Annotated in this window: 55 protein-coding genes (1 of these 55 running past the window's edge); 30 read left to right on the top strand and 25 right to left on the bottom strand. The window is 65.3% G+C overall.

Going from position 1 to position 56039, the window contains the following annotated elements; all coding sequences use genetic code 11:
• The 8 genes from tpx to AC1DOX_RS25235 all read right to left on the bottom strand — a co-directional run.
• A protein-coding gene (tpx, locus tag AC1DOX_RS25270; protein ID WP_441623306.1) for a thiol peroxidase crosses the window boundary here: on the bottom strand, positions 1–151 show its 5' portion. The gene continues 350 nt to the left of window position 1, outside the view; only the first 151 of its 501 coding nucleotides appear in the window; the start codon lies at positions 149–151; the stop codon falls past the left edge of the window.
• 79 nt (positions 152–230) lie between these two features.
• A complete protein-coding gene (locus AC1DOX_RS25265) occupies positions 231–2183 on the bottom strand; it encodes a DUF3426 domain-containing protein (protein WP_441623304.1) in 1953 nt (650 codons plus the stop codon).
• A 9-nt stretch (positions 2184–2192) separates the two neighbouring features.
• Positions 2193–3104 carry a 50S ribosomal protein L11 methyltransferase gene (gene prmA / locus AC1DOX_RS25260; protein WP_441623302.1) on the bottom strand — a complete coding sequence of 304 codons (912 nt, stop codon included), beginning with the start codon at positions 3102–3104 and terminating at the stop codon, positions 2193–2195.
• Between the two features lie 40 nt (positions 3105–3144).
• A complete protein-coding gene (gene accC, locus AC1DOX_RS25255; RefSeq protein ID WP_092143389.1) occupies positions 3145–4512 on the bottom strand; it encodes an acetyl-CoA carboxylase biotin carboxylase subunit in 1368 nt (455 codons plus the stop codon).
• A 228-nt stretch (positions 4513–4740) separates the two neighbouring features.
• A complete protein-coding gene (gene accB / locus AC1DOX_RS25250; RefSeq protein WP_092143392.1) occupies positions 4741–5196 on the bottom strand; it encodes an acetyl-CoA carboxylase biotin carboxyl carrier protein in 456 nt (151 codons plus the stop codon).
• A 164-nt stretch (positions 5197–5360) separates the two neighbouring features.
• Complete coding sequence (gene aroQ / locus AC1DOX_RS25245) at positions 5361–5849, bottom strand: type II 3-dehydroquinate dehydratase (protein WP_176861105.1); 489 nt, start codon at positions 5847–5849, stop codon at positions 5361–5363.
• 228 nt (positions 5850–6077) lie between these two features.
• A complete protein-coding gene (locus tag AC1DOX_RS25240; RefSeq protein ID WP_092143398.1) occupies positions 6078–6632 on the bottom strand; it encodes a TlpA family protein disulfide reductase in 555 nt (184 codons plus the stop codon).
• 72 nt (positions 6633–6704) lie between these two features.
• Complete coding sequence (locus AC1DOX_RS25235; RefSeq protein WP_441623299.1) at positions 6705–7397, bottom strand: UDP-N-acetylmuramate--alanine ligase; 693 nt, start codon at positions 7395–7397, stop codon at positions 6705–6707.
• Between the two features lie 177 nt (positions 7398–7574).
• On the opposite strand from AC1DOX_RS25235, the gene mpl reads away from it, so the two are divergent.
• From mpl to mtgA, 8 genes are all read left to right on the top strand, one after another.
• Complete coding sequence (mpl, locus tag AC1DOX_RS25230) at positions 7575–8957, top strand: UDP-N-acetylmuramate:L-alanyl-gamma-D-glutamyl-meso-diaminopimelate ligase (protein WP_441623297.1); 1383 nt, start codon at positions 7575–7577, stop codon at positions 8955–8957.
• A gap of 21 nt (positions 8958–8978) precedes the next feature.
• Entirely contained in the window at positions 8979–9584 is a 606-nt protein-coding gene (locus tag AC1DOX_RS25225) for a YqiA/YcfP family alpha/beta fold hydrolase (protein ID WP_092143407.1), read from the top strand.
• Complete coding sequence (locus AC1DOX_RS25220; protein ID WP_441623294.1) at positions 9581–10246, top strand: chorismate--pyruvate lyase family protein; 666 nt, start codon at positions 9581–9583, stop codon at positions 10244–10246. Before AC1DOX_RS25225 ends, AC1DOX_RS25220 begins: the two co-directional genes overlap by 4 nt.
• The gene (gene fabG / locus AC1DOX_RS25215) at positions 10243–10983 is read left to right on the top strand and encodes a 3-oxoacyl-ACP reductase FabG (protein WP_441623292.1); all 741 of its coding nucleotides are present in this window, start codon (positions 10243–10245) and stop codon (positions 10981–10983) included. Before AC1DOX_RS25220 ends, fabG begins: the two co-directional genes overlap by 4 nt.
• Before the next feature lie 206 nt (positions 10984–11189).
• The gene (locus AC1DOX_RS25210) at positions 11190–13328 is read left to right on the top strand and encodes a ribonuclease catalytic domain-containing protein (protein ID WP_441623290.1); all 2139 of its coding nucleotides are present in this window, start codon (positions 11190–11192) and stop codon (positions 13326–13328) included.
• Between the two features lie 123 nt (positions 13329–13451).
• Positions 13452–14372: an energy transducer TonB family protein gene (locus tag AC1DOX_RS25205; protein ID WP_441623288.1), complete on the top strand. Its 921-nt coding sequence runs from the start codon at positions 13452–13454 to the stop codon at positions 14370–14372.
• Positions 14372–15253 carry a shikimate dehydrogenase gene (gene aroE, locus AC1DOX_RS25200; protein ID WP_441623286.1) on the top strand — a complete coding sequence of 294 codons (882 nt, stop codon included), beginning with the start codon at positions 14372–14374 and terminating at the stop codon, positions 15251–15253. Before AC1DOX_RS25205 ends, aroE begins: the two co-directional genes overlap by 1 nt.
• 77 nt (positions 15254–15330) lie before the next feature.
• The gene (gene mtgA, locus AC1DOX_RS25195) at positions 15331–16032 is read left to right on the top strand and encodes a monofunctional biosynthetic peptidoglycan transglycosylase (RefSeq protein WP_092143448.1); all 702 of its coding nucleotides are present in this window, start codon (positions 15331–15333) and stop codon (positions 16030–16032) included.
• Between the two features lie 29 nt (positions 16033–16061).
• Here mtgA and corA read toward each other — a convergent pair whose 3' ends face one another.
• A complete protein-coding gene (gene corA, locus AC1DOX_RS25190) occupies positions 16062–17024 on the bottom strand; it encodes a magnesium/cobalt transporter CorA (protein WP_441623284.1) in 963 nt (320 codons plus the stop codon).
• Positions 17025–17512: 488 nt separating this feature from the next.
• The gene (locus AC1DOX_RS25185; protein ID WP_441623282.1) at positions 17513–18397 is read right to left on the bottom strand and encodes a DMT family transporter; all 885 of its coding nucleotides are present in this window, start codon (positions 18395–18397) and stop codon (positions 17513–17515) included.
• A 215-nt stretch (positions 18398–18612) separates the two neighbouring features.
• Here AC1DOX_RS25185 and pyrF point away from each other — a divergent pair, with 215 nt between their 5' ends.
• Positions 18613–19431 carry an orotidine-5'-phosphate decarboxylase gene (pyrF, locus tag AC1DOX_RS25180; protein ID WP_092143431.1) on the top strand — a complete coding sequence of 273 codons (819 nt, stop codon included), beginning with the start codon at positions 18613–18615 and terminating at the stop codon, positions 19429–19431.
• 105 nt (positions 19432–19536) lie between these two features.
• Here the strand turns inward: pyrF and AC1DOX_RS25175 are convergent, their stop codons facing one another.
• From AC1DOX_RS25175 to thiL, 3 genes are all read right to left on the bottom strand, one after another.
• A complete protein-coding gene (locus AC1DOX_RS25175; protein ID WP_092143434.1) occupies positions 19537–20034 on the bottom strand; it encodes a CinA family protein in 498 nt (165 codons plus the stop codon).
• 54 nt (positions 20035–20088) lie between these two features.
• A complete protein-coding gene (locus AC1DOX_RS25170; protein ID WP_441623279.1) occupies positions 20089–20661 on the bottom strand; it encodes a phosphatidylglycerophosphatase A family protein in 573 nt (190 codons plus the stop codon).
• A gap of 95 nt (positions 20662–20756) precedes the next feature.
• Entirely contained in the window at positions 20757–21737 is a 981-nt protein-coding gene (gene thiL, locus AC1DOX_RS25165; protein ID WP_441623277.1) for a thiamine-phosphate kinase, read from the bottom strand.
• A 247-nt stretch (positions 21738–21984) separates the two neighbouring features.
• Between thiL and AC1DOX_RS25160 the strand changes: the two genes are divergently transcribed.
• The 3 genes from AC1DOX_RS25160 to AC1DOX_RS25150 all read left to right on the top strand — a co-directional run bounded on the left by AC1DOX_RS25160 (position 21985) and on the right by AC1DOX_RS25150 (position 25637).
• Positions 21985–24309, top strand: a complete 2325-nt coding sequence (locus tag AC1DOX_RS25160; RefSeq protein ID WP_441623275.1) for an NADP-dependent malic enzyme — start codon at positions 21985–21987, stop codon at positions 24307–24309.
• A 369-nt stretch (positions 24310–24678) separates the two neighbouring features.
• On the top strand, positions 24679–25032 hold the full coding sequence (locus tag AC1DOX_RS25155; protein ID WP_092135333.1) for a guanyl-specific ribonuclease: 354 nt from the start codon (positions 24679–24681) through the stop codon (positions 25030–25032).
• Positions 25029–25637 carry a barstar family protein gene (locus tag AC1DOX_RS25150; RefSeq protein WP_092135331.1) on the top strand — a complete coding sequence of 203 codons (609 nt, stop codon included), beginning with the start codon at positions 25029–25031 and terminating at the stop codon, positions 25635–25637. The genes AC1DOX_RS25155 and AC1DOX_RS25150 overlap by 4 nt, the downstream gene beginning before the upstream one ends.
• A gap of 75 nt (positions 25638–25712) precedes the next feature.
• Here the strand turns inward: AC1DOX_RS25150 and AC1DOX_RS25145 are convergent, their stop codons facing one another.
• The 4 genes from AC1DOX_RS25145 to AC1DOX_RS25130 all read right to left on the bottom strand — a co-directional run bounded on the left by AC1DOX_RS25145 (position 25713) and on the right by AC1DOX_RS25130 (position 28581).
• The gene (locus AC1DOX_RS25145; protein ID WP_441623272.1) at positions 25713–26336 is read right to left on the bottom strand and encodes a YidB family protein; all 624 of its coding nucleotides are present in this window, start codon (positions 26334–26336) and stop codon (positions 25713–25715) included.
• Positions 26337–26353: 17 nt separating this feature from the next.
• Positions 26354–27097 carry a 16S rRNA (uracil(1498)-N(3))-methyltransferase gene (locus AC1DOX_RS25140; RefSeq protein WP_441623270.1) on the bottom strand — a complete coding sequence of 248 codons (744 nt, stop codon included), beginning with the start codon at positions 27095–27097 and terminating at the stop codon, positions 26354–26356.
• Positions 27097–27525, bottom strand: coding sequence for a VOC family protein (locus AC1DOX_RS25135; protein WP_441623268.1), 429 nt, complete (start codon positions 27523–27525; stop codon positions 27097–27099). Before AC1DOX_RS25135 ends, AC1DOX_RS25140 begins: the two co-directional genes overlap by 1 nt.
• A gap of 78 nt (positions 27526–27603) precedes the next feature.
• The gene (locus AC1DOX_RS25130) at positions 27604–28581 is read right to left on the bottom strand and encodes a spermine/spermidine synthase domain-containing protein (protein ID WP_441623326.1); all 978 of its coding nucleotides are present in this window, start codon (positions 28579–28581) and stop codon (positions 27604–27606) included.
• Between AC1DOX_RS25130 and tkt the strand changes: the two genes are divergently transcribed.
• Together tkt and gap are read left to right on the top strand one after the other, a co-directional pair.
• Positions 28580–30616 carry a transketolase gene (gene tkt, locus AC1DOX_RS25125; RefSeq protein ID WP_441623266.1) on the top strand — a complete coding sequence of 679 codons (2037 nt, stop codon included), beginning with the start codon at positions 28580–28582 and terminating at the stop codon, positions 30614–30616. The two genes, AC1DOX_RS25130 and tkt, sit on opposite strands and share 2 nt — an antisense overlap.
• 84 nt (positions 30617–30700) lie before the next feature.
• Entirely contained in the window at positions 30701–31699 is a 999-nt protein-coding gene (gap, locus tag AC1DOX_RS25120; RefSeq protein WP_092135322.1) for a type I glyceraldehyde-3-phosphate dehydrogenase, read from the top strand.
• Between the two features lie 74 nt (positions 31700–31773).
• On the opposite strand, the gene AC1DOX_RS25115 is transcribed toward gap, so the two are convergent.
• The gene (locus AC1DOX_RS25115) at positions 31774–32379 is read right to left on the bottom strand and encodes a flavin reductase family protein (protein WP_441623263.1); all 606 of its coding nucleotides are present in this window, start codon (positions 32377–32379) and stop codon (positions 31774–31776) included.
• 289 nt (positions 32380–32668) lie between these two features.
• Between AC1DOX_RS25115 and AC1DOX_RS25110 the strand changes: the two genes are divergently transcribed.
• The gene (locus AC1DOX_RS25110) at positions 32669–33676 is read left to right on the top strand and encodes a LysR family transcriptional regulator (protein ID WP_477114071.1); all 1008 of its coding nucleotides are present in this window, start codon (positions 32669–32671) and stop codon (positions 33674–33676) included.
• A gap of 65 nt (positions 33677–33741) precedes the next feature.
• Here AC1DOX_RS25110 and fur read toward each other — a convergent pair whose 3' ends face one another.
• Entirely contained in the window at positions 33742–34173 is a 432-nt protein-coding gene (gene fur / locus AC1DOX_RS25105; RefSeq protein ID WP_092135317.1) for a ferric iron uptake transcriptional regulator, read from the bottom strand.
• 197 nt (positions 34174–34370) lie between these two features.
• Between fur and AC1DOX_RS25100 the strand changes: the two genes are divergently transcribed.
• From AC1DOX_RS25100 to AC1DOX_RS25060, 9 genes are all read left to right on the top strand, one after another.
• Entirely contained in the window at positions 34371–35000 is a 630-nt protein-coding gene (locus AC1DOX_RS25100; protein ID WP_477101558.1) for an outer membrane protein assembly factor BamE, read from the top strand.
• Positions 35001–35090: 90 nt separating this feature from the next.
• The gene (gene dapB, locus AC1DOX_RS25095) at positions 35091–35888 is read left to right on the top strand and encodes a 4-hydroxy-tetrahydrodipicolinate reductase (RefSeq protein WP_441624267.1); all 798 of its coding nucleotides are present in this window, start codon (positions 35091–35093) and stop codon (positions 35886–35888) included.
• A gap of 168 nt (positions 35889–36056) precedes the next feature.
• Positions 36057–38678 carry a leucine--tRNA ligase gene (gene leuS / locus AC1DOX_RS25090; RefSeq protein ID WP_441624265.1) on the top strand — a complete coding sequence of 874 codons (2622 nt, stop codon included), beginning with the start codon at positions 36057–36059 and terminating at the stop codon, positions 38676–38678.
• A 41-nt stretch (positions 38679–38719) separates the two neighbouring features.
• Positions 38720–39226: an LPS-assembly lipoprotein LptE gene (locus AC1DOX_RS25085; protein ID WP_092135312.1), complete on the top strand. Its 507-nt coding sequence runs from the start codon at positions 38720–38722 to the stop codon at positions 39224–39226.
• Between the two features lie 17 nt (positions 39227–39243).
• Positions 39244–40314 (top strand): DNA polymerase III subunit delta, encoded by a 1071-nt coding sequence (gene holA / locus AC1DOX_RS25080; protein WP_441624262.1) that lies wholly within the window; start codon positions 39244–39246, stop codon positions 40312–40314.
• Positions 40315–40403: 89 nt separating this feature from the next.
• Positions 40404–41684, top strand: coding sequence for a glutamate-5-semialdehyde dehydrogenase (locus AC1DOX_RS25075; RefSeq protein ID WP_441624260.1), 1281 nt, complete (start codon positions 40404–40406; stop codon positions 41682–41684).
• A gap of 56 nt (positions 41685–41740) precedes the next feature.
• Positions 41741–42163, top strand: coding sequence for a CopD family protein (locus AC1DOX_RS25070; RefSeq protein ID WP_092135307.1), 423 nt, complete (start codon positions 41741–41743; stop codon positions 42161–42163).
• 60 nt (positions 42164–42223) lie between these two features.
• Positions 42224–42829 (top strand): 2-hydroxychromene-2-carboxylate isomerase, encoded by a 606-nt coding sequence (locus tag AC1DOX_RS25065; RefSeq protein WP_441624269.1) that lies wholly within the window; start codon positions 42224–42226, stop codon positions 42827–42829.
• Between the two features lie 70 nt (positions 42830–42899).
• On the top strand, positions 42900–44162 hold the full coding sequence (locus tag AC1DOX_RS25060; RefSeq protein ID WP_441624257.1) for a THUMP domain-containing class I SAM-dependent RNA methyltransferase: 1263 nt from the start codon (positions 42900–42902) through the stop codon (positions 44160–44162).
• Between the two features lie 81 nt (positions 44163–44243).
• On the opposite strand, the gene AC1DOX_RS25055 is transcribed toward AC1DOX_RS25060, so the two are convergent.
• The 5 genes from AC1DOX_RS25055 to AC1DOX_RS25035 form a co-directional block, all read right to left on the bottom strand.
• A complete protein-coding gene (locus AC1DOX_RS25055) occupies positions 44244–45293 on the bottom strand; it encodes a response regulator (protein ID WP_441624255.1) in 1050 nt (349 codons plus the stop codon).
• 271 nt (positions 45294–45564) lie between these two features.
• Positions 45565–47037 carry an NAD(P)(+) transhydrogenase (Re/Si-specific) subunit beta gene (locus AC1DOX_RS25050; protein WP_092135301.1) on the bottom strand — a complete coding sequence of 491 codons (1473 nt, stop codon included), beginning with the start codon at positions 47035–47037 and terminating at the stop codon, positions 45565–45567.
• Complete coding sequence (locus AC1DOX_RS25045; protein WP_092135299.1) at positions 47037–47360, bottom strand: NAD(P) transhydrogenase subunit alpha part 2; 324 nt, start codon at positions 47358–47360, stop codon at positions 47037–47039. Before AC1DOX_RS25045 ends, AC1DOX_RS25050 begins: the two co-directional genes overlap by 1 nt.
• Before the next feature lie 149 nt (positions 47361–47509).
• Positions 47510–47875: an aspartate 1-decarboxylase gene (panD, locus tag AC1DOX_RS25040; RefSeq protein ID WP_092135298.1), complete on the bottom strand. Its 366-nt coding sequence runs from the start codon at positions 47873–47875 to the stop codon at positions 47510–47512.
• 60 nt (positions 47876–47935) lie between these two features.
• Entirely contained in the window at positions 47936–49057 is a 1122-nt protein-coding gene (locus AC1DOX_RS25035; protein WP_441624252.1) for a Re/Si-specific NAD(P)(+) transhydrogenase subunit alpha, read from the bottom strand.
• Positions 49058–49378: 321 nt separating this feature from the next.
• On the opposite strand from AC1DOX_RS25035, the gene AC1DOX_RS25030 reads away from it, so the two are divergent.
• The 5 genes from AC1DOX_RS25030 (at position 49379) to mnmA (ending at position 53298) form a co-directional block, all read left to right on the top strand.
• The gene (locus AC1DOX_RS25030; RefSeq protein ID WP_441624250.1) at positions 49379–50176 is read left to right on the top strand and encodes a TorF family putative porin; all 798 of its coding nucleotides are present in this window, start codon (positions 49379–49381) and stop codon (positions 50174–50176) included.
• A gap of 122 nt (positions 50177–50298) precedes the next feature.
• On the top strand, positions 50299–50643 hold the full coding sequence (locus tag AC1DOX_RS25025) for a hypothetical protein (RefSeq protein ID WP_092135293.1): 345 nt from the start codon (positions 50299–50301) through the stop codon (positions 50641–50643).
• Positions 50630–51607 (top strand): 4-hydroxy-tetrahydrodipicolinate synthase family protein, encoded by a 978-nt coding sequence (locus tag AC1DOX_RS25020; RefSeq protein ID WP_441624248.1) that lies wholly within the window; start codon positions 50630–50632, stop codon positions 51605–51607. Before AC1DOX_RS25025 ends, AC1DOX_RS25020 begins: the two co-directional genes overlap by 14 nt.
• Positions 51608–51688: 81 nt before the next feature.
• Positions 51689–52222: an NUDIX hydrolase gene (locus AC1DOX_RS25015; RefSeq protein ID WP_441624246.1), complete on the top strand. Its 534-nt coding sequence runs from the start codon at positions 51689–51691 to the stop codon at positions 52220–52222.
• Positions 52219–53298, top strand: coding sequence for a tRNA 2-thiouridine(34) synthase MnmA (mnmA, locus tag AC1DOX_RS25010; protein WP_441624244.1), 1080 nt, complete (start codon positions 52219–52221; stop codon positions 53296–53298). The genes AC1DOX_RS25015 and mnmA overlap by 4 nt, the downstream gene beginning before the upstream one ends.
• Positions 53299–53463: 165 nt before the next feature.
• On the opposite strand, the gene AC1DOX_RS25005 is transcribed toward mnmA, so the two are convergent.
• Positions 53464–54078: a glutathione S-transferase C-terminal domain-containing protein gene (locus AC1DOX_RS25005; RefSeq protein WP_441624242.1), complete on the bottom strand. Its 615-nt coding sequence runs from the start codon at positions 54076–54078 to the stop codon at positions 53464–53466.
• A 390-nt stretch (positions 54079–54468) separates the two neighbouring features.
• On the opposite strand from AC1DOX_RS25005, the gene purB reads away from it, so the two are divergent.
• Entirely contained in the window at positions 54469–55845 is a 1377-nt protein-coding gene (gene purB / locus AC1DOX_RS25000) for an adenylosuccinate lyase (protein WP_441624240.1), read from the top strand.
• The last annotated feature ends 194 nt before the right edge of the window (positions 55846–56039 follow it).

Here is a 56039-nt window from a genome sequence, read left to right as displayed (position 1 = left end):
TGTTGAGCACCTTGCGCTTGCCAGCGAAATCGCCCAGCTTGACGTCCTTCAGGTCCTTGCCCACGAGGGAAAAGTCCGGGGCCTTGTCGCCTGCCTTGGGAAACTTGCCACCAACTTCGATGGCGTTGCCGCCGAGGGTCACATTGCTCATGATCACTCCTGTTTGGGAAGGGAAATACGGCCTGCCGGCGGGACGTCAGTCCGACCGGCGTGGCGGGGGGCTTTGGAAATCAGGGGTAGAAAATCAGTACGCGGTAGTTGGCCGCTGCCTGCTGTGTCCGGAATCGTACCCGAACCGGCAGCTCGCTGCCCGCGCGCAAGCCCATGGTGGCAAACGCACGCTGTGCCGGCTCGAGGTACTCGCCCGGTTGCAGCACTCGCCGCAGCAGCAACTGGTCTTGCAGGTCCGTCATCACGAGCTCGATGGCGGGCAATGCGGTGGTGGCGCGGCCCTGATTGCGCATCGTGACGGCTAACTGGTAGACGTCGCCGGCCTCGTCCTGTTTCTGTAGCTGCGAGCTGTCGATGCGCAGCGCTTCCAGGTCGCGCCAGGGTGGCACGTCGCAGCCAAGCGGAGCGCAGGCGGCTTCAAGTACCGGACGCAGTACCGGCATGCTGCCGGCCAACTGGCTGCGGGCGAGGTAGGCGCCTTCCAGCAGCGCGCCCAGCGCGAGCACCACGACGGCGGCGCGCGCCCAGGTTCGGCCGCCCGGCAGGCTGACCCTCGCCTTGGGCGCGCGTGCCGGCTCGCGCTCACGCGAGTGGCGCAGGAAGTCTGGAGCGAAAACCGGGCCCGCCTGGGCATCGCGACGCAGCCAATGGCGAGTCGTGGTCTCGCGTGCGACGGCGTCCGGCGTGCCTTCGCGCAACGCATCGCCGGCTTCGCCGGGAATCGACGCCAGCGGGTCAAGTGTCCGCGCGAATTCTTCGGCGGGCGCGACCGTGGGGTCCGCTGCGCGCAGGTATTCGCTCGCGCTGCGCACCGGTTCGGTCGCGGGGAAGGGGGGCGGCGTGGGTAGCGATTCGGCCGATTCGGCTGTGGCAGCGAGGTTGTCGGCCGTATCTGCCACGCTGGCCGTCGCGCCGGACGACGCACCCGCCGACGGCACTGGAGGCCACGTAGCCTTGGCGTTGTAGGCGCCTGCGGGAGGCTGATTGGCCGCAGGCGCTGCTGTTGTTGCCGAGGCCAGTGCGGCGGCAGGGGCCAGCGACGAATGCCCGGGCACGGAATCGCCAAACGCGGAATGGTCGAGCGCAGGCCACGGCACGGGCGGCGACATGGGCGCTTCATCGGCAGGCTCGGGCTGCGCTAGCGTTGAAGGTGCCGAGGACAGCTCGGCCGCGGCTTCGCCCGTTGGTGCGCCTTCCGCGACGCTGTCTGCCGGCGCCGCGCTCGCCTCCACGCCGGCAACATCACCCGCAAATGCGGAGGCCGCTTCACGCGTCGGCTCAATCTCGGTTTCCGCCTGGGCCACGGCCTCGGCCACCGCTTCTGCCAGAGCTTCTGCCTCGGATTTCACTTCAGGATCGGCTTGGGCCCAGGCCTCGGCTTCGCGGCCCGCAGTCGTCTCCGGGTCCGGTTGAGGCGCGTCATTGGTCGCCGCGGCAGGTACCGCTTCCCCGGCCTCTGCAACGGCTGCAGCGTCGCTGCCTGGATCACTGTCCGGCGCGGCCCCGGAGGCCGCGGCTACATCGGCCTCCGCATCGCGCACCGGCCCGGCTTCCGCCTTGGCTTCGGTGGTGTCCTCTGCCGCCGCATCCACGTCCGGTTCGACGTTCTTGCCGGCTGGAGCGGTCTGCACAGGGACTTCAGCCCGCGTCTTGGCTGCCGCCTCGGCATCGGTATCCGACATCATCATCGTCGGCGAATCGAGGGCGGGCACATCGTAGCCCGGGTCGTAACCCGGGTCGAACGGCGCTTCATTACTGCGCGTGCGCGCCGTGGCCTGCGACTGCTCGGCATGAGCCAGCGCGGCTGCCACGGTCACCGGTGCCCGTGAATCGGGCTTCGATGCGGGCGCGGCGGCCGGCACAGGCATTTCGATCAGATGTTCGCGGGCGTCAAAGACGGTGTCGCACTGGCCACAACGGACCAGGCCCTGGCGCAGCCGCAACTGGTCCGCGACAAGCCGGAACGCGGTGCGACAGGCCGGGCAGCGCGTGACGAGCTTGGCGGCGGCCATGATGTGGAATCAGGAACGGTTGGCGGAAGCGGGGCGTGTGCCGTGCAGGCAGACCCAGCCTTCCTCGCTGCGCCAGACCGACATCGCGATCCACGGCGCATAGGCGGCGGCCACTTCGTCGGCCTGCCGCTCCAGTACGCCCGACAGGATCAGGCGGCCACCCGGGCGCACGCGCGCACTGAGCATCGCCGCCATCAGCTTGAGCGGATTGGAGAGAATATTGGCCACCACGAGGTCGTGGGTGGCATCCGAAACGGAATCCGGCAGGGCGAAGGTGGCCGCCACGCGGTTGCGCTCCGCGTTGTAGCGAGAGGCCTCCACGGCATTGGGGTCGATGTCGATGCCGAGCGTGTCGCCCGCCCCGAGCTTCTTCGCCACGATGGCCAGGATGCCGGAGCCGCAGCCGTAATCGAGCACGGTCTCGCCGGCGCGCACGTTCTGCTCCAGCCACTGCATGCACAGGCGGGTGGTCGGATGGCTGCCCGTGCCGAAAGCCAGGCCGGGGTCGAGTTCCAGCACCACGGCGTCCGGGTCCGGCGCATCGTGCCACGAAGGCACCACCCAGATCCGCTCGCCGATGCGGATCGGCTCGAACTGGGACTGCGTCAGACGTACCCAGTCCTGGTCTTCCACGGCGCGCAGCTCGTAGGCCGGCACCGGGTCGACGTTGAGCGTGTTCGCGGCCGCGGCCACCACCAGCGCAGGATCGGTCTCTTCATCGAAGAGCGCCACCACGCGCGAACGGTTCCACGCCAGCCGCGTCGGCTCCAGCCCAGGCTCTCCGAACAACGGCTGCTCGTCAGGCGTATCGGCATCGGCATCCTCCACCGAGACCGACAGCGCGCCGAGGTCGAACAATGCGTCGGACCAGGCCTCGGCCTGATCCTGCGCAATTTCGATCACACATTCCTGGAAAGCCACGGGATTCCTTACAGCTTCATTGCCGGCCAGAGGCGCGGCCTCAGGCCTTTTCGCCCTTGGCCACGGCCTTCTGGGCCAGGCGGTGTTCAAGATAGTGGATGCTGGTGCCGCCTTCCACGAAATTGGCGTCCAGCATCAGGTCGCGGTGCAGCGGCACGTTGGTCAGGATACCGTCCACCACCATCTCCGACAGCGCGATGCGCATGCGGGCGATGGCCTGGTCACGCGTGGCACCGTACGTGATGATCTTGCCGATCATCGAATCGTAGTTGGGCGGCACGAAGTAGCCATCATACGCGTGCGAGTCTACTCGCACGCCAGGGCCGCCGGGCATGTGCCAGGCGGTGATGCGGCCCGGCGACGGCGTGAACTTGAACGGGTCCTCGGCGTTGATCCGGCATTCGATGGCATGGCCGCGCAGCTCCACGTCCTTCTGGCGGAAGCGCAGCTTCTCGCCGTAGGCGATGCGGATCTGTTCCTGCACGATGTCGATGCCCGTGATCATCTCGGTGACCGGGTGCTCCACCTGCACGCGCGTGTTCATCTCGATGAAGTAGAACTCGTTGTTCTCGTACAGGAACTCGAACGTGCCGGCGCCACGGTAGCCGATCTTCTTGCAGGCCTCGGCGCAGCGGTCGCCGATGCGCTCGATCAGGCGGCGCGGGATGTGCGGTGCCGGCGCTTCCTCGATCACCTTCTGGTGGCGGCGCTGCATCGAGCAGTCACGCTCGCCCAGCCAGATGGCTTGCTTGTGCTGGTCCGCCAGGATCTGGATYTCCACGTGGCGCGGRTTCTCCAGGAACTTCTCCATGTAGACCTCGGGGTTGCCGAAGGCACGTCCCGCTTCCTCGCGCGTCATGTTGACGGCGTTGATCAGCGCGGCTTCGGTGTGCACCACGCGCATGCCGCGGCCACCACCGCCGCCGGCGGCCTTGATGATCACCGGATAGCCCACGCGGCGCGCGGTCGCCAGGATTTCCTTGGGGTCGTCGGGCAGGGCACCGTCGGAGCCCGGCACGCACGGCACGCCGGACTTGATCATCGACTGCTTGGCGGACACCTTGTCGCCCATCAGGCGGATGCTGTCGGAAGTCGGGCCGATGAAGACAAATCCGGACTTTTCCACGCGCTCCGCAAAGTCCGCGTTCTCGGACAGGAAGCCGTAGCCCGGGTGGATGGCCTGGGCGTCGGTCACCTCGGCGGCCGAGATGATGGCCGGCATGTTGAGATACGACAGCGGCGACGGAGCCGGGCCGATGCAGACGGCTTCGTCGGCCAGCTTGACGTACTTGGCTTCCTTGTCGGCTTCCGAGTACACCACCACGGTCTTGATGCCCAGCTCGCGGCAGGCGCGCTGGATGCGAAGGGCGATTTCACCGCGGTTCGCGATCAGAATTTTTTCAAACATGGTCTCTCTCTGCGAGAACAGGGGCGGGCCCGCGGGGTGCCGGCTTGGCACATCGGGCACGCAGCCGGCTGCCTGGGGCGCCGGCGCTGGGCCGGTATTGCAACGCCGGGTGCCGCGTTGCGGCAGCCCGCGAAGGCATGGGAAGCATGGACCGGTTCCGGCCTGTGCCGGCCCTCGTGCGTGCCCGGGACGGGCGTTCGCTGCGGGGGCTCGGCAGGCCGGGCCGCATCAGCCGATCACGAACAGCGGTTGGCCGTATTCCACGGCCTGGCCGTTCTCGACGAGGATTTCCTTGATCACGCCGGCCTTGTCGCACTCGATTTCATTGAGCAGCTTCATGGCTTCGATGATGCAGACGGTCTGGCCTTCCTTGACGGTATCGCCCACGTTGACGAACGGGGAGGCGCCCGGCGACGGGGCGCGATAGAAGGTGCCCACCATCGGCGACGTCACCACGTGGCCAGCCGGCAGCTGGGCGGCCTCGGGGACGACAGCGGCCGGGGCCATGCCGGCGGCCGGTGCGGCGGGCAGGGCCTGCATCTGCGGCATGACCATCGGGGCGGCCACGACCTGCGGGGGCGCCTTGACGATGCGCACCTTGCCGTCGCCCTCGGTCACTTCGAGTTCCGAGATGCCGGATTCGGCTACCAGGTCGATCAGCGTCTTAAGCTTGCGCAGGTCCATCTTCTTATCCTCCAGAATCGGGTTGTCCGGTCACCTTCCTATATGGACGGGACGGCGGCGGTGAGTCATTGAAAGGCCCGCCGCGCTGGCGCGTCCGCCATGCACGGGCGGGCGCGGGCCCTCGCGGCGGGCTCCGTGCTGTCTTGGTTCTGTGTGCGGGCGATTCAGCCGCCCGGCGCTGCCTGCTCCTGTGCGAGCGCATATTCCAGCGCCAACAGGTACCCCTGCCAGCCCAGGCCGCAGATCACCCCGATCGCCTGATCGGAAAAATATGAGTGATGGCGGAACGGCTCGCGGCGATGCACGTTCGACAGGTGCACCTCGACAAAGGGGATTGCCACGCCGGCCAGCGCGTCACGTATCGCCACACTGGTGTGCGTGAAGGCAGCCGGATTGATGATGATGAGGTCCACCCCTTCGCCACGCGCCGCATGGATGCGATCCACGAGGACACCCTCGTGGTTGGACTGGAACGTGTCCAGTGCCAGGCTCGCTTCCGCTGCGCGTTTGGTCAGCGCTTCGTTGATATCGGCCAGCGTGGTGTGCCCGTACGTCTGCGGTTCCCGCGTGCCCAGCAAATTCAGGTTTGGCCCATGCAGGACCAGCACTTTCTTGTACCGCGCGGAGCGGGAAACGATCGGGGTTGAAGACACGGTGGCTCGACCAGTTCAACGAAATTGCGCGGAGATTACCGTAGCTTAGAGGGATTTGTCTAGCACGCGATACAAGCCCGTATGTCGGCCCAAAGGCATTTCAGACAAATCTCATGCCTCTTGGATCACAAATGCGATTTCGATGCGGGTTTGTGCGTACGTTGGGCGGAGATCGAGACAAATTGAATCAAGTTCGATTCAATTCAACATCGATTTGCCCCTCGGCCCTCAGGCGCCTGGCAATGCAGCGCGCAGTTCGTCCGCGTGCACGCGGCCCATCTTGCGGTATTTCACCGAGCCGTCCGGGTTGATGACCACGGTATAGGGCAGCCCACCCTGCGTGTTGCCGAATCCGCGCGACAGTTCGGTGCCGGCAAAGCCCGCCACTGCCAGGGGGTAGGCCACCGGCACTTTCTGGAGGAACTGCTGGATGTTGCTGGCCGAATCGATGCCGATGCCGACGAATTGGACGTTGCGGGATACGTATTCGCCATGCAGCGCCGTCAGCTCGGGCATTTCCTCGACGCAGGGACCGCACCAGGGTGCCCAGAAATTGACCACCAGGGTCTTGCCGCGGAATTTGGACAGGTCGAGCTCGGCGCCAGTGGGATCGGGGAGTTTTGCCTGGAAGAACGTCTCCACCGCCTGATCCGCCACAGGTTTGGGCGAGAAAACAAAATGGCTGGCAATGGCGCCGGCCGCGGCGGCGACCACGGCGATGACGAGCCAGAGGCCCAGACGGGTACGGCGGATCGGTGCGGAACCGGGGGCGGATGCGGTCATGTTCTGAGGGGTTCTATATAAGAGGCGTATTCGGCAGGTTTGCGCCAGCACAGCGGCTTCTGGCAAGGGGCGTCAGGCTGCATCGTCAGGTCCGCCGGGTCCGGCGGCCAGCGCCCGGACAGCGTTCATGTCTGCGCGGGTGATCCGTCCGCTGGCATCGGTCTTGACTGCACCACGCTCGTCGTCCGCATCGTAAAGCGCCAGATGAATACCGACCGGCGATCCCAATTCCGCGCGCACCTCGCCCGCCAGGAGCCGGGCCTCGCGGGCTGCCGGCCATTGGCCGCGCCACAGGAAGCTCAGCGTTTCGACCTCGCCGCGGCCGGCAAAGTGCCGGGTTTCGGTGGTGTCGAAGTCCACACCGGCATTGAGCAGGTGCAGGGCGACGTCCTTGGGGCTGTCGCAGAAGCACTGCACGTAGACATCGGAATGCTCGGTCGCGGTGCCGTTCAGGACAGCGCCGACCAGATAGGGACGGAAGGCGGCCAGGTCTTCCATGGCCAGCAGGGCCAGACGCCGCAGCAGCGCAAGGATGCGCGGCTGGCTCTCGGCATGGAACAACGCCTGATAGGCGCGGACCTCTTCCTCGATCATGTCGTTGTCCGGCAGCCATTCGCCGGCCACGCGCACGTCCCCGAGCAACTGGCGCGCCGCCTTGCGCTTGGCAGTGGCGTAATCGGCGCCATCTTCGGCGATCATGCGGGCAGCAGCCTGGGCGATCTCCTCGCGCAGGCGGGTGGGGTCAGTGGCGATACGTCGGGACATGCCGCGATGATACCCGGATGGTCCGGCGCTGGCGCTGGCCGGCCCAGGGACCAAGAGTCGCACCCGATGCCGCACCGCCGCAACGTGCACTGACCGTCGGGTACAATCGAATGCTCTTCCTGTCCCGGACGGCAGGCACCACACGCCGGCCGGGCTCACGCATCTCCCGAAGCTCCCATGCATATTCACATCCTCGGCATCTGCGGTACGTTCATGGGCGGCCTGGCGGTCCTGGCCCGGCAGGCGGGTCACCGCGTGACCGGCTGCGACGCCAACGTCTACCCGCCCATGAGCACCCAGCTGGAAGCCCAGGGCATTGACCTGATCGAGGGCTTCGACCCCGCCCAGCTGGCTCTGGAACCCGATCTCTTCGTCATCGGCAATGTCGTTTCGCGCGGCAATCCGTTGATGGAGGCCATCCTGAACCGTAACCTGCCTTACGTCTCCGGCCCGCAGTGGCTGGGCGAGCACGTGCTGAACGGCAAGTGGGTACTGGCGGTGGCGGGCACGCATGGCAAGACCACCACCACGTCGATGCTCTCGTGGATCCTCGAGGACGCCGGCTATAACCCGGGCTTCCTGGTCGGCGGCGTGCCGCAAAACTTTGGCATCTCCGCCCGACTGACCGAATCTGACTTCTTCGTCATCGAAGCCGATGAGTACGACACGGCCTTCTTCGACAAGCGGAGCAAGTTTGTCCACTATCGCCCGCGTACGGCGATCCTGAACAACCTGGAATACGATCACGCAGACATCTTCCCGGATCTGACCGCCATCGAGACGCAATTCCACCACCTCGTGCGTACTGTGCCGGGGCAGGGCCGGATCTTGGTCAACGGTATCGAGCCGGCGCTCGCCCGGGTGTTGGAGCGCGGCTGCTGGAGCGAGCTGGAGCAGTTCGGCGTCGGCGACTGGCGCGAAGGCGATGCGAAGACTCCTGTGCCGGCGGGCAAGGATGCCTTCGACGTCTGGTTCGGCGATACCGTCCAGGGCACCGTGGTATGGGACCTGCAGGGGACCCATAACCGCATGAACGCGATTGCCGCGATCGCCGCCGCGCGCCACGTCGGCGTGCCGCCCGCGCAGGCTATCGAATCCCTCGGCCGCTTTGCCAATGTCAAGCGCCGCATGGAAGTGCGGGGCGTGGCCAATGGCGTGACGGTCTACGATGACTTTGCCCACCACCCGACCGCGATCCAGACCACGCTGGACGGCCTGCGTCGCCGCGTGGGCAATGCCCGGATCCTGGCCGTGCTGGAACCGCGCTCCAATACGATGAAACTCGGCGTGATGGCGGCGCAGCTGCCGGCGAGCCTCGAGGCCGCGGACCAGGTGTTTGGTTATGGCGCGCCCTCCGGCAAGGATGCACTGGGCTGGAATCTCGGCGAAGCACTGGCGCCGCTGGGCGACAAGGCCGCCGCGTTCCAGGACCTGCCGACCCTGGTCGAGGCGGTGCGCGCCGCCGCCAAGCCCGGCGACCATGTGCTGGTCATGAGCAACGGCGGCTTCGGTGGCGTCCACCAGAAGTTGCTCGATGCGCTGAAAGCCCCGGTCAACTGAGCGGACAACCAGGAAACGACGATGCTGTTGTACCTCCACGGTTTCCGTTCCTCGCCGCAATCGCTCAAGTCGCGGCTTGTCCAGGAACGGATGCGCGACTGGGGTGTGGGCAAGTATTTTGCCTGCCCCATGCTGAATGTCTCGCCGGCGCAGGCCATCGCCCAGGCCGAGGCTGCCATCCGCGGCGCGCGGGCGGGGGGCGACGCGGAGATCGCCATCATCGGCTCGTCGCTTGGCGGGTTCTATGCACGCTGGTTGGCGGAACGGCATGATTGCCGCGTCGTGCTGCTGAATCCGGCTATCCACCCGTGGACGGATCTCGAGAAGTACCTAGGCGAGCAGCCGCTGTATCACGGGGGCGGTTCAGTCACGGTGGAGCGTCACCACCTGCAGGAGCTGCTCGATCTGCGCGTCGACGCGATCTCTAGGCCCGAGCGCTATTACCTGCTGGCGACAACGGGCGATGAAGTGCTCGACTACCGCGACATGATCGATGCCTGCCCGGGCGCCCGTCTTCGACTTATCGAAGGCAGCGATCACGGCATCAGCGAATTCGAGGACTACGTCGACGACGTGCTGGCGTTCTGCGGCTTCGGGCCCGGCGGCAAGCTCCCCCGCGCGGCATGAGCGCGGCCGTGTTCCCTCCGCAGCCGCGCCGCGGCGCGTGGCATGCGCACTTGCCGTTCGATGCGGCGATCTCGCTGAATCTGCGCCGCTGGATCACCGGCGAGGGCTCGTTGACCGCACGGCTGATGTCCGCGTCGGACCATTTCCGGGTGGCGCGGCTGGCGCAGGCGCCGCGGCGCCCGTTTGCCGATGAATGGCAAGCACTCGGCCTGATCCGGCCGGTGCCGGCGATCACACGCGAAGTGCTGCTGATCTGTGACGACACGCCTGCCGTGTTCGCGCACACCATCGTCGATCCGTATCACGCGCGCCGCGATTGGCCATTCCTGCGCGGGCTTGGCAACCGCCCGCTGGGCGGTGCGCTGTTTGTCGATCCACGCGTGCGGCGCGATCCCTTCCAGTTTACGCGGCTGTCGCCGCACCATCCGCTGCGTCAGGCGCTGCAGCGGATTCTGCCGGCGCTGTCGTTGGTACCGATGCTGCCCGCGCGGCGATCGGTATTCCGGCGCGGCGGCGGCGCCATGCTCGTCACAGAGGTCTTCCTGCCGGACCTGCTGCGCCGGGCAGCGCCTGACAACACGGGAGCGGGCGGCACCAGACTGCCCCGCCGTATCGATACCCTCCACGCACCACAGAAGCCAGAAGAGAGACCAAGATCATGAAATTGCAGGGACGTGTAGCCATCATCACCGGCGCCGCCGCCGGTATCGGCTTTGCCACCGCCGAGCGCTTTGCCGCCGAGGGGGCAAAGCTGGTTCTGTGCGACGTCCAGGAAGCGCGCGTGCGCGAGGCCGCCGACCGGCTCGCCGCCACTGGCGCCGCTGTCGATGCATTCAAGGTCGACGTCACCAATCGCGAGGAAGTGGACGCGATGGTGGCTGCCGCGCTGGCGCGCCACGGCCGCATCGACATCCTCGTCAACAACGCCGGCATCACCAAGGATGCCCGCCTGACCAAGATGAGCGAGGCCCAGTTCGACGCCGTGATCGACGTCAACCTGAAGGGCGTGTTCCATTGCGCCCAGGCGGTGGCGGGCATCATGTCCGAGCAGGGGAAGGGCGTGATCCTGAACGCATCGAGCGTGGTCGGCCTGTATGGCAACTTCGGCCAGACCAACTACGCGGCCAGCAAGTTCGGCGTGATTGGCTTCACCAAGACCTGGGCGCGGGAGCTGGGCCCCAAGGGTGTGCGCGTGAACGCCGTGTGCCCGGGTTTCGTCGGCACCGAGATCCTGCAGACCGTGCCGGAGAAGGTGCTGGAGGGCATGAAGGAGCACTGCTGGCTGCGCCGCCTGGCCGAGCCGTCGGAGATCGCCAGCATCTACGCGTTCCTGGCCAGCGACGATGCCAGCTATGTCAACGGCACCACAATCGAAGCCAGCGGCGGCATGTCGCTCTGACCGCCTTCCTTTTCTCCCTGCCGCCCGCATCCCGCAACGGGCTTGCGGCGCGGCGGTGCGGTATCATCCCGGGTCTGGCCGGCACCTTGATAATGTGCGGCCCACGGCGCCCATCCATCCCAGGGCGACCCGTCGAATCTCTGCCCGGGAATCCGCTCCCATGCTCACGCTGCGGCGGTGCCCGGCATTTCTGAAAGTACCGATCCATGCAGTTGCTGTTCGAAGAAGGCGGCGAAATTCGCGCCGGCACCGTGCTCGCCCAACAGGGCGAGGCCTACCAGGTTGAGTTGCCCGCGGGCAAGCGCACCAAGGTCAAGGCAAAGGATGTGCTGCTGCAGTTTGCCCAGCCTTCGGCAATCGAAATGGTGCGGCAGACCGGCGAACTGACCGCCGATATCGACCTGGACTTCCTTTGGGAATGCGCGCCGGGCGAGGAATTCGGCTTTGCCGAGCTGGCGGCCGAGTACTACGGCGCCGACGCCGGGCCGGTGCAGCAGGCGGCGCTGGCCATGGCGCTGCATGGCAATCCTGTTTACTTCCGCCGCAAAGGGCGCGGTCGCTACCAGCGCGCGCCCGAGGACCAGCTCAAGGCGGCGCTGGCTGCGGTGGAACGCAAGAAACAACAGGCGTTGGTGCAGGCCGAGTACGAGAACCAGCTTAAGGCGCTGACGCTGCCGGAAGCATTCCGCGGCAAGGTGCTGCCGCTGCTGTTCAAGCCAGACAAGAACAGTCTGGAATTCAAGGCGATGGACGCCGCGTGCACGGCGCTGGGCATGACGCCGATGCGGCTGATGGTGGCGGTTGGCGGCGTTTCGAGCCCGCGCGCGCTGCACGAAGCCAAGTTCCTGGCCGAGTGCTTCCCGAAGGGCACCGGTTTCCCGGATGCGGCCGTTCCGGAGCCGACCGGCGACCTGCCGCTGGCAAACGTCCAGGCGTTTTCGATCGACGATGTCACCACGACTGAAATTGACGATGCGCTGTCCGTGACGCTGCTCGATGCCGGCAAGCTGCGCGTCGGCATCCACATCGCCGCGCCCGCACTGGGCATCCGCCGTGGCGAGGCGCTCGACGCCATCGCCCGCCAGCGCCTGTCCACCGTGTACTTTCCGGGCGACAAGATCACGATGCTGCCGGACGCCGTGGTGGACCGCTACACGCTGCAGGAAGGGCGCACCTGTCCCGCGCTGTCGCTGTATGTGACGGTCGATCCGGACGGGCCGGACGGGTTTGCGATCCTGGGCAGCGAAACACGGGCCGAGATGGTGCCGATCGCAGCCAACCTGCGCCACAATCTGCTGGAGGATGTGGTGACCGAGGCCGCGCTGGCCGCGGGCACCGGCGACTATCCGTTCCGCGGCGAACTGACCCACCTTTACCACTTGGCCAACCACCTGCACGACGAGCGCCAGCGCGCGCGTATCGCCAGCGGCCTGCGGCCGGAATCCCACAACCGCGCTGACTACAACTTCTATATCGACCAGATCGAAGGCGGTGGCGAGCGCGTGCGCATCGAGCAGCGTCGCCGCGGTTCGCCGCTGGACAAGATCGTGGCCGAGCTGATGATCCTGGCCAACAGCACGTGGGGCAAACTGCTGGCCGACCACGGCGTGCCGGGCATCTACCGCACGCAGAAGGCGTGGGGCATGCATCGGACGCGCATGCAAACCTACCCGGCGCCGCATGAAGGGTTGGGCGTGGCGCAATATGCGTGGAGCACGTCGCCGCTGCGCCGCTATGTTGACCTGGTCAACCAATGGCAGATCCTGACGGTGGCCCAGCACGGCGTGATGGCCAAGCTGGTGGCGCCGTTCAAGCCCAAGGACGCCGATCTGCTGGCGGCGGTGGCGGATTTCGAAGGCACCTACGCGGCCTATGCGGAGCACCAGTCGACGATGGAGCGCTACTGGTGCCTGCGCTGGCTGGCGCAGGAAGGCCGGGAAAAGATGATGGCCTCGGTGCTCAAGGAAGGCGCGGTGCGCTTTACCGAGATTCCGCTGGTCACACGTGTGCCGGAACTGGCCCAGGCCAACCGGGGTACGCAGGTGCTGCTGGAAGTGGCGTCGACGGACGAAATCTCGCTGGAAGTGTCGTGCCGCGTGCTGGAAGTATTTGCTGGCGAGGGCGAGGTCCCGGAAGAAGAGCTGGACACCGACGAGGAATCCGCGGAGGTTTCGGCGGAAGCCGCGGCCGAGGCGGCGGCGGAAGAGGTTGCCGAGGAGGCCGCTGCGGGGGTTGCCGCGGGCGGCCAGGAGGCGGCTGCGGAGACCGGTTCGGATGCTGGCGGGCAAGGCCCGGACGACGCGGCGTCGGCGGCACGCGACACCGATGCAAAGCCGGCAGGCTGAAACCTTCGGAAAAGCATTCCGCTCCCTTACAATCGAAGTCTGACCCGGCCATACCCACCTGCCGTGGGGTGGCCGTTTTTCCATTTCTGACGATCGCAGACCGTCCAAGCCCGCCCGTCCATCGTGAACGCCGTACTCGTTGCTCCCCGCCACTGGTGGCATACCAGCGGCACGCTGGCCAAGGCGCTGGCCGTCTCCGTGGTGATTCACGCACTGGTCCTGATGGTGCGGATTGCCGCCCCCGAGGTCTTCGAGATCAAGCGATCGGACCCGCAGCTGGACGTGGTGCTGGTCAATTCCAAGTCCGCCGAACGGCCGCGCAACCCGACAGTCCTGGCGCAGGCCAACCTGGACGGCGGCGGCGACCATGACGAGCAGCGCGCCACCACGCCGCTGCCGGCGCAGACCGAATCGAAGGAAGGCGACCTGGTACGCCTGACCCAACGCCGCATCGATCAGCTGGAGCAGGAACAACAGCGTCTGATGACGCAGTCGCGCGAGGCCGCGCCGTCGGTGCACAGCCAGCCGGTCAGGCCGGGCGAGCAGCGCCTGGACACGCCGACGCGCGGGCAGGACGAGCGCACCTCCACCGACGAGATGGCCAAGCTCGAGGCCGAGATCGGCCGCAATCTCGAGCACTACGCCAAGCGTCCCAAGCGCATGCAGCTGACTGCCACCAGCGCGCAGGGCGTGGACTATGCCCAGTATTACGACCGCCTGCGCCGCAGGATCGAGGCACGCGGCACCAGCGATTTCCCGCAGCGCAACGGCAAGCCCCTCTATGGACAGCTGATCCTGGTGATCAACGTCAATCGCCAGGGCAAGCTCGGCTATAACCGCGACGGCTACAACATCGATGCGATCGACGTGGCCAAGAGCTCGGGCGATCCCGCACTGGATCGCCAGGCCGTGGCCATCGTGCGTGCAGCCGCGCCGTTTGGCCCCTTTACCCCGGAAATGCAGGCTCGTCAGGACATCCTGGAAGTCATTTCCACGTTCAAGTTCACACGCAGCGGGCTCGACGTCCGCCTGCAAGGCCGTTGATGACCACAGACCAGACCTCCCAGCCCGACCGCTACGTCGTAGTGGGCAATCCGATTTCGCATAGCCGTTCGCCGGCCATTCACGCGGCGTTCTCGCGCCAGACTGGCGAGGCCGTGCACTACGACCGGCTGGAAGCGCCGCTCGATGCGTTTGCCGACACCATGCGAAAGTTCCTGGCCGAAGGTGGCCACGGTTTCAACGTGACCACGCCGTTCAAGCTGGAGGCGTACGACCTGGCCGACCGTCTGACGCCGCGCGCCGAAGCCGCGGGCGCGGTCAACACCATGTGGATCGAGGACGGCCTGATCCATGGCGACAACACCGACGGCGTGGGACTGGTGCGCGATATCCAGGACAACCTCGACGTGCTGCTGGAAGGCCGGCGCATCCTGCTGCTGGGCGCCGGCGGCGCGGCGATGGGCGCCATGCTGCCGCTGATCGAGTGCCGTCCGGCCCGGATCGTGGTGGCCAACCGCACCGCATCGCGCGCCAGCGACATGCTCGAGGAGTTCGTCGAGCATGCCGACCAGTACAACGTGGAGCTGTGGGGCGGCGGACTTGATTCGCTGGCCGGTTTGTCCGAGGACGAGGCCTGCGACGTGGTGATCAACGCCTCGGCCAGCAGCCTGCAAGGCGAGCTGCCACCGGTGCCGGAATACCTGCTGGGCAAGGGCGTGCTGGCCTACGACATGATGTACGGCGCAAAGCCGACCGTATTCCTGGCCTACGCCGCCAAATGTGGTGCGCGCACGAGCGACGGGCTCGGCATGCTGGTGGAGCAGGCCGCCGAGGCCTTCTACAACTGGCGTGGCGTGCGGCCGAACACCGCGCCGGTGCTGGCCGAACTGCGCACGGCGCTGCAGGCGGAAGCCGCACGCTGAAGCGGACCGCCTTGGCCCGCCACCCATCGTCCGCCAGATCGCGCCCCGCGGCAAGCGCCGGGGGCGCCGCCAATCCGTTGCGCTGGCTCGGCTACCTGGCCGGATGCCTGGTCGCCGGTGTGCTGGCGATGCAACTGTATTTCTTCCTGCAGATCGCCAGCTGGCAATACGTCAATCCGTCGTCCACGTCGTTCATGCGTGCGGAGCGTTGGCGCTTGTGCGGATTCAACATCTGGAGTTGTTCGGTCGACCGCCGGTGGGTGCGGTATGACGATATCTCACGCAGCCTTAAGCGCGCGGTCATTGCCAGCGAGGACGCCGATTTCGTCAATCATCCGGGCTACGAACTCGATGCGATGCTGGACGCCTGGGAGCGCAACAAGCAGCGCGGGCGCATCGTGCGCGGCGGTTCCACGATCACGCAGCAACTGGCCAAGAACCTGTTTCTGGCGTCGGAGCAGCATTACCTGCGCAAGGGCCAGGAGCTGGCGATCACGTGGATGCTCGAATTCTGGCTGGACAAGCAGCGGATCTTCGAGATTTACCTGAATTCGGTGGAGTGGGGCGAAGGGGTATTCGGCGCCGAGGCCGCCGCGCAGCACTACTTCCATACGTCCGCCGCGAAACTCGGCGTTGGCCAGGCCGCGCGCCTGGCGGCGGCGCTGCCGGCGCCGAAGTGCTTCGACAAGAAGTCCTACTGCGCCAACGTGCACATCAACTTCCGCGTGAAGGCATCGATCATCGCGCGGCGCATGGGCGCCGCCACGCTGCCCGACTAAGCTCTGATCGTGCCTGCCGGCTGCACCTTCTAGCTGAGCCAACCCTTGCGTCGGAAGTAGATCAGCGGAATTGCCGCCGACACCGCCATCAGCGCGATGGCCCATGGGTAGCCGGCCGCCCAGTCCAGCTCCGGCATGATCTTGAAGTTCATGCCGTAGATGCTGGCGATCAGCGTCGGCGGCATCAACGCCACCGACACCACCGAGAACAGTTTGATGATCTTGTTCTGGTTGATGTTGATGAAACCGACCGTCGCGTCCATCAGGAAGTTGATCTTGTCGAACAGGAACGCGGTGTGGTTCTCGATCGAGTCGATGTCGCGCAGGATCTGGCGCGCCTCGTCCTGCTGCTCGGCGGACAGCAACTGGCTGCGCATCAGGAATGACACCGCGCGGCGCGTATCCATCACGTTGCGGCGGATGCGGCCGTTCAAGTCTTCCTCGCGCGCGATGGTTTCCAGCACATCCGCGGCGGCGGCATCGGTCACGTTTTCGGCCAGCACGCGGCGGCTCGCTTCTTCCAGCCGTTCGTAGACTTCCTCGATGGAGTCCGCCGAATACTCGGCGTCCGTGGCGTACAGGTCCATCAGCACGTCCTTGGCGTTGCGCACCGAACCCGGGCGCATCCGTGCGCGCAGCCGGACCAGGCGGAACACCGGCAAGTCCTCGTCATGGATGGAGAAGAGCACGTCCCGCGTCAGCACGAAGGCCACGCGCACGTTGCGCGAGGCTTCGTCCTCGGCCAGCAGGAAGTCCGTGCGGATGTGGATGTTCTCGTCTTCGCCCTCGAAATAACGGGCGGACGCTTCGAGGTCGCCCAGGTCTTCCAGTTCCGGGAGGACCACGCCATAGGCCTCCTTGATCCAGGCCAGTTCCTCGTCGTCGGGGCTGACAACGTCGATCCAGATGGGCTTGTGCTGCAGCAGCTCATTGCGCTCGTCGACCTGCTCCTGGGCGAGCCGGCCTTTCTGCAGGACGAACAGATTGATCATCCCTGGGATTCCTTGTTACTGATTGCGCTGTTGTCGATGCATCGGAGACAGGCGCAGGCAAGGCTCGCCGGCAGTGTGACCATGGCGCGGCCACGGGCAAGCGTGATCGCGCTGCGTGCGGCCGGAACGAGCGGCTCGCTGCAAGGCGATGGCGTTTGCCTGGGTTTGGCTGGCAAGCCGGGAGAGGGAAGATCCGAAGCGCGACGCGGCAGTCGGGGCGACGGCCACTGGGGGAAACGGAAAGACACTCACCCGCAGGTGTCTGCGGGCAAGGACGCGATGAGCAAGGGCACGGCCCTCGCGGATCGGCGTTACGCAGCCCGCAGTGACATGGCATTCGTCGATGTCGCAGCGCAACTGCGGCAACACGAACACCCGATGCTACTGCCCACGTACTTTCTCCGGGATTCTGATGGCCGCGAGTGTAATCCAACGCAGGGGGGCTTGTTAAGCGAAATCTCTGCTGCGTTGCGCGCGCCGAACGCCGGCTACAGGCGCCGCCGCAGCAGCGGGGCGAGCATCACAGAAGACAGCGCCGCAAACATCAGCAGGATGGCCGCATAGTCCTGCCAGTGCGGTGTTTCGCCCAGCATCCACATGCCCGAGAAAACGCCCACCACGGGAATGAACATGATCGACAGGCTGGACACCACCGGGGGCAGGCTGCGCGCGAGTGCAAACCAGACCAGTTGGCAGTAGGCAAAGACGACCACGGCGTTGTAGACGATGGCAGCCCATTCGATGCCCGTGGGCATGCGCCAGCCGGACTCCAGCAACAGCGTGCCGATGCCGAGGAACGGCAGCGTGAGGGCCAGCATCCAGAACGTCAGTGTGCCAATGGGGATATCGATCTCGGTACGCTTCATCAACTGGGTCCCAAAGCCCCAGCCGGCCGCGGCCACCAGCATCAGCAGCGTGCCGGCGGGGCTGCCGGTCAGCGCGGTGATCTCGCCGGACAGCAGCAGGATCGTGCCCGCCAGCGCGCAGGCGATGCCGATCCAGGCGGAGACCGCTATGCGTTCGCGGTACAGCACCAGGCCCCAGACCACCGCCCAGATCGGCATGGTGTAGCCAAGGATGGCCGCCCGTCCGGACGACAGCATCTTGACCGCGCAGATGGCGAACAGGTGCCAGACGACCATGTTCGGGATGGCCAGCCGGATCACCGTGGGCCAGGCCGCACGTGGCACGCGCAGGGAATCGCCACGGATGCGCAGCGCCAGGCCCAGCGCCAGCAGCCCGCCGGCCATGCCCAGCAGCCGGAAGCCCATGGCGGGGAAATGCGCCACGCCGATCTTCATGATGGGCCAGTTGATGCCCCAGGCGATCGTAAGGATGACAAGGAGGATGAGACCTCGGCGGTCGAGTGTCATGGGCGCTGGCGACGTGCGATGCCGCTCTTTTTAATCGGAAGCGCAAAACGATAGCACGCAACGGTTAGAATTGACGCCAACGCCATATGCCGTGGCGGGGCTTGCCGGAGGCGCGCCCCGCGCGGCCAACCGGCCGGCCAGCGCGCGCGTTATGCTTGCAGAATGGCTTGCAGATCGCCAGGCCGCTCCGGCCTCATCCTCATACCGAGCACTCCATGACCTTCACCGAGCAGCTGTCCGCCGCGTGGCAGCGTAACGATTCCCTGCTGTGCGTCGGGCTCGATCCGGACCCGTCCAAGCTGCCTCTGTCCCTCACCAGCACCGGCGGCGCGATCTTTTCCTTTTGCCGCGAGATCGTCGACGCCACGGCCGACCTGGTCTGCGCCTTCAAGCCGCAGATCGCCTACTTCCACTCCCAGCGCGCCGAAGATCAGCTCGAACAGCTGATCGAGTACATCCACGACGCCCACCCGGGCATCCCCGTGATCCTGGACGCCAAGCGTGGCGACATCGGCTCCACGGCCGAGCACTACGCCGTCGAGGCCTTCGACCGCTACAAGGCCGATGCGGTGACGGTCAGCCCGTATATGGGTTTCGATTCGATGTCGCCGTACCTGGCGCATCCGGGCAAGGGTGTCATCGTGCTGTGCCGGACTTCGAATCCGGGCGGATCTGACGTGCAGTTCCTTCAGGTGGACGGCAAGCCGTTGTACCAGCTGGTCGCCGAGGCCGCGCGTGAGCGCTGGAATACCAACGGCCAGATGGGCCTGGTGGTGGGCGCGACCTTCCCGAACGAGATCGCCAAGGTGCGCCAGATCGTGGGGGACATGCCGCTGCTGATCCCTGGGATCGGCGCGCAGGGCGGGGATATCGAGGCCACCGTCAAGGCTGGCCGGACTGCCGACGGCAACGGCATGATGATCAATTCCTCGCGAGCCATCCTCTACGCCAGCCGCGACAAGGACTTTGCGGCTGCGGCGCGCAATGTGGCGTTGCAGACGCGCGAGACCATCAACCGCTACCGCCACGGCTGAACGCGGCTTCCCGGCACGGGGCCGCTCAGGCCCGTGCCGCCCAGGTTTTTTCAGGCATTTACGCGCCCATTTGCACGCTTTTGCGCGCTGATGGGCGCCAGGCCCTCACTCCTCGTTCCGAATCAGTTCCAGCAGACCGCGCATCGCGTGCTCGGCCGCCTGCCGGCGGATCTGGCCGCGGTCGCCCTTGAAACGCTGCGTTTCCGTCAGCGTGGTGATGCGGTTGCTCCAGCCAAAGCAGACCATACCGACTGGCTTCTCCGATGTGCCGCCGCCCGGGCCAGCCACGCCTGTGATCGACAGCGACACCTGCGCGCGGCTGTTCAGCAGCGCGCCTTCCGCCATGGCGTGAGCCACTTCCTCGCTGACCGCACCGTGGTCGCGGATCAGCTTGGCCGGTACGCCGATCATCGTCGTCTTGGCTTCGTTGGAATATGTGATGAAGCCACGCTCGAACCAGCCTGACGACCCGGACACATCGGTGATGGCGGCCGCGACGAGCCCGCCGGTACACGATTCGGCCGTGGCCAGCATGAGCGAACGTTCCGCAAGGGCGGCTCCGGCCTGGATGGCAAGCAGGTCGAGCAGGCGACTGACGGACATGAGAGGAGGGTCCTTAAGAAAAGAATCGGGGCGCGATCGGAAAGATTGGCGCGATCAGATCGAGCGCCACAGCGCGAAGACGAGCAGCGTGTAGAACGCGGCAAAGATGTCGTCGAACATCACGCCGAACGCGCCAAGCAGGCCGGGGCCCTTGAGCGTGCGGTCGTAGTAGGCGATCGGTGCGGGTTTGGCGATATCGAACAGCCGGAACCAGAGGAAGGCTGCGAACTGGCCCCAGAAGCCGGTCGGCGTGACAAACAGCAGCACCAGCCAGAACGCGACGATTTCGTCCCAGACCATGCTGCCGTGGTCGTACACGCCCATGTCACGCGCGGTGCGCTTGCAGGCCCAGATCCCGACCAGGAACGCGCCGGCGATGATCCACAGCCAGGTGATCGGCTCGATCCAGAGTGAAATCACCACGAACGACAACCAGCCGTACAGTGTGCCGACGGTGCCGGGGCTGACCGGCGACAGGCCGGAGCCAAAGCCCAGTGCGATGGCTCGGGCGGGGTGACCCAGCATGAAACGGGCGGTCGGGCGTGTGACCTTGACGGTCTGGCCGGCTTCCAGCGTGACGGTGGCAGCGGGGTCGCGTGGCGCGGCCCCGGGAGGGTTGGCGGACATCAAGGGTCTGGCTCGTCTGTTTTTATCGTCTGGCGCGTGGCAGTGGCTCCTGGCACGCGCATGGCGGCATCATGACATGGCTTGTGGGCGTCGTGTCAGGGTGCGGCGAAATGATCGAAACCCGCGCCCGCAAAGGCGCAGGGGTTGCCGTCGCGGTCCACGATGCGCAGCCCCGGTTCGGCTGTGATCGTTCCGGCACGCGTGACCGGCAGGCCAAGCTGGCGGCCGATCGCGGCGATGGCTTCGCGCGCGCCAGCAGGTGCTGTGAAGCAGAGTTCGTAGTCGTCGCCGCCGGCCAGAACGCACTCGTGCTGCCGGTCCAGTGGCTGGGCACCGAGGATTTCCGAGCGCGGCAAGCTATCCACGTCGACGATGGCGCCGACGGCGGACCGGGCGAGGATGTGGCCGAGGTCCCCGATCAAGCCATCGGAAATATCCAGCGCGGCATGGGCGATTCCCCGTAACGCCAGCCCCAGCGCCACGCGCGGGGTAGGGGTGTCCATGCGGGGACGGATAATGGTGAAATCGGGTTCGGGCAGCAGCCATTCGCCGCGACAGTCGCCCAGCGCCAGGCGGGCGTCGCCCAGCGTGCCGGAAATCCAGATATCGTCCCCGGGGCGGGCTGCGTCGCGGCGCAGGGCCTGGCGGGGCGGTACATCGCCAAATACCGTAATCGACAAGGTGAGCGGACCGCGCGTGGTATCGCCGCCAATCAGCTCGCATCCGTGGTCATCGGCCAGCGCCAGCATGCCCGCGGCCAGTTCTCCCAGCCAGTGAGGATCGGCCTCCGGCAATGCCAGCGCCAGCGTGAATGCGCGCGGTTCAGCGCCCATGGCGGCCAGATCGGAGAGGTTGACCGCCAATGCCTTGTGGCCGAGCGAGCGCGGCGGGACGTCGGGGAAGAAGTGCCGGCCACTGACCAGCATATCCGTGCTGATGGCCAACTGGTGGCCGGGCCGACCGTCGATCAGGGCGCAGTCATCGCCCACGCCAAGCGCGGCCTTGTGAACCGGGCGGGTAAAAAACCGGCGGATCAGGTCAAATTCGGATAGCGGGGCGCTGGGGGAGTCTGGCATGGCGGGCGATGTGCGCAGGGCGTGTGGAGGCCGGGAAATCCGTGGAGAATACGGCTGGTCAAGCCCTTCGGCATGCGGCATATTGTACCGAAACGCAAAGCTGCCCCGCGCAAAACGCTTATTGTGAAATAATATTTCACAATATAAAATGCGCAGTTCCAATGCAGAGAGAGCGCGGGTACGTGGAGCCGGCCCGTCTCGGTCCCCGCAATATTCAGTGCGGCTCCACCGATCGGAAGATGCGCAGATGACAAGCCCTCAGCAGTCCCCGTCCCAAGACGATCTGAAACAGCAGCAGCGTGAGGCGCTGCGCAAGGCCGCGCTCGAATATCACGAGTTTCCGACCCCCGGCAAGATCTCCGTCACCCCAACCAAGCCGCTGTCCAACCAGCGCGACCTGGCCCTGGCCTACTCGCCGGGCGTGGCGGCCGCTTGCGAGGAAATCGTCGCCAATCCCGCCAATTCCTTCCGCTACACCGCCCGCGGCAACCTGGTCGCCGTGATCACCAACGGCACCGCCGTGCTGGGGCTGGGCGACATCGGGGCAGCCGCCTCGAAGCCCGTGATGGAAGGCAAGGCTGGCCTGTTCAAGAAATTCGCCGGCATCGACGTCTTCGATATCGAAGTCGACGAGAAGGACCCCGAAAAGCTGGTCGACATCATCGCCTCGCTGGAGCCGACGTTCGGCGGCATCAACCTGGAAGACATCAAGGCACCGGAGTGCTTCTACGTGGAGCGCAAGCTGCGCGAACGGATGAAGATTCCTGTCTTCCACGACGACCAGCACGGCACCGCCATCGTGGTGGGTGCGGCGGTCATCAACGGCCTGAAGGTCGTGGGCAAGGACATTTCCAAGGTCAAGCTGGTGGCATCCGGCGCCGGCGCGGCCGCGCTGGCCTGCCTGGATCTGCTCGTGGACCTGGGGCTGCGTATCGAAAATATCTGGGTGACCGATCTGGCTGGCGTGGTCTATGAAGGCCGCACCGAGCTGATGGACCCGGAAAAGGCCCGCTTCTCGCAAAAAACCGACAAGCGCAAGCTGGCCGAAGTCATCGACGACGCGGACATCTTCCTGGGCCTCTCCGCCGCCGGCGTGCTCAAGCCGGAAATGGTCCAGCGCATGGCCGACAAGCCGCTGGTGCTGGCCCTGGCCAACCCGAACCCGGAAATCATGCCGGAGCTGGTCAAGGAAATCCGCCCGGACGCCGTGATGGCCACGGGCCGCACGGACTACCCGAACCAGGTCAACAACGTCCTCTGCTTCCCGTTCATCTTCCGCGGCGCGCTGGACTGTGGCGCGACCACGATCACGCGCGAAATGGAAATCGCCGCGGCCAACGCCGTGGCGGAACTGGCGCGCCAGGAGCAGAACGATATCGTGGCCACGGCCTACGGCATCCAGGATCTGTCGTTCGGTCCGGAATACCTGATCCCGAAGCCGTTTGATCCGCGCCTGATCGTCAAGATCGCCCCGGCCGTTGCCGAAGCCGCCGCCAAGTCCGGCGTGGCGTCGCGCCCGATCGAGGACATGGACGCTTACCGTCTGCAACTGCAGCAGTTCGTCTACCACTCGGGCACGCTGATGAAGCCGATCTACGCGGCCGCGCGCAAGGTGGAGATGGAGAAGAAGCGCATCGTCTTTGCCGAGGGCGAGGAAGAACGCGTGCTGCGCGCCGTGCAGGTCATCGTCGATGAAAAGCTGGCCAACCCGATCCTGATCGGCCGCCCGGCCGTGCTGACGCACCGCATCGAGCGATTCGGCCTGCGCCTGCGCATGGGCGTGGACTTCACCGTGGTCAATCCGGAACACGACGAGCGCTTCCGGGAGTATTCGGAATCGTATTACCGCTTGATGGCGCGCGAAGGCATCACGCCGCAGTACGCCAAGCTGGAAATGCGTCGGCGCACCACGCTGATCGGCGCCATGCTGCTCAAGAAGGGCGAAGCCGATGGCATGATTTGCGGCACGGTCAGCACCACGACCGCGCACCTGCGCTACATCGACCAGGTGCTGGGCGGCACCAATGACGTCTACGCCGCGATGAATGGCCTGGTATTGCCGGGTCGCCAGATTTTCTTGGTGGATACGCACGTCAACATCGATCCGACCGCGGAAGAACTGGCCGAAATCACGATCATGGCCGCCGAGGAACTCAAGCGCTTCGGCATCGAACCGAAGGTGGCCCTGCTGTCGCACTCGAACTTCGGTTCGTCCGACTCGCCGTCCTCGATCAAGATGCGCAAGACGCTGGCCATCCTGCGCGACCGTGCACCGGATCTCGAGGTGGATGGCGAAATGCACGGCGACAGCGCGCTTGATCAGAACGTGCGCGACGCGTTGGTGCCGGATGGCACGCTCAAGGGCGAAGCCAACCTGCTGGTGTGCCCGAACATCGACTCGGCCAACATTTCGTACAACCTGCTGAAGGCGGCGGCCGGCAACAACGTGGCCATCGGCCCGATCCTGCTGGGCGCCAAGGCACCGGTGCACATCCTGACGCCCTCGGCGACGGTGCGCCGCATCGTCAACATGACCTCGCTGGTCGTGGTGGACGCGGCGGCCAAGCGCTGATTCAGGTTCTCCTGGAAAGTGCCGTAAAGCCGGGTTCGCCCGGCTTTTTTCTTGTCCGCGTCTACGCTGTTAGTATGCGCACACATTCCAATAACATATTGAAACAATTGGGAAATTCTGGCGCACCGCTGGCCGGGGATTGATTAATGGTGGACATGCGCGTAACCTTACGCCTTTGAATGCAGGCGCTCGCCTTGGGCGCGCCGGTACCCGCGTGGGGTTTCGACGGGGCCGGAATGACCCCTCCAACCAATTTTCGATAACGTGGGTTCCCGGATTTCCCCGAGCCAGTCGCAGCGGCAGTCACTTTGGCAGTCTCTGAGCCTGGCACGAAGCCTGGGCCACGTGTTGGCGGGCGCGGCACTGTCGATGGCGCTGACGCTGGCGCCGCAAGGTGCCCTGGCAAGGCAGTCGCAGCAGGACATGCCGGGTGCGGAGGGAACCATCTCCGCACAGCAGTTGCCCAACGAGGCGCGGCAAACGCTGGAGCGCATCGAATCCGGCGGCCCGTTCCCGTATGACAAGGATGGTTCCCGGTTCGGCAACTACGAACGTATTCTGCCGCAGCAGCCCCGCGGGTATTACCGCGAATACACCGTTAAAAACAGCAAAAGCCGGAATCGGGGAGCCAAGCGGATCGTTTGCGGTGGTGATCAACGCGCCGCCAACGACTGCTATTACACGGAAGACCACTACAACAGTTTCAAACGGATAACCAAATGATGACTGACATTTTCGGATTGGGCGACGCCCTTGCCGCCCGCGAAGAGCGCGGCGCCGGAGATGGCTGGCAAAGGGCCCAGCTTCAGGCCCAGAACCTTTATGACAATGTGCTGATGATGCCCCGCCAGGAGCTGACGCACAAACTTCCGCCCGCATGCGCGCCCGCCATGGTGACCTGGGCTGACGACGGCACCAACGAGGGAGCCATGAACCTGTTCAAGACGGTGCGTCCGAACATCGTCCAGTCGATTCGCGCGTTTCGGGTGCCGGAACTGGCCCAGGCAGCCGCGGCCCTGAACCAGCATTTCCTCTATGCCAACTGCGCGGATTGCGCGAGCAAGGCGGAGATCCTGGAAAGAATCGCCACGGAATTCACCTTCCCGAAGCATTTCGGCAAGAATTTCGATGCCCTGTCAGATTGCCTGACGGACATGATCCACAAGGCCGGCCCGCAGCCGGGCTTCGTGATCGTGCTGGAAGGCCTGCCGATTGCGCAGAAGTTCGACAAGGAAGCCCGTGAGGTGCTGCTGGACGTCTTCCGCGACGCCGCCGAGTTCTGGGCCGAGCGCAAGGTGCAGTTCCGGGTGTTCTACTCGTTCGCCTGATCTGGCCGTTCCCGCCCCAATGAAAATGCCCGCTTACGACAAGCGGGCATTTTTGTTTTCCGGCGCCGGATCTGACTAGGCCGACGGGAGCTGTCCGTTCGGTGTGAGCCGGTCGATCAGTTCGGGCAGCCCCTCGCTGAGGCTGGCCGCGACGTCATCCTGGGACATCCCGGTCGTTTCCGCCAGGGACTGCAGTGCGCCGCTGCCACCCAGTGCGCTCGACAGGTCCGACGGGCTCACCGGCTGGTTGGCGCCGGCGCCGATCCAGGAATCTACCTGTTCGCCAAGGCCAGCCTGGGACAGCACGCTGCGCAGTGCGCCGATACCACCTGCGGCGGCTCCCATCGCCTGCGCGCTGCCGCCGGCTTCACCCTGTCCACCCAGCAGGCCACCGAGGAGGGAGCCGAGGTCCAGGCCGCCCGGCGCCGGGGCGCTGCCGCCACCAAGCATCCCGCCGAGCATGCCGCCGAGCCCTCCCAAGCCACCCAAGCCGCCAGAGGCCCCGGCGTTCGGATCGCTGGCGTCGACCGCCGCGACACTGCCATCCGCACCCATGCTCTTGTGCTTCATCGCCATCATGGCCAGCAGGCCAAGCGCCATCATCAGTTTGGGATTGAGGCCACCGCTTTGCTGGCCCCCTGGCTGTTGCCCGCCAAGCTGGCCGAGTACGCCACCCAGTACGCTATCAAGAATGCCCATGATCGACTCCTTTCCGGTCAGAACCCGCCAAGGATGGCGTTCAGCGTCGCCAGGCATGCCAGCCCGGCGGTTTCTGTTCTCAGAATACGCGGTCCGAGTGACACGGCCGTAAAACCAGCGCGCATAGCGAGATCTTCCTCGTCCGGCGCCAGTCCGCCCTCGGGGCCGATCAGCAAGGTCACGCCATCGGCCATCCAGTGGTCGTGCCGGGCTGCCGCCAACTCAGGCAACGATGCCGTGGCGCGCGGAGAGAGCAGTAGACGCGCACCCGTCGCCGGCGCGCTGGCCAGCCACCCTTCCAAGGTAGCCACCGGTGCCACGGCCGGCAAGCGGTTCCGGCCACATTGCTCGCACGCGGCTTCCACCAGCGCCTGCCAGTGCGCGTGGCGCTTGGCGGCGCGTTCACCGGACAGGCGTACCACCGAGCGCGCCGCCTGCAATGGCTGGATTGCCGTGACGCCGAGTTCGACGGCTTTTTCGATCAGCCAGTCCATCTTGTCGCCACCGGCCAGGCCTTGCGCCAGGGTGACGGAGAAGGGCAACTCGGCCTCGCTGGTGTCACGGGCGCCAACCTGCGCCACGGCGTGGCGCTTGCCGATCTCCATCAACGTGGCGGCATGGCTGCCGCCGCGGCCGTCGAACAATGTGATGGCATCGCCGGGAGACAGGCGCAGCACCTGAACGTGGCGCACGACCGCATCGGGCAAATCAAGTACCGCATCGGCGGTCAGCGCCGATTCAATAAAGAAACGAGGAGGCATCAGGGAGTCTGAATCTTGTCCGGGTCAACGGGCTTGCCGAAGCCCCAGCGATAACCATCCGGGTCCTGGACCATGCAGTATCGGTCGCCCCAGAACTGGTCCGCCGGCGGCATCAGGCTGATGGCACCGGCGGCAATGGCCTGCACATACATGGCGTCGACGTCGCCGCAATAGACGTAGAACGTCTGTGAGGCCTCCACGCCGAGCGAGCGCGGCGTGCGGGCCGTGCTGCCCCATGCGCCCTCGGGCGCGAACATGATGACGAGTTCGCCTTGGTAATGCATCTCGGCGTGCGTCGGGACGCCGTTCTCATCGAGGACATGCCCGGGCGTGAAGCCAAATGCGCGATGATAGAAATCCAATGCGGCGCGACCGCTGGCGACCGTCAGGTAAGGGGTGAGCCATGGCGTCTTGGGCGGTCTGGACATGATGATCTCCGGATGGCACGAAATCCCGTGGGCCTGAGGATAGTCAGGCTGCCACGGGGCGCGGGACGCATGTGCATGTTACGCGGGACGGTCGGTGCTGTCGAAGATCGTCTGCAGATGGCGGGGATGCGTGAACAGCGCCGCGTGGAGGTCAGCGTGGTAGCAACGCAGGGCGTCGTCCAGCTTCCATTGGCGCAGCCGCGTCGCGATCTGGCTGGCGGGGTGACCGGCGATATCGAGCGTGTCGCTGGCCAGCGCGATGCCCCACAGCGCGCCGTACGCTGGTATGAACGCCGTCAGCGGCGCCACGCGCGCGAAGACCTGGCGGAGCCGTGCCAACAGCAATCGGGTGGTATCGGGCCGGTGCAGCGGCGGACCCAGGTGAACCGACATCGCTCCGCCTGGTGCCAGGCATCGGCGCGCCGTTTGCAGGCCGTGCAGGGAGAAGAGGGCGGCGGCTGGACTGCCGTCGTCGGCTTCGGTCAGGTCGAAGACAATCAGGTCGAAGTGCCGTCCGGTGCGGGCGAACGCTTCCATCAGCCCGAGCCCGTCGCCAATGACCACGTGCAGGCGTGGATCGCCGGGTTTGTCGAAGACGCCCTGGTGGATGCCGGGCAGCCATTTGCGCGCCAGCCCGACCACTTCGCCGTCAAGTTCGGCGATCACGACCTCGCGAATGGTCGGCAGCCGCAGCAGTTCGAAGGCAGATCCACCGTCGCCACCTCCTACCACCAGCGCGGTCCGTGGCGCTCCGTGTACGGCCGCCATCGGATGAACCATCAGCTCGTGCTGGATCCAGGCGTCGCCTTCCGTGCTCATCACGCGCCCATCGAGCCGGAAGATGCGTCCAAAATGTGGATTTTCGCCGATTTCGACTTGCTGGTAAGGCGTACGGGCGGCCGCCAGCACGGAAATTTCCCCCAAAGTGGTGCCGACGCCGGGCGCCAGCCACTCGGTCCAGGTTTGATGACCCCTTCGGACCGTGTCCGAGCGCCCGGATTTGCCGGCTGCTTCTGCTAAAATTGCGGTTTTCCCGCCGTCAGGTTCTCGCCGCATGTCTGCCCTCGCCCATCCCGCCACAAGCCCTTACGCTTCCCAACCCGCCAAGCTGATGGCCGATGCCATTCGCGTGCTTGCCATGGACGCCGTCCAGCAAGCCAATTCCGGTCACCCCGGCGCGCCGATGGGTATGGCGGATATCGCCGTGGCGCTGTGGGGCCGGCATCTGAAGCATAACCCGACCAATCCGCACTGGGCGGACCGCGACCGCTTCGTGCTGTCCAACGGCCACGGCTCGATGCTGATCTATTCGTTGCTGCATCTGAGCGGCTACGACCTGCCGATCGGCGAACTCAAGAACTTCCGGCAGCTCCACAGCAAGACCGCTGGCCATCCCGAATATGGCATCACGCCGGGCGTGGAAACCACCACCGGCCCGCTGGGCCAGGGCATCACCAACGCCGTCGGCATGGCGCTGGCCGAACGTCTTCTGGGCGAGGAATTCAACCGCCCGGGTTTCGATATCGTCAACCACCATACCTATGTTTTCCTGGGCGATGGCTGCCTGATGGAAGGCATCAGCCACGAAGCCTGCTCGCTGGCCGGCACGCTCAAGCTGAACAAGCTGATCGCGCTGTGGGATGACAACGGCATCTCCATCGATGGCGACGTGGTGCACTGGTTTGCCGACGACACGCCGAAGCGCTTCGAGGCCTATGGCTGGAACGTGATCCGTGGCGTGGATGGCCACGACGTGGTAGCCGTCGACAACGCCATCGCACAGGCCAAGGCCAGCGACAAGCCGACGCTGATCTGCTGCCGCACGATCATCGGCAAGGGCGCACCGAACAAGGAGGGCGGCCACGATGTGCACGGCGCCCCGCTGGGCGGTGCCGAAGTACTGGCCACGCGCGAGGCACTGGGCTGGGCCCACGCCCCGTTCGAACTGCCGCAAGACGCCTACGCGGCCTGGGACGCCAAGGCGACCGGCCACGCCCTGGAAAAGGCCTGGAACGCACTGTTCGACGCCTATGCCGAAGTCCACCCGTATGAAGCGGGCGAGTTCACGCGCCGCATGCGCGGCGAGCTGCCCGGCGCGTTCGACGCCGCCGTGGATGCCTTCATCGCCAAGTGCGAGGAAAAGGCCGAAACCATCGCCACCCGCAAGGCTAGCCAGAACACGATCGAAGCCTTCGGCCCGGTCCTGCCGGAGTTCCTGGGCGGCTCGGCCGACCTGACCGGCTCGAACCTGACCAACTGGTCCGGCAGCAAGGCCGTGCGCGCGGACGCCTGGGGCAACCACATCAACTACGGTGTGCGCGAGTTCGGCATGAGCGCCATCATGAACGGCATCACGCTGCACGGCGGGTTCATCCCCTACGGCGGCACGTTCCTGACGTTCTCGGACTACAGCCGCAACGCGCTGCGCATGGCCGCGCTGATGAAGATCCGTACGCTGTTCGTGTTCACGCACGACTCCATCGGTCTGGGCGAAGACGGCCCGACCCACCAGTCGATCGAACACGTGGCCAGCCTGCGCCTGATCCCGAACATGGATGTCTGGCGCACCGCCGACACCACCGAGACCGCCGTGGCCTGGGCCGAGGCGATCCGCCGCGAGAACGGTCCGAGCTGCCTGATCTTCAGCCGCCAGAACCTGCCGTTCCAGCGCCGTGACGACGTGACGCGCGCCAATATCGCGCGTGGCGGCTACGTGCTGCGCGCAGGCAACAACCCGCGCACCAAGCGTCCGGACGCCGTGATCATCGCCACCGGCTCGGAAGTCGGCCTGGCCGTGGGTGCCGCCGACGCACTGGCCGTCGACGGCGTGCACGTGCGCGTGGTATCCGTTCCGGCCACCACTGTGTTCGACAAGCAGGACGCCGCATACAAGGCCAGCGTACTGCCGGCCGGCGTGCCGCGTATCGCGGTGGAAGCGGGCATCACCGATTTCTGGTGGAAGTACCAGGTCCAGGCAGTTGTCGGCATCGACACCTTCGGCGAATCGGCGCCAGCCGGCGTGCTGTTCAAGCACTTCGGCTTCACCGTGGAAAACGTTGCAGATACGGTGCGCGCCACGCTCGCCCAGTAATTCCCGCCCGCGCGGCAGCCGGTGCGACGCGCCGGCTGCCGGCGCCGGCCATCGGCTTCATCGATCGCACTCTAGGAGATAAACATGACCATCAAGATCGGCATCAACGGCTTCGGCCGCATCGGGCGCATGGTGTTCCGCGCCGCCGTCGCGAACTTCAAGGACGTTGAAGTCGTCGCCATCAACGACCTGCTGGAGCCGGACTACCTGGCCTACATGCTGAAGTACGACTCGGTCCATGGCCGCTTTGACGGCGAAGTGGCGGTCGACGGCAACACGCTGGTCGTGAATGGCAAGAAGATCCGCCTGACCGCCGTGAAGGACCCGGCCGAACTGAAGTGGGGCGAAGTCGGCGCCGATGTGGTCATCGAATCGACCGGCATCTTCCTGACCAAGGAAGGCGCGCAGAAGCACATCGACGCGGGCGCCAAGAAGGTGATCATGTCGGCCCCGTCGAAGGACGACACCCCGATGTTCGTGTATGGCGTGAACCACGACTCGTACAAGGGCGAGGCGATCATCTCGAACGCCAGCTGCACGACGAACTGCCTGGCCCCGGTGGCCAAGGTGCTGAACGACAAGTGGGGCATCAAGCGCGGCCTGATGACGACCGTGCACGCTGCCACCGCTACGCAGAAGACCGTTGACGGCCCGTCGAACAAGGACTGGCGCGGCGGCCGCGGCATCCTGGAAAACATCATCCCGTCGTCGACTGGTGCCGCCAAGGCTGTTGGCGTGGTGATTCCCCAGCTGAACAAGAAGCTGACCGGCATGTCGTTCCGCGTGCCGACCTCGGACGTGTCCGTGGTCGACCTGACCGTCGAGCTGGAAAATCCGGCCAAGTACGAGGAAATCTGCGCCGAAATGAAGGCCCAGAGCCAGGGTGCGCTGAAGGGCGTGCTGGGCTACACCGAAGACAAGGTTGTGGCGACGGACTTCCGTGGCGACGCTCGCACCTCGATCTTCGACGCCGAAGCCGGCATCGCGCTGGACGGTACCTTCATCAAGGTCGTGAGCTGGTACGACAACGAGTGGGGCTACTCGAACAAGTGCCTGGAAATGGCACGCGTGGTGGCCAAGTAAGCCTTCGCTGGCTGACGAAAAACGCGCCCTCGGGCGCGTTTTTTATTGGCGAATTCGATTTACGTTCCGTCGGGTCATGGGGTGGCCGGCTTCAGCGGCCGCGCATCGACGGCGTCGCCATCGGCCAGGAAATGGCCGCCGGCGACATGATGGATGGTCCGCAGCGCATCGTGGCCGGCAAAGTGCCAACGCCCATCGCTGAAGACGCGGCTGTCGGCCTGGGCGGCCACCACCTCGCCCAGAAAGAGGTCGTAGCTGTTCTGGATGTTCGGCTCCGGCAACAGGCGACATTCGAGCCACGCAGCGCAGCCGTCCAGCAGCGGGGCGCTCACGACGCTGCCGGCAAATGTTGTCAGGCCATAGGCTGCAAACTTGTCGATGCCCTGTTGTTCGCTCAGCGTGAGCCCGGAGCTGGAACCCAACGCCTGGGTCACGTCGACCTGGCTGACTGTGGGCACCTGCAGCGCGAATTCGCCACTGGCTTCCAGCAACTGGCGGGTCCAGGTGGCCTTGTCCAGCACCACGGCCACCTTGGGCGGGGAGAAGTCCAGGGGCATGGCCCACGCCGCAGCCATGATATTGCGTTGGCCGCCGTGCGCGGCACTGACCAGTACGGTGGGTCCGTGGTTGAGCAGGCGGTAGGCTTTGGCGAGATCGACGGGAAGACGGTAGGAAGACATGGGGTGTCCGGCAACGGGAGTTTGAAGCGCTCGGCGGTCGGCGAATCCGCTCATCCAATTCACTATACGCCGCGCGTCAATCCTCCAAGCGCCCGATTTTTGACATTATCTGGCGCCATATTGCCAAAATGACGCACTTCCCATGATTTCATAGTGCGAGAAATGATGAATTTGCTTTTCGAGGTAGTTTTTTTCTCTTACACTCGGAAGAATCTGTTGATATCTGATGTGCAGCCAGTGAAAGTGGTGGGGCCATCGAAGCGCAGGAAATAACAAACCGGGCCTGATCATGGTGAACGTGGATACCAAGCTGCTGGTGATTTTCACCGAGCTGCTGAGCAAGCGAAACGCCACATATGTGGCAGAGAAGATGCACATGACGGCGCCCGCCGTCTCCCATTCGCTCGGTCGCCTGCGTGAAATCTTTGACGATCCCCTTTTCATCCGCGTGCCCCATGGGCTGACGCCTACGCCCCGGGCACTCGAGCTGGGCCCCAAGATCCGGGACATGCTTGACCTTTGGTCGTCCATCAATGAAGGCGATGCGGACAATTTCGATCCCGCCGTCGCCACCGGTACGCTGAACATCGGCTTTGCCGCCGAACTGGGCGATACGGTCTTCAACCGCTATATTCTCCGCATCAAGCAACTGGCACCGGATCTTCATATCCGGCTGGTCGAATCGCATTCGTGGGAGTCCGATGTGGCTTCGATGCGTGCGAACGAGCTTGACGTGGCGTTCTCGCCGTTCCCGACCCGACATCCGGAAATCGTCGAGGAGATGGTGACGTCGCTGAGCCTGTGGGTATGCGCGCGTAAGAATCATCCGGTATTGAAGGGCGATTGCACGCTCGAACAATACCTCGACTGCAGCCACATCTTCATGGCCCATTCGGGCGGCTCGGGCCGTCCGGCGCCGTCGCTGATTCCGCTGGACTACGCACTGCAGCAGCGCGGCCTCAAGCGCAATGCCACCCTGACGGTGCACTCGTGGCGGGCTCAGGCAGAGCTGGCAGCGCAGACCGACATGATTTTCACGGTCAATGCGCTGACCAAGGACATGGCCTGCGAAACCTACGGGCTGAAGGCATATCCGCTGCCGGCTGAACTGAACACGATGCTGGGCCTGAATATGTTCTGGCACCGCAGCCGCAACACGCATCCGATGCTGGTCTGGGCGCGTGGCCTGTTCCGTCAGGTGGTGGGCGAATTCGTTGGCCTGCCACGGCGCCGCGCAATCTGCGCGTGGTGGCCGAACAGGATCTGCAGCAGGATTAACGGCATCACCCGGCAATAAAAAACCGGCGCACCAGGCGCCGGTTTTTTATTGCGCGCTCGCCGGGCCAAAGGCCCGCTCGCGGCTTATCGTTTGGGTTTGTGGGGACACTCGTTCTTGGTGCAGTTGCCATATAGCGACAACGCATGTTCCTGCAGCGCAAAACCACGCTCGCGCGCAATGCTCTGCTGGCGGTGCTCGATTTCGGAATCGAAGAATTCCTCAACGCGACCGCAATCGAGGCACACCAAGTGGTCGTGGTGCTTGCCTTCGTTCAACTCGAAAATCGCCTTGCCCGATTCGAAGTTGTTGCGCGACAGTAGTCCCGCTTGTTCGAATTGGGTCAAAACGCGATAGACCGTGGCGAGACCGATATCCATATGCTCGTTGAGCAGGATGCGGTACACGTCTTCGGCGCTCAAGTGGCGCTGTTCACTGGTCTGGAAGATCTCGAGGATCTTCAGGCGGGGGACAGTCGCCTTGAGGCCGATATTTTTGAGGTCCGCCGGACTCGGCATGGGCGTGACTCCCTAGAGTACAATGTCTGGATAGTTGAATCATAAGGGTTTTGGCGACAAAAGTCGCCCCGGTGCCATGGCGCCCCGGCGCTGCTTGCGTGGCGTTGCCCGTGATGCGCCTGGCCGTGCCGGCCCCAGCCGCCCGCGGGCGCGCGCCGGATCCGGCACTCATCCATTCCCGTCTGGAAGCGAGATACATGCGTTCATTCCGTTCGTCCGCCATGCGCCCGTCGCTGGTGTTTTCCCTGTTGGCGGCCTCCCTGTTGGCGGGTGCCTGCTCGACCTACGACAACACCTCGCGCAAGCTGGCCGATGCCATCACGCCGTACCGGATCAACATCGTACAGGGCAATTTTGTGTCGCGTGAAGCCGTGTCGCAGCTGCGTGAAGGCATGACGCGCGATCAGGTCCGATTCCTGCTCGGCACGCCGCTGCTGACCGATGTTTTCCACGCCAACCGCTGGGACTACGTGTTTTCCTTCCGCCGGGGCAGCAAGCCAGTAGTGCAGCAGCGCCGCTACACCGTATTTTTCGAGGATGACAAGCTGGTCAAGTTTGGCGGCGATGAGCTGCCGTCCGAGTACGAGCTGATCGCCGAAATCGATGGCTTCAAGGCTGCCCAGCGCAATCAGACGTCTGGCAAGCCCGTGACGAATTCAAGCACCGCCGCCACGACGCCGCCGGCTACGACCGAGGCTGCCGCGACGGCAGCGCCGAACGAGGCCACGACCACGCCGCCGGCCGCGGAATCGGCCGCGCCGGCGACCACCGCGCCGCAACCCGCCGCGAGCCCCGCGCCGGACGCGTCCGGCAAGCCTGCCAGCTGACATCCTGCGACCCCGCACCGGGGTCGCGCCAAGACGCCCAGCGCCGCCCACGCCGGCGGCGGCCAAACACCCGATACCGCACATACCATCATGAATATCGCCATCGCAGGCGCATCCGGCCGCATGGGCCGCATGCTGATCGAATACGTTCTCGACACCGACGGCGTCTCGCTGTCCGGGGCGCTGGACGTGCCGGGCGCGGCGGCGCTGGGCCAGGACGCCGGCCTCTTCCTGGGGCGCACCACCGGCGTGAAGATCACGTCGGACGTGGAAGCCGCCCTGGCCGGTGCCGATTGCCTGATCGACTTCACCCGCCCCGAGGGCACGCTGGCCCACCTGGCCGTGGCCAGGCGGCTGGGCGTGAAGATGGTGGTCGGCACGACGGGCTTCGATGCCGCAGGCAAGCAGGCGCTGGCCGACGCCGCCAAGTCGATCGGCGTGGTCTTTGCCGCCAACATGAGCGTTGGCGTGAACGCCACGTTCAAGTTGCTGGAAGTGGCGGCAAAGCTGCTTTCCACCGGCTACGACATCGAGATCATCGAGGCCCACCACCGCCACAAGGTCGATGCGCCGTCCGGCACCGCCCTGAAAATGGGCGAGGTTATCGCCGACGCGATTGGCCGCAACCTGGACGAGTGCGCCGTCTATGCGCGGGAAGGCCACACGGGCCCGCGCGATCCCAGCTCCATCGGCTTTGCCACGGTCCGTGGCGGCGACATCGTCGGTGACCACACCGTGATGTTTGCCGGCGTGGGCGAGCGCATCGAGATCAGCCACAAATCGTCGAGCCGCCAGTCCTACGCCGAAGGCGCGTTGCGCGCCGCACGCTACCTGGCCGACAAGCCGAGCGGCCTGTTCGACATGCAGGACGTGTTGGGTCTGAAGTAAGCCTGATTCACACGATGAAACAGCCCGGCACGCGGGCTGTTTTCAGACTTTTCGCCGCCCGTGGCGGGTGTCCGCCACGGTTATAATCGGGTCTTTCGCAAATCCGATCCCCCGGCCACGCGGCGCGCCAGTACCGCGCGGACCGTTGTCCAGACCGTCGTCCCGACCATGCAAGACAAATATCTTCCTTCCGCAGTTGAACAAGCCGCCCAGCAGCACTGGCAGGCCACCGATGCCTACAAGGTGGCCGAGCACGCTGCCGGGCCCGACGGCAAGGAAAAGTCCAAGTTCTACGCCTGCTCGATGCTGCCGTATCCGTCGGGCAAGCTCCACATGGGGCACGTGCGCAACTACACGATCAACGACGTGATGGCGCGCTACCTGCGCATGAACGGGCACAACGTGCTGATGCCGATGGGCTGGGACGCCTTCGGCATGCCGGCGGAAAACGCCGCGCTCAACAACGGCGTGGCCCCGGCCGCCTGGACCTACGACAACATCGCTTACATGAAGAAGCAGATGCAGTCGATGGGCCTGGCGATCGACTGGTCGCGTGAAGTCGCTACCTGCAGCCCGGACTACTATCGCTGGAACCAGTGGTTGTTCCTGAAGATGCTGGAAAAGGGTATCGCCTACCGCAAGACCGGCACCGTGAACTGGGACCCGGTGGACCAGACGGTGCTTGCCAACGAGCAGGTGATCGACGGCCGCGGCTGGCGTTCGGGCGCCATCGTGGAAAAGCGCGAAATCCCGATGTACTACCTGCGCATCACCGAGTACGCAGAGGAACTGCTGGGCGACCTGGACGGCCTGGGCTGGCCGGAGCGCGTCAAGGTGATGCAACAGAACTGGATCGGCAAGAGCGTGGGCGTGCGCTTCGCCTTCCCGCACCAGATCCAGGATGCCGAAGGCAAGCTGATCAACGACGGCAAGCTCTACGTGTTCACGACGCGTGCCGACACCATCATGGGTGTGACGTTCTGCGCCGTGGCCGCCGAGCACCCGCTGGCCACGCATGCGGCGGCCGGCAACCCGGCGCTGGCTGCGTTCATCGACGAATGCAAGCACGGTTCGGTCATGGAAGCCGACATGGCGACCATGGAGAAGAAGGGCATGCCGACCGGCCTCAAGGTCACGCATCCGCTGACCGGCGAGGAAGTGGAAGTGTGGGTCGGCAACTACGTGCTGATGACCTACGGCGACGGCGCGGTAATGGGCGTACCGGCACATGACGAACGCGACTTCGCGTTCGCGCGCAAATACGATCTGCCGATCCGGCAGGTCATCGACGTCAAGGGCCAGGCCTTTTCGACCGACGCCTGGCAAGAGTGGTACGGCGACAAGGAAGCCGGCAAATGCACCCACAGTGGCAAGTATGACGGCCTGGGCTATCAGGCGGCCGTGGATGCCATCGCCGCCGACCTCGCCGCCAAGGGCCTGGGCGAGAAGAAGGTGACCTGGCGCCTGCGCGACTGGGGTATCTCGCGCCAGCGCTACTGGGGCACGCCAATCCCGCTGATCCACTGCGACGCCTGCGGCGTGGTGCCGGTCCCGGAAAAGGACCTGCCCGTGGTGCTGCCCGAGGACCTGGTGCCGGATGGCACCGGCAACCCGCTGGCCAAGGACCCGCGCTTCCTGGAGTGCACTTGCCCCTCGTGCGGCAAGCCGGCGCGCCGCGAGACGGACACGATGGACACGTTCATCGACTCGTGCTGGTACTACATGCGCTACACGTGCCCGGACGCGACCACGATGGTGGATGCCCGCAACGACTACTGGATGCCGATGGACCAGTACATCGGCGGCATCGAGCACGCGATCCTGCACCTCTTGTATGCGCGCTTCTGGACCAAGGTCATGCGTGATCTGGGTCTGGTGAAATTCGACGAGCCATTCACCAACCTGCTGACGCAGGGCATGGTGCTCAATGAGACGTTTTATCGCGAAGACGGTGCCGGCAAGAAGACGTGGTACAACCCGGCCGACGTCGACGTGCGGACCGACGACCGCGGTCGTCCGCTGGGCGCCACGCTCAAGACCGATGGCCAGCCCGTGGTGATCGGCGGCGTGGAAAAGATGTCGAAGTCCAAGAACAACGGCATCGACCCGCAAGCGCTGATCGACCAGTACGGTGCGGATACCGCGCGCCTGTTCGTGATGTTCGCCGCCCCGCCGGAGCAGCAGCTCGAGTGGAGCGGTTCGGGCGTGGAGGGCGCTTCGCGCTTTCTGCGTCGCGTGTGGAACTATGCTTTCGCCAATGCACAGGCAGTCCGTGACGGTGCTGGCACGTCGACGACGGCTGACGATGCTGCGCTGCGTCGCGAGCTTTACGGCGTGCTGAAGCAGGCCAACTACGACTACCAGCGGATCCAGTACAACACCGTGGTGTCCGCCACGATGAAGATGCTGAATGCGCTGGAAGATGCCAAGGGTGCATCGCCGGCCGCCCGCCGCGAAGGTTTGGGTGTCCTGCTGCGCGTGCTGTACCCGGTGGTGCCGCATATCGCTCACGCCCTGTGGCAGGAACTCGGCTATGCCGCCGAGGCAGGTGACATCCTGGACGCGGCCTGGCCGCAGGTCGACGAGTCCGCATTGGTACGCAGCGAGATCGATCTGGTGCTGCAGGTCAACGGCAAGGTCCGCGGCAGCCTGACGGTGCCGGCCGACGCCGACCGCGCCGCCATCGAGGCGATGGCGGCTGCCAGTGAGACCGTGGCGAAGTATGCCGCGGGCGCCGCGCCGAAGAAGATCGTGGTCGTCCCCGGCCGCCTGGTCAACGTGGTGCTTTGACGCCGCAGACCCCACCAAGGGAAACAAAGGAATCGCCTGGTATGGACCAACCGAACATGCAACGCCGCAGGGTGCTCGCAGCAATGGCGGCGGCCGGCTTGCTGGCAGGCTGCGGCTTTCACATGCGCGGCAACGCCGATTTCGCGTTCAAGCGGCTCTATATCGGCCTTCCGGAAAATTCGCTGATGGGCGCGGATTTGCGGCGGAATATCCGAAACGGCTCCGACACCCAGATCGTCAATAATCCCAAGGAAGCGGACGCACTGCTGGACGTGCTGAGCGACACCCGCGCCAAGTCGATCCTGTCGATCACGACCGAGGGCGTGGTGCGTGAATACCGGCTGACCCAGCGGTTCAGCTTCCGCTTGCGCGATGCGGCCGGCAAGGAGTTGATTCCGCCGTCGCAACTGGTGCTGACGCGCGACCTGACCTACAACGAAGCCAACACCTTGGCCAAGGACTATGAGGAGCAGCAGCTCTATCGCGACATGCAGCGCGATATCGTGCAGCAGCTGTTGCGCCGCCTGGCCTCGGTCAAGGCCATCTGAACGCCGCCGCGGCGACGATGCAACTCAAGCTCGACGGACTCGATGCCCACCTGAAGCAGGCCCAGGCCAAGGGCCTGGCGCCGCTGTACGTGGTGCACGGTGACGAACACCTGCTGGTTCTGGAAGCCGTGGACCGGCTGCGTCGCACCGCACGCGAGGCCGGCTTTTCCGAGCGCGACGTGCTGGTGGCCGAGCGCGGCTTCCACTGGGGGCAACTGGTCGAGGCGCAACAGTCGATGTCCCTGTTTGGCGATCGCAAGATCGTCGAAATTCGCATCCCCTCCGGCAAGCCCGGCAAGGATGGCGGCGAAGCGCTGCGTGCCGTGGCGGCCCAGCCGTCGCCGGACGTCGTGATGCTGGTGACGCTGCCGAGGCTGGATTTTGCCACCTCCAAGTCGGCCTGGTTCCAGGCGCTTGAGTCTGCCGGGGTGTCGATCAAGGTCGATGCCGTGGACCGGACCCGCCTGCCGGCCTGGGTCGGTGATCGCCTGGCCTTACAGCAGCAACGCGTGGAACCCGGGGAGCCTGGCCGCCGGGCGCTGCAGTTCATTGCCGACAAGGTCGAAGGTAATCTGCTGGCCGCGCACCAGGAAATCCAGAAGCTCGGGCTGCTCTACCCACCGGGTGTCCTGACGTTCGACCAGATTCACGATGCGGTGCTCAATGTGGCCCGCTATGACGTATTCAAGCTGTCCGAGGCGATGCTCGGCGGCGATGTTCCCCGCCTGACCCGCATGCTCGAAGGGCTGCGCGGCGAGGGGGAGGCCACGGTGCTGGTGCTGTGGGCGCTGACCGAGGAAATTCGCGTATTATCCAAGGTCCGGCAAGGGCTGGCGGCCGGCAAGCCGGCGGGCGTGCTGATGCGCGAACTGCGCGTCTGGGGCCCGCGCGAGCGGCTGGTGCCGCAGGCTGCGCAACGGCTGTCGATGCCGCAACTGGAAGCTGCACTGGCGACGGCTGCGCGGCTGGATCGGCAGGTCAAGGGCCTCGCCGACCTGCCAGGTGCCGGCGGCCTGGGCGGCAGCCTGCCAGCCGAGCCATGGGACGGGCTGCAGCAACTCGCATTGATGATCGCCAAGCCGGCCTGAACCCAGACAGCGTACCCATCCGGCAGCCGCGCCGGACACCCCCGCGGCACAACACACGCAGCAGAGCCGGGCACCGCCTGGACACCATCATGACCGAGTTCGATCTCAACCAATACATGGACCGCGTCGGCCAGCAGGCCCGCGCGGCGTCGCGCGCGATGGCCCGGGCTTCCACGGCCGACAAGAACCGCGCGCTGCTGACCATCGCCGCCGCCATCCGCCGCGATGCGGACAAGCTCAAGGCCGTCAATGCCCGCGATGTGGAACGTGCCCGCGCCAATGGCCAGGACGCTGCCTTCGTGGATCGCCTGACGCTGTCGGACAAGGCCATCGCCACGATGTCCGCCGGCCTCGAGCAGATCGCGGCGCTGGCAGACCCGATCGGCGAGATTTCGAACATGAAGTACCGTCCGACCGGCATCCAGGTGGGCCAGATGCGGGTGCCGCTGGGCGTGATCGGCATCATCTATGAGTCCCGTCCGAACGTGACCATCGACGCTGCGGCGCTGTGCCTGAAATCCGGCAATGCGACGATCCTGCGTGGCGGCTCGGAGGCGATCGAATCCAATACGGCACTGGCCGCACTGGTGGCCGAGGGCCTGGCTGCCGCCGGCCTGCCGTCGGAGGCCGTACAGGTGATTGAAACCACCGACCGCGCCGCCGTGGGCCGCCTGATCACGATGACCGGATACGTGGATGTGATCGTTCCGCGCGGCGGCAAGAGCCTGATCGCGCGACTGATGGACGAGGCGCGCGTGCCGATGATCAAGCACCTGGATGGTATCTGCCACGTCTATATCGACGACGATGCCGATGTGGAGAAGGCGGTGCGCGTCGCGGACAACGCCAAGACCCAGCGCTACGCGCCTTGCAACACCATGGAAACGCTGCTGGTGTCGCGCAATATCGCCACCACCGTGCTGCCGCCGCTGTGCCGCATCTACCAGGATAAGGGTGTCGAATTGCGCGTATGTCCGACGACGCGCGCCACGCTGGAAGCCGCGGGGTTCACGGGGCTGGTCGATGCCACGGAGGAGGACTGGCGCCTGGAATACCTGGCCCCGGTGCTTGCCATCCGCACGGTAGGCGGGCTGGATGACGCCATCGCGCACATCAACACATATGGCTCGGCCCATACCGACTCCATCGTGACCGAGAACTACAGCGCCGGCATGCGGTTCCTGCGCGAGGTGGATTCGGCCAGCGTCATGATCAACGCTTCCACGCGTTTCGCGGATGGCTTCGAGTACGGCCTGGGCGCGGAGATCGGCATCTCGAACGACAAGCTGCACGCGCGCGGCCCGGTGGGGCTGGAAGGCCTGACGTCCCTGAAATACGTGGTGTTCGGGCACGGCGAGATTCGGACCTGACGCCGCGACGATCGACAGCCATCCGACAACAACAAGCGTTTTCCACGCGATCTCCAATGCTCTGGGTCAAGTCGTTTCATATCGTCTTTGTCATATCGTGGTTCGCCGGTTTGTTCTACCTGCCGCGCATCTTCGTCAACCTGGCGATGGAGACCGATCCGGCAGGTGTCCAGCGCCTGTTGCTGATGGCGCGCAAGCTGTTCCGTTTCATGACGATGCTGGCTGTGCCGGCCGTCATCTTCGGGCTGTGGCTGTACCTGGGCTATGGCATCGGGCGCGGTGCGGGGCAGGGCTGGATGCACGCCAAGCTGGCGCTGGTGCTGGTGCTGATCGGGTATCACCACGGCTGTGGTGTGCTGCTGCGCAAATTCGAGGCGGGCGCCAACACGCGTTCGCACAAGTTTTATCGCTGGTTCAACGAGCTGCCGGTGCTGGTCCTGCTGGCGATCGTGATTCTCGTTGTGGTCAAGCCGTTCTGAATTTCCGAGTATTTCCTAGCCGTCCACAGTTGTCCCCAAAACGCCTTTCATGAGGTCATGATGAGCAAGCAGGTCGAGTATTTCCTGGCGCCACAGTCCCCGTTCGTGTACCTGGGCCACGCGCGCTTTGTCGAAATTGCCAACCGGCACGAGGCCCAGGTCTTGCTGAAGCCGTGCGATCTCGGCAAGGTGTTCTCGGTGTCCGGCGGCCTGCCGCTGGCCCAGCGTCCGCCGCAGCGCCAGGCCTACCGGCTGGTGGAAATAGAGCGCTGGAGCCAGTTCCTCGGCCTTCCGATGCACCTGAACCCGACGTTTTTCCCGGTGTCCGGCGATGCTGCGGCAAAGCTGATCATTGCCGCGCAACTGGCGCACGGCACGCAGCGCGCGCTGGAACTGACCGGTGCGATCTGCCGCGCGATATGGGCCGAGCAACGCAATATCGCCGATGCCGCCACGCTTGCCAGGATCGCCGATGAAGTCGGCCTGGAAGGCGCCGGCCTGCTCAAGGCCAGCGAAGCCCAGGCGGTGCAGGCCGCCTATGCGCAGAACACGCAGGATGCGATTTCCGCGAACGTGTTCGGTGCGCCCTGGTATGTCCACGATGGCCAGCCGTACTGGGGCCAGGACCGGCTGGAGTTCCTCGACCGCGCGCTGGCGGCTGGCTGAGCGATCCGCTAGGCTAGTCTCACACCCCGTCCGCCACGGCGGACGTTTTTGTTTGCAGGATGTTCTACCCATGACCCAAGCCTTTTTTGCTCCCTGCCCGCGTGGCCTGGAATCCGCCCTGGCCGAGGAACTGCAGGAAATCGCGCAGTATCCGGCCGTGGTGGCCACAGCGCCGTTCCAGGTGCATCGCGAGGTGCCGGGCGGGGTGCCGTTCTCCGGCGACATGGCCGCCGCATACGCGGTCAACCTGCATTCGCGCATCGCCAGCCGCGTGCTGCTGCGGGTGGCTCAGCGCGGCTACCGGCATGAGGACGATATCTACGCGCTGGCGCGGCAGCAGCGCTGGGACCAGTGGTTCTCGCCGGATGAGTGCATCCGCGTGGATATCACGTCCCACAAGTCGCCGCTGCGCAGCCTCAATTTCACGGCGCTGCGGGTCAAGGATGGCGTCTGCGATGCCATGCGCGAGCGCCTGGGTGCGCGGCCTAGCGTCGATACGGTCAGTCCCGATGTGCGGATTTATGCGCACCTGACCGAATTCGACTGCACGCTGTATCTCGACACCACGGGCGAGCCGCTGTTCAAGCGCGGCTGGCGGATGGAAAAGGGTGAGGCGCCGCTCAAGGAAAACCTCGCCGCCGGCATCCTGCGACTGGCCGGCTGGGTGCAGGGCCAGACGGACCGCCCGTTCTTCGACCCGATGTGCGGCAGCGGCACGTTCCTCGTGGAGGCCGCGCAGGTGGCGCTGGGCCTGGCACCCGGGGGCGGGAGGACATTTGCGTTCGAATGGCTGAAGGGGGCCGACAACAAGGCGTGGCAGGCGCTGCGTGCAGACGCCCAGCAAGCCCGCGAGCAGGTTGCCGCCAGGAATGCGGGGCTGCAGATAGCCGGTTCGGATATTTCCACGGACATGTTGTCGATGGCGCAGGCCAACTGGCAGCGCGCGGGGCTCCCCGCCGATGCCAGGCTCAAGCAGGTGGATGCCCGCTTCGTCCAGCCACCTTTCGAGGCACCCGGCCTGATGCTGATGAACCCGCCGTACGGCGAGCGGATTGCGGTACGCGGCGATCGCCGGAATCCGGAGCAGGAAGCGCCGCGCGACGAGGCCGAGGAAGCCGCCGCCAACCAGTTCGCCACCGCCTTCGCGACCACGCTCAAGCAGCATTTCGCGGGCTGGCAGGCCTGGGTGTTCACCGGGGATCTCACGTTCCCGAAGCGCCTGCGACTCAAGGAGTCGCGCCGCACGCCGCTCTTCAACGGCAATATCGAGTGCCGGTTGTTCCGGTTCGATATGGTGCGCGGCGGGAATCGCGCGGAAGCGAAAAAAGACTGAACGACTGAAGGGGTCTGAAGGATTGAAGGTGGCGCCTCGCTCGGCGGCGAGCGCGGCGCCACGCAGTCACGGCGTGACGTGTCAGGCGTGCTTGTTGCGCCCCGTCATCGTCTCCGGGCTGCGTGCGAAATCGGCCAGGAAACCCTGCAAGCTGATGACCGGCTCCTGCAGCAGGTGACGCGGCAGATCGAACAACGCGTAGAAATATTCCTCGCGCCCTTCGCAACGCTCGGCTGGCAGGCAGTATTGCTCCCAGTCCGCACAGGCCGGTGTGTACATGCCGTTGCCGGGCCAGAAAAACGGCACGATGCGGCCTTCACGCAATCCTTCGATCAGCGCGGCAGGTGCCTCGTAGGCTTCCGCCGACTCCACCTGGTTCATCAGCCCCGCGCGGGTTTCGATCACCATCAACGTCGCATGTCCCTGCGCGGTCAGCAGCAGGATGCCCACCGGATTCGGGTAAAGGTAGTACTCGACAAAGCCGTACCGCGCGGCGGTCTGCCGCACGCGGTCCGCCATGGCCGGGTCCGACAGGAACGAATACGAATGCCGCGTCAGCAGGTCGCGCAGCGTGCGCGAAATCGACGTGAAGTACTGCTGTTGCAGCGCGTCGATCTCCTGGTCCAGCCGTGCCACCATGTTCGGATCGTGCTTCTTCACATAGCGGTCGATCAGGCCGTGGTTGAAGCCTTGCACAGCGATGCTTTCGTCGGCCGTGCCGGTCAGCAGGATTGTCTTGCACGGCAGGTCCTGCAGCGCCTGGCAAAACTCCAGCCCGTCCATCTGCGGCATCGAGTAGTCCACTACGATCACGCCCGGCTGCAGGAAGCGGTGGATGTCGTGGATCTGGCGATGGATGCGGTCAACATCCAGCTGCACCGTGCGGCGCTCGCTCAGGAAGGTGAGGTCGTCGTGCGTGACACGCACCGGCAGGAAGGCCGGATGCCGTGTGGCGTAGGCCTCGCGAATCCACGCCAGCGCCTCGCGCGGGTCGGTAAAGCTCACCACCGCGCGCGATGCATCCATCTGGAACGCCAGGCTGTCGATGAACGATTTGCTATCGTCCACCAGCACCGTCAACACGGGGTGATGGAAGACCGACAGGTTCCTGTCATGCGGGCTGAATGTCATGGTGCGATCAAATCTGCTGCCGACAGCAGGCGATGGAATCGGTGATTGCTGGGCCGTGGCAGGCCAGTATAACGCGCCACTGTGGCCGCGCAACTGTGCCGCCAAAAAGCAAACGGCCGGCGTTGGTTGCCGGCCGCACGTCTTCGATTTCGTTGATTTCAGGTCTTCGCGCCGCTTTATTCAGGGGCCGGACGAGACGCGGCCGCCTCGTCCCGGATTAACGGCATCCTGGACCGTTCCTTAAGCGGCGAGACGTCCCCTGAGCGATGCCTTAGTCGACGGCCTTGAACATATCCTCGACCACTTTCTTGGCGTCGCCAAACACCATCATGGTCTTGTCCATGTAGAACAGCTCGTTGTCCAGGCCCGCGTAGCCGGCCGCCATCGAGCGCTTGTTCACGATGATGGTCTTGGCCTTGTACGCCTCCAGGATCGGCATGCCGGCGATCGGCGACTGCGGATCGGTCTTGGCCGCCGGATTCACCACATCGTTGGCGCCCAGCACCAGCACCACATCGGCCTGGCCGAACTCGCTGTTGATGTCTTCCATCTCGAAGACCTGGTCGTAGGGCACTTCGGCCTCGGCCAGCAGCACGTTCATGTGGCCCGGCATGCGGCCCGCCACCGGGTGGATCGCGTACTTCACGGTCACGCCCTTTTCGGCCAGCTTTTCCGTCAGTTCCTTCAGTGCGTGCTGCGCGCGCGCCACGGCCAGGCCGTAGCCGGGCACGATGATCACGGTTTCGGCATTGCCCATCAGGAAGGCCGCGTCGTCGGCGGAGCCCGACTTCACGTTGCGTTGCGCCTGCGCGCCCGCCGCCGTCGCCGCCGTCGCGCCGCCGAAGCCGCCCAGCAGCACGTTGAAGAACGACCGGTTCATCGCCTTGCACATGATGTACGAGAGGATGGCACCGGACGAGCCCACCAGCGAGCCGGCGATGATCAGCATCGGGTTGTTCAGCGAGAAGCCGATGCCCGCCGCCGCCCAGCCCGAGTACGAGTTCAGCATCGACACCACGACCGGCATGTCCGCGCCACCGATCGGGATGATGATCAGCACACCCAGCACGAAGGCGATGGCCAGCATGATCAGGAACGGAAGCCAGTCCTGCGACATGAAGAAGATCACGCCGAAGCCCAGCATGGCCACGGCCAGCAGCAGGTTGAGCCAGTGCTGGCCGGCAAACACCACCGGCGCGCCCTGGAACAGGCGGAATTTGTAGCGTCCGGCCAGCTTGCCGAACGCGATCACCGAGCCCGAGAACGTGATGGCACCCACGAAGCAGCCGATGAACAGCTCGATCCGGTTGCCGGTCGGGATCAGGTGCGAACCCGCCGGCGTGATGCCGAACGCCGCCGGCTCCGCCACCGCGGCCACCGCGATGAACACAGCCGCCAGACCGATCAGCGAGTGCATGGCCGCCACCAGTTCGGGCATCTTGGTCATTTCGACCTTGCGCGCCACGTAGGCGCCGATGCCACCGCCGACGACCAGCGCGCCGAAGATCAAGGCCAGGCCCGTGCCCACCGACGACTGCGCCGCGCCGGCCGCGAGGAATTCGTTCTTGAGCTTGACGATCAGCGCCAGCGTGGTCACCACGGCAATCGCCATGCCGATCATGCCGAACGCATTGCCCTTGCGGGCCGAGGCCGGGTGGGACAGGCCCTTCAGGGCCTGGATGAAGCAGACGGAAGCCACCAGGTAGAGCAGGGTGACGAGGTTCATGCTGACGAGTTCAGTCATCACTTGCCCTCCTTGTGCTCGATCCTGGCCTTGGGTTCCTTCTTCTTGAACATCTCCAGCATGCGCTGGGTCACGAGGAAGCCGCCGAACACGTTCACTGCGGCCAGTGCCACGGCCAGCGTGCCCATGATGCGGCCCACGCCGCCTTCGGTGAGGCCGGCCGCCAGCATGGCGCCGACGATGATGATGGCCGAGATCGCATTGGTCACGGCCATCAGCGGGGTGTGCAGCGCGGGCGTTACCGTCCAGACCACGTGGTATCCCACGTAGATTGCCAGCACAAAGATGATCAGGTTGATCACCGTGTGGTTCACCATCTCCATCGACTTCTCCTCCGTTGCTTTCGAATTCCTGCGGCTGTATGTCGTGTCGACTTGAACTGCAAAAAGCGGGACCGCCGTTGGCGCCGTGCTGGCTGCGGCGCGGCCACGCCCGGATGGCTCCCCGGCGCGTGGCGGTGTCAGCGGGAAGATCAGTCGATCTTCTTGATTTCCTTGATGCGGTTCTTCTCGTCGACCAGGATGACGCGCGGCTTGTACGTCTTGATTTCCTCGTCGCTCATCGGTGCATAGGTGCAGATGATCAGATGGTCGCCCAGGTGTGCGCGGCGCGCGGCGGCGCCGTTCAGCGAGATCTCGCCGGTGCCACGGGCACCCTTGATGATGTAGGTGGAAAAGCGCTCGCCATTCTGCACGTTGTACAGGTCGATCTTTTCGAACTCCTTCATGTCGGCAGCGTCGAGGAGATCCTCGTCGATGCCGCACGAGCCCTCATAGTTGAGGTCCGCCTGCGTCACGGTGACACGGTGGAGCTTGGCGCGGAGCATGATGCGTTGCATGGGAAATACGTCCTTGATTGAGGCAGGTTGGCGCCGGCCGGAACCGGCGCCGGTTGAGAATCAGGCGGCCTGTCGGACGAGCTGGCCATCCTTGCACATCAGGCAGGCGGCGACGATGTCGTCTTCCAGGTTGAGCGTGAAGCGAGCGTCCTTGTCGACGATCAGTTTCAGGAAGTCCAGCACGTTGCGCGCGTACAGCGCCGAGGCGTCCGCGGCGACCATGCCGGCCAGGTTGGTATGGCCGATCACGATGACGCCGTGGCGCTCCACCACCTCATCGGGCACGGTCAGCGGGCAGTTGCCGCCTTGCGCGGCGGCCAGGTCCACCACCACCGAACCCGGCTTCATCTGCCTGACGGTGTCTTCCTGCAGCAGCACAGGCGCCTTGCGGCCCGGGATCAGCGCGGTGGTGATGACGATGTCGGCCTGCTTCGCGCGTTCGTGTACAAGCTCCGCCTGGCGACGCATCCAGTCCGGCGGCATCGGCCGCGCGTAGCCGCCCACGCCCTGAGCGATCTCGCGTTCCTCATCGGTCAGGAACGGCACATCGACGAACTTGGCGCCCAGCGATTCGATCTGCTCCTTCACGGCGGGACGCACATCCGAGGCCTCGATCACGGCGCCAAGGCGCTTGGCGGTGGCGATGGCTTGCAGGCCCGCCACGCCGGCGCCGAGGATCAGCACGCGGGCGGCCTTCACCGTGCCGGCGGCCGTCATCAGCATCGGCATGAAGCGCTGGTAGTGGTGAGCGGCGACCAGCACGGCCTTGTAGCCGGCGATGTTGGCCTGCGACGACAGCACGTCCATGCTTTGCGCGCGCGTGGTGCGCGGCGCGGCCTCCAGCGCGAACGCCGTGATGGCGGCGCTGGCCATGCGCGCGTTGTTTTCGATATCAAAGGGATTGAGCATGCCGACCAGCACGGAACCCGGCTTGATCTGGGCGCGTTCCGCGTCGTCCGGCGCGCGCACCTTGAGCACGAGCTCGGCGCCCAGCGCCTCGGCGGCGGTGCCGATGCGGGCGCCCACGGCCTCGAACGCGGCGTCGGGAATGCTCGCGCGTACGCCAGCTCCAGCCTGCACCGTGACCTGGTGTCCCTGTGCGACGTACTTCTTGACGGTCTCCGGGGTGGCGGCAACGCGCGCCTCACCTGCCCGCGTTTCCTGCGGGATGCCGATATGCATCGTCAATTTCTCCTTTTGCTGGCGTCGTATCTGATGGACGGGCAGACGTCCTGACCCGTTGGCTCCGCGGCGCGGCGCACCATTTTTTGCGCAGCTTACCCGAAACTTACGTTCGGTGGTGACCGGTCGGTCGGCGATTTGTGCGGTCGCCGTGACTCATTTTTGCGACTCATGAAACGACTCGTTTTATGCAGCCCGGATTACCTCTTGATTCAAACATAGCGCGGCAAGGTCCAATCTTGATGCCGATTTAACGCGGCACTCCGTATCGTGGCGGCCACGTCTCTTTTAGACGTTTTCCCAAAAACTGACCTCAACGCCATGATCGTGACTCGTCTGATGACCTCGGTGCCAGCCATGCTGTCCGCCGCCGTGCTCCTTGCTGCCCCGTTTTCGTCCGCCCTCGCCCAGGAGGCGCAGGCTTCCGCCGAACCTGCGTCGCCCCATACCTTTACCGCCAACGTCACGCTCGCCAGCGAATATCGCTACCGCGGCATCATGCAGACCAACCGTCGCCCCGCCATCCAGGGCGGATTCGACTACGCGCACGAAAGCGGTTTCTATCTCGGCAACTGGAATTCGAACATCAGCTGGCTTTCGGACAGCAATACGGAAGTGTCCGCGCCGATCGAGATGGATTTCTACGGCGGTTTCAAGAACAGCTTCAAGGTGGCCGACTTGGACTTCAACTATGACGTCGGCGTACTCGAGTACTACCACCCCGGTGACTATCCGGCCGGATTCACGCGCCCGTACACGACCGAACTGTACGCCGGCATCGGCTACGGGCCCGTTTTCCTCAAGTATTCGCATGCGGTGACCAACCTGTTCGGATTCGCCGACAGCAAGAACAGCTACTACATCGACCTCACGGCCAATGTGCCGCTGAACGTGTGGGACCTGACCGTCAACGCGCACGTGGGTTACCAGGGCGTGCAGCATTTCAGCGATGCCTCGTACACGGACTGGAAGATCGGCCTGACCAAGGACTTCGGCAAGGGGCTGACCGTCGCGGTGGCATACATCGACACGAACGCGAAGCGCGGCGTCTATACGAACTCGCACGGCCGCTACATGGGCAAGGCGACGGCGTTCGCTTCGATCACCAAGGCGTTCTGATCGTTGACGTCTTTACGTGATGTTGATGCGGCGGGCCGCGATTGCTGCATCAAATTGAGGCGCGCATCCCTAGCATAAAGCCATGTTCAACAGACGATCCGCCGCGCGCGGATCCGCGCTTTATGCGACAGACCTCCAGCCTGGCCGTAGCCTTCGCGACCGTTCCCCGCCGCCGTATCGCCCGCGACGCCTTGCCTTGCGCCGCGAGCGACGGACACTGGATCCGCTTGCGGCTGGCGGTGCCGTCGGCGCAGGTGTTCATGCTGCGGCAAACGCTGCATCGTGCGCTCGGCAGCCAGGCCCGCGTCTATGTGGTCGAAGTCGATCATCGCCACGACGAGACCACGCTGCATGTGGAAGTGGAACGCGGCGGCCGCGATGCGGCGATGCACGCGATCATGACCGCGCTGCCGGCCGCCGAGTTCGGCGTGACGACGCTGCTCGGGAGCGATCATGCGGCGCACTGACGGATCGCGCGGCGCGATGACCGATGGGTTGTGGCTGCCGATGGTGACGCCGCTGCGCAGCGGCCAGCCCGACCTCCCTGGCGCGCAGCGGCTGGCGTCCTTCTATGCGGCCGCTGGCGTGGATGGCCTGATCATCCTGGGCACGACAGGCGAGGGCGGCCTGCTGTCGGAACCGGAGCGGCTGATGGTCGCCGCCGCGACGCTGGAAGCCGTGCAAGGCACGGTGCCGGTGATGGCCGGCGTCGGCGGGGTGGATACGCGATCGGTGTGCGAGCAGGTCCGCCGGCTCGATCGGTTCGAACTTGCCGGCTACCTCGTGCCGCCACCGTACTACCTGCGCGTGTCCGACGAAGGCATCGCCTGGCACGTGGGCCGGGTGGCCAGCCAGACGGCTCGTCCGCTGATGCTCTACAACGTGCCGAAGCGCACCGGTTGCACGATTTCACCAGACCTCGCGCGGCGCCTGGCCGCGCATCCGCAGGTCGTCGCCATCAAGGAATGCGATCCGGCCGGATTGCGCGCGCTGGCAGGCCAGGCGCCGTTGGGGGCATCCCTGGCGACGCATCCGGCATTGCCGTTGGCGGCCCCGCTGGCGGTGTTTTGCGGCGAAGACGCTGCGATGCTCGACCACCTGCTGGCCGGTGGCGCGGGCGTGGTGCCGGCGACCGCGCACATCCGGCCAGACCTGTTCGTGCGCCTGCTTCAGCTGGTGCGGACCGGCCGGGAAGAGGCGGCACGCGCGCTGTTCCGCCAGCTGGCCCCGCTGATCGGCCTGATGTTCGCCGAGCCTAATCCCGCGCCGGTCAAGGCCGCGCTTGCCTTGTGCAGTCTGGCGCGCGCCGAAGTGCGCCGCCCCCTCACGCCGGCCACGCGCGCGCTGGTGGCTCGTATCGAGGCGGCCATCGCGTTGCTGCCACCGCCGCACGCATCCATGAGCGCGACTTCCATGGCGCAGCCCGCCTGACGCCAGGCCAGGCGCGACGGCATTCCCGGCTGGCGATGCACGATCCACCGGCAACCGGTAAAATGCCGGATTGCTTAAAAAATGTGCATCATGCCACGTGACTGGAACGCCAGCGTCACGGTTGCCGCGGTCATCGAACGCGGCGGCCGATTCCTGCTGGTTGAAGAGGAAACCGCGGACGGCTTGCGGCTGAACCAGCCGGCCGGCCACCTCGAAGCGGGTGAGAGCCTGATCCGCGCCGTCATCCGCGAAACGCTGGAGGAGACGGCGCACACCTTCGAGCCGCGCGCCTTGCTCGGCTGCTATATGAGCCGCGGGCGTTCGTCGCGCGACCAGGGCGATACCACCTACGTGCGCTTTGCCTTTACCGGCGACCTGGGTTCGCTCGACAGCGGCCGTCAGCTCGATACCGGCATCGTTCGCACGGTGTGGATGAGCGCTGAGGAACTGCGCGGCTGCCCGGAGCGCCATCGTACGCCGCTGCTGATGGCCTGCGTCGACGACTACCTGGCTGGCAAGCGGTTTGCGCTGGACGTGCTCTATACGCATCCGACGTCCGTCGCGGGCTCGGATGCCGCGGACGCCGCGGACGCTTCGGCGGGAGCCTTGTCATGAGCGGCAAGCGTGTTGTCGTCGGCATGTCGGGCGGGGTGGACTCGTCCGTCACCGCATGGCTGCTCAAGCAGCAGGGCTACGAGGTCATCGGCCTGTTCATGAAGAACTGGGAGGACGATGACGACAGCGAGTATTGCTCGACGCGGCAGGACTGGCTGGACGTGGTTTCCGTGGCGGACCTGATCGGCGTGGATGTGGAAGCCGTCAACTTCGCGGCCGAATACAAGGACCGCGTGTTTGCCGATTTCCTGCGCGAGTACTCGGCCGGCCGCACGCCGAACCCGGACGTGCTCTGCAATGCGGAGATCAAGTTCAAGGCGTTCCTGGACCATGCCATGTCGCTGGGTGCCGAGACCATTGCCACGGGTCACTATGCGCGCGTGCGGCAGGCGGCGAATGGCCGCTTCGAACTGCTCAAGGCGTTCGACCATACCAAGGATCAAAGCTACTTCCTGCATCGGCTGAACCAGGCGCAGCTGTCGCGCACGTTGTTCCCGCTGGGCGAAATCCCGAAGACCCGCGTGCGTGAGATTGCCGCGGAGATCGGCCTGCCCAATGCGAGGAAGAAGGATTCCACCGGCATCTGCTTTATCGGCGAACGGCCGTTCCGCGATTTCCTGAACCGCTACCTGCCGACCAAGCCGGGCCCCATGAAGACTCCGGAAGGCAAGCTGGTGGGCGAGCACATCGGGCTGGCGTTTTATACGCTGGGCCAGCGCAAGGGCATCGGCCTGGGCGGCAGCCGCGAGGGCAATGGCGACGCGTGGTATGTGGCGCGCAAGGACATGGCCGGCAACACGCTGTACGTGGTGCAGGGGCATGACCATCCGTGGCTGCTGACGCCAACGCTGGATGCGGCGGACCTGTCCTGGGTGGCAGGGGAGGCGCCCGCGGAGGGTGCGGCGATGGCCGCGAAGACGCGCTATCGGCAGAGCGATGCGCCGTGCAAGGTCGAGGTGGCGGCGGGCGACGCGCTGAAGCTGTCGTTCGGCGAAGCCCAATGGGCGGTGACGCCGGGGCAGTCGGCGGTGCTGTACGACGGGGAAGTGTGCCTCGGCGGCGGGATCATTCAGTAGGGAACGATCCCGCCGCCGGTGGTGTTGAGGCCTTAAGGCACCAAGGCGTTAAGGCCGACGCCAGCGCCGTGAAGCGGCCTTGAATCGGCCTTCAGGCGGGCGGCAGCGGGGTCGAGGCGGGGGAGCGTGAATTGCGCGTGAGATCCGCGCGAACCCTGCGCGAAATCAGGCGCTCGGCGGAGCGGTGTCGATAAACGACTGCCGCTTGCCAACCTTCTCCTCGAAGGCCACGAGGTTTGGATACTGCTCGCGCCAGGCGATGTCGGGAAAGCGGAAGTCGAGATAAGACAGCGCGCAGCCCACGGCCACGTCTGCCAGCGTGTAGTGAATGCCCGTGCACCACGGCTTGTCGGCCAGGCCCGAGGACATCGCGGCCAGGGCGGCGTCGATCTTGCCGCGCTGGCGCTGCACCCAGCGTTCGCTGCGTTCACCGGCCTCGCGCTGCGTGCCTTCCAGGCGCACCAGCAGTGCCGCGTCCAGCAGGCCGTCGGCCAGCGCTTCCCAGCAGCGCACTTCCAGGCGCTCGCGGCCGCCTTGGGGAATCAGCCGGCTGACCGGCGACAGCGTGTCCGCATATTCGGCGATGACGCGCGAATCGAAGACCGCGCCGCCGTCCTCCATGACCAGGCAAGGCACCTTGCCCAGCGGGTTGAACTGGCCGATGGTGGTGTCGGGCGACCAGACGTTTTCTTCGATCATCTGGTAATCAATCTTCTTTTCCGCCAGCACCACGCGCACCTTGCGCGCGTACGGGCTGGTCTGGGACGCATACAGCTTCATGTTCTCCCCTTGAGCTTGTTATGAAGTGCATCGGCGTTCTCTGGCACGAGGGATGCGCGTATGGCAGTTGCGTCCCTGCAGGCGCGTCCCTGCATGCCCAATGCACTTCATAACAGGCTACCGGATGGGCGAGCGCGAGTATACCCGCGCCCGCCTGCAAATGCCGGGCCAATGCGGCCCTGCGCACGCATGGCGGCACCGGATTCGTGGCGTGCCGCACAGGCATGGTGGCCGATGGTAAAATCCCGCGTTGCGCGATGCCGGCCGGCCCTCGCGGCACGCCGCCCGCGGCCTGCCGGATGCGGCGGATCGGTCATTTTGAAGTCGCCCCATTTGGGTTTGCGCCCCCGCACGACCTCCCGTCCTCTCTCATTTCTCCCGGTTGCCAGCATGTCCACCTCTTCCCTTTCGCCGCTCACCGCCCTGTCTCCCATCGATGGCCGCTATGCCGCCAAGGCCGATGCATTGCGCGAGTGGCTGTCCGAAGCGGCCTTCATGCGCAATCGCGTCAAGGTCGAGGTCAACTGGCTGATCGCGCTGGCGCAGGCCGGCCTGCCCGACGTGCCAAAGTTCTCGGCGCAGTCCGAAGCCAGGCTGCAGTCGCTGGTGGACAACTTTACGGAAGCCGACGCCGCCCGCATCAAGGAAATCGAGGCCGTGACCAACCACGACGTCAAGGCCGTGGAGTACTGGCTCAAGGAACAGGTCAAGGGCAACGCCGAACTGGAAGCCGCCAGCGAGTTCATCCATTTCGCCTGCACCTCGGAAGACATCAACAACACGTCGCACGGCATGATGCTCAAGGGCGCCCGTGACGGCGTGATCGTGCCGGCGCTCAAGCGCGTGCACGCCCGCCTGGTGGAACTGGCCAGGCTGAACGCCGCGCAGCCGATGCTGTCGCGCACGCACGGCCAGCCGGCCAGCCCGACCACGCTCGGCAAGGAAATGGCCAATGTGGCGGCGCGCCTCGCGCGTGCCCTGGAGCGCATCGAGCGCGTGGAGCTGCTGGGCAAGATGAACGGTGCCGTGGGTAACTACAACGCGCACCTGTCGGCCTATCCGACGTTCGACTGGGAGTCGTTCTCGAAGCAGGTGATCGAGTCGCGCCTGGGCCTGACGTTCAATCCGTACACGATCCAGATCGAGCCGCACGACTACATGGCGGAGCTGTTCGACGCCATCGCGCGCGCCAATACGATCCTGCTGGATCTGAACCGCGACGTCTGGGGCTACATCTCGCTGGGTTACTTCAAGCAGAAGACCAAGGCCGGGGAGATCGGCTCGTCGACGATGCCGCACAAGGTCAATCCGATCGACTTCGAAAACTCCGAAGGCAACCTGGGCCTGGCCAACGCGGTGCTGCGCCACCTCTCGGAAAAGCTGCCGCTCTCGCGCTGGCAGCGTGACCTGACGGACTCCACCGTGCTGCGCAACATGGGCGTGGCGTTCGGCTATAGCCTGCTGGCCTACGAAGCTTGCCTGCGCGGCCTGGGCAAGCTGGAAACCAACCCGGAACGCCTGAACGAAGACCTCGACAACTGCTGGGAAGTGCTGGCCGAGCCCGTGCAGACCGTGATGCGCCGCTTTGGCGTGCCCAATCCCTACGAGCAGCTCAAGGAACTCACGCGAGGCAAGGGCATTTCCCGTGAAGCGCTGCAGACCTTCGTGTCGGGCCTGGCGATTCCCGAGGATGCCAGGAAGCTGCTGCTTGAGATGACCCCGGCCACCTACATCGGCAAGGCCGTGGAACTGGCCAACAAGATCTGAGCGGCTTTCCTGTCGTTCACGTCGTTCAAGGAAGAGGGCTGGCAATGAACTGCACCCCAAAAGTTGGACATACATCCAACCTTTGGGGTGTTTTTCATGACGAAGTACGATGAGGCGTTCAAACGTCAAGTGGTCCAGGAGTATTTGTCCGGCTTTGGAGGGGTCATGTCGCTGAGTCGGAAGCACAGTATCAG

This window comes from Cupriavidus sp. 01L415 (assembly GCF_056400065.1).
Note: the sequence above shows the minus strand (reverse complement) of the source record. Positions and strands in the feature narration are given on the sequence as shown.

Bases quoted from the DNA above. Each gene is read 5' to 3' on its own strand.
- accB (WP_092143392.1), bottom strand. From the start codon at position 5,196: ATGGACCTGCGCAAGCTTAAGACGCTGATCGACCTGGTAGCCGAATCC.
- AC1DOX_RS25145 (WP_441623272.1), bottom strand. From the start codon at position 26,336: ATGGGCATTCTTGATAGCGTACTGGGTGGCGTACTCGGCCAGCTTGGC.
- tkt (WP_441623266.1), top strand. From the start codon at position 28,580: ATGTCTGCCCTCGCCCATCCCGCCACAAGCCCTTACGCTTCCCAACCC.
- AC1DOX_RS25140 (WP_441623270.1), bottom strand. From the start codon at position 27,097: ATGCCTCCTCGTTTCTTTATTGAATCGGCGCTGACCGCCGATGCGGTA.
- AC1DOX_RS25100 (WP_477101558.1), top strand. From the start codon at position 34,371: ATGCGTTCATTCCGTTCGTCCGCCATGCGCCCGTCGCTGGTGTTTTCC.
- dapB (WP_441624267.1), top strand. From the start codon at position 35,091: ATGAATATCGCCATCGCAGGCGCATCCGGCCGCATGGGCCGCATGCTG.
- AC1DOX_RS25110 (WP_477114071.1), top strand. From the start codon at position 32,669: ATGGTGAACGTGGATACCAAGCTGCTGGTGATTTTCACCGAGCTGCTG.
- AC1DOX_RS25020 (WP_441624248.1), top strand. From the start codon at position 50,630: ATGCGGCGCACTGACGGATCGCGCGGCGCGATGACCGATGGGTTGTGG.
- pyrF (WP_092143431.1), top strand. From the start codon at position 18,613: ATGACCTTCACCGAGCAGCTGTCCGCCGCGTGGCAGCGTAACGATTCC.
- AC1DOX_RS25115 (WP_441623263.1), bottom strand. From the start codon at position 32,379: ATGTCTTCCTACCGTCTTCCCGTCGATCTCGCCAAAGCCTACCGCCTG.
- AC1DOX_RS25085 (WP_092135312.1), top strand. From the start codon at position 38,720: ATGGACCAACCGAACATGCAACGCCGCAGGGTGCTCGCAGCAATGGCG.
- AC1DOX_RS25035 (WP_441624252.1), bottom strand. From the start codon at position 49,057: ATGCATATCGGCATCCCGCAGGAAACGCGGGCAGGTGAGGCGCGCGTT.
- AC1DOX_RS25265 (WP_441623304.1), bottom strand. From the start codon at position 2,183: ATGGCCGCCGCCAAGCTCGTCACGCGCTGCCCGGCCTGTCGCACCGCG.
- AC1DOX_RS25210 (WP_441623290.1), top strand. From the start codon at position 11,190: ATGCAGTTGCTGTTCGAAGAAGGCGGCGAAATTCGCGCCGGCACCGTG.
- AC1DOX_RS25070 (WP_092135307.1), top strand. From the start codon at position 41,741: ATGCTCTGGGTCAAGTCGTTTCATATCGTCTTTGTCATATCGTGGTTC.
- AC1DOX_RS25175 (WP_092143434.1), bottom strand. From the start codon at position 20,034: ATGTCCGTCAGTCGCCTGCTCGACCTGCTTGCCATCCAGGCCGGAGCC.
- AC1DOX_RS25220 (WP_441623294.1), top strand. From the start codon at position 9,581: ATGAGCGCGGCCGTGTTCCCTCCGCAGCCGCGCCGCGGCGCGTGGCAT.
- AC1DOX_RS25160 (WP_441623275.1), top strand. From the start codon at position 21,985: ATGACAAGCCCTCAGCAGTCCCCGTCCCAAGACGATCTGAAACAGCAG.
- thiL (WP_441623277.1), bottom strand. From the start codon at position 21,737: ATGCCAGACTCCCCCAGCGCCCCGCTATCCGAATTTGACCTGATCCGC.
- AC1DOX_RS25045 (WP_092135299.1), bottom strand. From the start codon at position 47,360: ATGGAGATGGTGAACCACACGGTGATCAACCTGATCATCTTTGTGCTG.
- AC1DOX_RS25060 (WP_441624257.1), top strand. From the start codon at position 42,900: ATGACCCAAGCCTTTTTTGCTCCCTGCCCGCGTGGCCTGGAATCCGCC.
- AC1DOX_RS25185 (WP_441623282.1), bottom strand. From the start codon at position 18,397: ATGACACTCGACCGCCGAGGTCTCATCCTCCTTGTCATCCTTACGATC.
- panD (WP_092135298.1), bottom strand. From the start codon at position 47,875: ATGCAACGCATCATGCTCCGCGCCAAGCTCCACCGTGTCACCGTGACG.
- AC1DOX_RS25075 (WP_441624260.1), top strand. From the start codon at position 40,404: ATGACCGAGTTCGATCTCAACCAATACATGGACCGCGTCGGCCAGCAG.
- AC1DOX_RS25015 (WP_441624246.1), top strand. From the start codon at position 51,689: ATGTGCATCATGCCACGTGACTGGAACGCCAGCGTCACGGTTGCCGCG.
- gap (WP_092135322.1), top strand. From the start codon at position 30,701: ATGACCATCAAGATCGGCATCAACGGCTTCGGCCGCATCGGGCGCATG.
- AC1DOX_RS25050 (WP_092135301.1), bottom strand. From the start codon at position 47,037: ATGACTGAACTCGTCAGCATGAACCTCGTCACCCTGCTCTACCTGGTG.
- mpl (WP_441623297.1), top strand. From the start codon at position 7,575: ATGCATATTCACATCCTCGGCATCTGCGGTACGTTCATGGGCGGCCTG.
- AC1DOX_RS25065 (WP_441624269.1), top strand. From the start codon at position 42,224: ATGAGCAAGCAGGTCGAGTATTTCCTGGCGCCACAGTCCCCGTTCGTG.
- AC1DOX_RS25235 (WP_441623299.1), bottom strand. From the start codon at position 7,397: ATGTCCCGACGTATCGCCACTGACCCCACCCGCCTGCGCGAGGAGATC.
- AC1DOX_RS25130 (WP_441623326.1), bottom strand. From the start codon at position 28,581: ATGCGGCGAGAACCTGACGGCGGGAAAACCGCAATTTTAGCAGAAGCA.
- fur (WP_092135317.1), bottom strand. From the start codon at position 34,173: ATGCCGAGTCCGGCGGACCTCAAAAATATCGGCCTCAAGGCGACTGTC.
- corA (WP_441623284.1), bottom strand. From the start codon at position 17,024: ATGATCAATCTGTTCGTCCTGCAGAAAGGCCGGCTCGCCCAGGAGCAG.
- AC1DOX_RS25225 (WP_092143407.1), top strand. From the start codon at position 8,979: ATGCTGTTGTACCTCCACGGTTTCCGTTCCTCGCCGCAATCGCTCAAG.
- holA (WP_441624262.1), top strand. From the start codon at position 39,244: ATGCAACTCAAGCTCGACGGACTCGATGCCCACCTGAAGCAGGCCCAG.
- AC1DOX_RS25170 (WP_441623279.1), bottom strand. From the start codon at position 20,661: ATGTCCGCCAACCCTCCCGGGGCCGCGCCACGCGACCCCGCTGCCACC.
- mnmA (WP_441624244.1), top strand. From the start codon at position 52,219: ATGAGCGGCAAGCGTGTTGTCGTCGGCATGTCGGGCGGGGTGGACTCG.
- AC1DOX_RS25135 (WP_441623268.1), bottom strand. From the start codon at position 27,525: ATGTCCAGACCGCCCAAGACGCCATGGCTCACCCCTTACCTGACGGTC.
- AC1DOX_RS25055 (WP_441624255.1), bottom strand. From the start codon at position 45,293: ATGACATTCAGCCCGCATGACAGGAACCTGTCGGTCTTCCATCACCCC.
- aroE (WP_441623286.1), top strand. From the start codon at position 14,372: ATGACCACAGACCAGACCTCCCAGCCCGACCGCTACGTCGTAGTGGGC.
- AC1DOX_RS25005 (WP_441624242.1), bottom strand. From the start codon at position 54,078: ATGAAGCTGTATGCGTCCCAGACCAGCCCGTACGCGCGCAAGGTGCGC.
- AC1DOX_RS25030 (WP_441624250.1), top strand. From the start codon at position 49,379: ATGATCGTGACTCGTCTGATGACCTCGGTGCCAGCCATGCTGTCCGCC.
- fabG (WP_441623292.1), top strand. From the start codon at position 10,243: ATGAAATTGCAGGGACGTGTAGCCATCATCACCGGCGCCGCCGCCGGT.
- AC1DOX_RS25155 (WP_092135333.1), top strand. From the start codon at position 24,679: ATGGCGCTGACGCTGGCGCCGCAAGGTGCCCTGGCAAGGCAGTCGCAG.
- purB (WP_441624240.1), top strand. From the start codon at position 54,469: ATGTCCACCTCTTCCCTTTCGCCGCTCACCGCCCTGTCTCCCATCGAT.
- AC1DOX_RS25150 (WP_092135331.1), top strand. From the start codon at position 25,029: ATGATGACTGACATTTTCGGATTGGGCGACGCCCTTGCCGCCCGCGAA.
- AC1DOX_RS25025 (WP_092135293.1), top strand. From the start codon at position 50,299: ATGCGACAGACCTCCAGCCTGGCCGTAGCCTTCGCGACCGTTCCCCGC.
- AC1DOX_RS25240 (WP_092143398.1), bottom strand. From the start codon at position 6,632: ATGACCGCATCCGCCCCCGGTTCCGCACCGATCCGCCGTACCCGTCTG.
- leuS (WP_441624265.1), top strand. From the start codon at position 36,057: ATGCAAGACAAATATCTTCCTTCCGCAGTTGAACAAGCCGCCCAGCAG.